Origin of the sequence: Paractinoplanes bogorensis, assembly GCF_018829635.1 — a bacterium.
GTDB lineage: Bacteria > Actinomycetota > Actinomycetes > Mycobacteriales > Micromonosporaceae > Actinoplanes > Actinoplanes bogorensis.
Window position 1 is genome coordinate 1 of sequence record NZ_JAHKKG010000003.1, and the last position, 57,671, is coordinate 57,671.

34 protein-coding genes and 3 pseudogenes (1 of these 37 running past the window's edge) are annotated in these 57,671 nt (G+C 71.7%); 17 read left to right on the top strand and 20 right to left on the bottom strand.

Features of this window, described 5'->3' with window-relative positions; translation table 11 throughout:
* The 3 genes and pseudogenes from KOI35_RS08690 to KOI35_RS08700 form a co-directional block, all read left to right on the top strand.
* Positions 1–571, top strand: a pseudogene (locus KOI35_RS08690) (transcriptional regulator); the annotation flags it as partial.
* Between the two features lie 891 nt (positions 572–1,462).
* Positions 1,463–1,897 carry a hypothetical protein gene (locus KOI35_RS08695; RefSeq protein ID WP_215785571.1) on the top strand — a complete coding sequence of 145 codons (435 nt, stop codon included), beginning with the start codon at positions 1,463–1,465 and terminating at the stop codon, positions 1,895–1,897.
* Positions 1,898–1,926: 29 nt separating this feature from the next.
* The gene (locus tag KOI35_RS08700) at positions 1,927–2,079 is read left to right on the top strand and encodes a hypothetical protein (RefSeq protein WP_215785572.1); all 153 of its coding nucleotides are present in this window, start codon (positions 1,927–1,929) and stop codon (positions 2,077–2,079) included.
* 815 nt (positions 2,080–2,894) lie between these two features.
* On the opposite strand, the gene KOI35_RS08705 is transcribed toward KOI35_RS08700, so the two are convergent.
* The 3 genes from KOI35_RS08705 to KOI35_RS08715 form a co-directional block, all read right to left on the bottom strand.
* Positions 2,895–3,830 (bottom strand): hypothetical protein, encoded by a 936-nt coding sequence (locus KOI35_RS08705; RefSeq protein WP_308120870.1) that lies wholly within the window; start codon positions 3,828–3,830, stop codon positions 2,895–2,897.
* Positions 3,831–4,254: 424 nt separating this feature from the next.
* Positions 4,255–4,593, bottom strand: coding sequence for a hypothetical protein (locus KOI35_RS08710; RefSeq protein ID WP_215785574.1), 339 nt, complete (start codon positions 4,591–4,593; stop codon positions 4,255–4,257).
* 450 nt (positions 4,594–5,043) lie between these two features.
* A complete protein-coding gene (locus KOI35_RS08715; protein WP_215785575.1) occupies positions 5,044–5,991 on the bottom strand; it encodes a methionyl-tRNA formyltransferase in 948 nt (315 codons plus the stop codon).
* A gap of 177 nt (positions 5,992–6,168) precedes the next feature.
* Here KOI35_RS08715 and KOI35_RS08720 point away from each other — a divergent pair, with 177 nt between their 5' ends.
* A complete protein-coding gene (locus tag KOI35_RS08720; RefSeq protein WP_215785576.1) occupies positions 6,169–7,509 on the top strand; it encodes a lysine N(6)-hydroxylase/L-ornithine N(5)-oxygenase family protein in 1,341 nt (446 codons plus the stop codon).
* Here KOI35_RS08720 and KOI35_RS08725 read toward each other — a convergent pair.
* From KOI35_RS08725 to KOI35_RS08735, 3 genes are read right to left on the bottom strand one after another with little or no spacing between them, the layout of a single operon-like run.
* On the bottom strand, positions 7,506–8,309 hold the full coding sequence (locus KOI35_RS08725; RefSeq protein WP_215785577.1) for an ABC transporter ATP-binding protein: 804 nt from the start codon (positions 8,307–8,309) through the stop codon (positions 7,506–7,508). The genes KOI35_RS08720 and KOI35_RS08725 overlap by 4 nt on opposite strands.
* A gap of 1 nt (position 8,310) precedes the next feature.
* Positions 8,311–9,351, bottom strand: a complete 1,041-nt coding sequence (locus KOI35_RS08730) for a FecCD family ABC transporter permease (protein WP_215785578.1) — start codon at positions 9,349–9,351, stop codon at positions 8,311–8,313.
* A complete protein-coding gene (locus KOI35_RS08735; RefSeq protein WP_215785579.1) occupies positions 9,351–10,397 on the bottom strand; it encodes a FecCD family ABC transporter permease in 1,047 nt (348 codons plus the stop codon). The genes KOI35_RS08730 and KOI35_RS08735 overlap by 1 nt, the downstream gene beginning before the upstream one ends.
* A 183-nt stretch (positions 10,398–10,580) precedes the next feature.
* On the opposite strand from KOI35_RS08735, the gene KOI35_RS08740 reads away from it, so the two are divergent.
* From KOI35_RS08740 to KOI35_RS08750, 3 genes are all read left to right on the top strand, one after another.
* Positions 10,581–11,558 (top strand): iron-siderophore ABC transporter substrate-binding protein, encoded by a 978-nt coding sequence (locus KOI35_RS08740; protein WP_215785580.1) that lies wholly within the window; start codon positions 10,581–10,583, stop codon positions 11,556–11,558.
* Positions 11,559–11,639: 81 nt separating this feature from the next.
* Positions 11,640–28,088 carry a non-ribosomal peptide synthetase gene (locus tag KOI35_RS08745; RefSeq protein WP_215785581.1) on the top strand — a complete coding sequence of 5,483 codons (16,449 nt, stop codon included), beginning with the start codon at positions 11,640–11,642 and terminating at the stop codon, positions 28,086–28,088.
* Positions 28,085–28,285, top strand: coding sequence for an MbtH family protein (locus KOI35_RS08750; RefSeq protein ID WP_215786506.1), 201 nt, complete (start codon positions 28,085–28,087; stop codon positions 28,283–28,285). Before KOI35_RS08745 ends, KOI35_RS08750 begins: the two co-directional genes overlap by 4 nt.
* Here the strand turns inward: KOI35_RS08750 and KOI35_RS08755 are convergent.
* On the bottom strand, positions 28,282–30,033 hold the full coding sequence (locus KOI35_RS08755; protein WP_215785582.1) for an ABC transporter ATP-binding protein: 1,752 nt from the start codon (positions 30,031–30,033) through the stop codon (positions 28,282–28,284). The genes KOI35_RS08750 and KOI35_RS08755 overlap by 4 nt on opposite strands.
* Positions 30,030–31,676, bottom strand: a complete 1,647-nt coding sequence (locus KOI35_RS08760; RefSeq protein ID WP_215785583.1) for an ABC transporter ATP-binding protein — start codon at positions 31,674–31,676, stop codon at positions 30,030–30,032. Before KOI35_RS08760 ends, KOI35_RS08755 begins: the two co-directional genes overlap by 4 nt.
* 50 nt (positions 31,677–31,726) lie before the next feature.
* Here KOI35_RS08760 and KOI35_RS08765 point away from each other — a divergent pair, with 50 nt between their 5' ends.
* Positions 31,727–32,395, top strand: a complete 669-nt coding sequence (locus KOI35_RS08765; protein ID WP_215785584.1) for an HAD family hydrolase — start codon at positions 31,727–31,729, stop codon at positions 32,393–32,395.
* On the opposite strand, the gene KOI35_RS08770 is transcribed toward KOI35_RS08765, so the two are convergent.
* Positions 32,385–33,194: an Fpg/Nei family DNA glycosylase gene (locus tag KOI35_RS08770; protein WP_246612851.1), complete on the bottom strand. Its 810-nt coding sequence runs from the start codon at positions 33,192–33,194 to the stop codon at positions 32,385–32,387. The genes KOI35_RS08765 and KOI35_RS08770 overlap by 11 nt on opposite strands.
* Positions 33,195–33,255: 61 nt before the next feature.
* Here KOI35_RS08770 and KOI35_RS48810 point away from each other — a divergent pair, with 61 nt between their 5' ends.
* Positions 33,256–34,704 (top strand): GGDEF domain-containing protein, encoded by a 1,449-nt coding sequence (locus tag KOI35_RS48810; protein ID WP_215785585.1) that lies wholly within the window; start codon positions 33,256–33,258, stop codon positions 34,702–34,704.
* A gap of 68 nt (positions 34,705–34,772) precedes the next feature.
* Here KOI35_RS48810 and KOI35_RS08780 read toward each other — a convergent pair whose 3' ends face one another.
* The 7 genes from KOI35_RS08780 to KOI35_RS08810 form a co-directional block, all read right to left on the bottom strand.
* On the bottom strand, positions 34,773–35,924 hold the full coding sequence (locus KOI35_RS08780) for a hypothetical protein (RefSeq protein WP_215785586.1): 1,152 nt from the start codon (positions 35,922–35,924) through the stop codon (positions 34,773–34,775).
* 136 nt (positions 35,925–36,060) lie between these two features.
* A complete protein-coding gene (locus KOI35_RS08785; protein ID WP_215785587.1) occupies positions 36,061–36,606 on the bottom strand; it encodes a hypothetical protein in 546 nt (181 codons plus the stop codon).
* A gap of 170 nt (positions 36,607–36,776) precedes the next feature.
* The gene (locus KOI35_RS08790; protein WP_215785588.1) at positions 36,777–37,382 is read right to left on the bottom strand and encodes a response regulator transcription factor; all 606 of its coding nucleotides are present in this window, start codon (positions 37,380–37,382) and stop codon (positions 36,777–36,779) included.
* Between the two features lie 126 nt (positions 37,383–37,508).
* Positions 37,509–39,044: a hypothetical protein gene (locus tag KOI35_RS08795; protein WP_215785589.1), complete on the bottom strand. Its 1,536-nt coding sequence runs from the start codon at positions 39,042–39,044 to the stop codon at positions 37,509–37,511.
* A 148-nt stretch (positions 39,045–39,192) separates the two neighbouring features.
* The gene (locus KOI35_RS08800; RefSeq protein WP_215785590.1) at positions 39,193–40,029 is read right to left on the bottom strand and encodes a CPBP family intramembrane glutamic endopeptidase; all 837 of its coding nucleotides are present in this window, start codon (positions 40,027–40,029) and stop codon (positions 39,193–39,195) included.
* A 26-nt stretch (positions 40,030–40,055) separates the two neighbouring features.
* Positions 40,056–40,451, bottom strand: coding sequence for a hypothetical protein (locus KOI35_RS08805; protein ID WP_215785591.1), 396 nt, complete (start codon positions 40,449–40,451; stop codon positions 40,056–40,058).
* 88 nt (positions 40,452–40,539) lie between these two features.
* Complete coding sequence (locus tag KOI35_RS08810) at positions 40,540–43,461, bottom strand: ATP-binding protein (RefSeq protein WP_215785592.1); 2,922 nt, start codon at positions 43,459–43,461, stop codon at positions 40,540–40,542.
* Positions 43,462–43,554: 93 nt separating this feature from the next.
* On the opposite strand from KOI35_RS08810, the pseudogene KOI35_RS08815 reads away from it, so the two are divergent.
* The 4 genes and pseudogenes from KOI35_RS08815 to KOI35_RS08830 all read left to right on the top strand — a co-directional run.
* Positions 43,555–44,214: pseudogene (locus KOI35_RS08815) on the top strand (ATP-binding cassette domain-containing protein); the annotation flags it as partial.
* 83 nt (positions 44,215–44,297) lie between these two features.
* Positions 44,298–45,041: an ABC-2 transporter permease family protein gene (locus KOI35_RS08820; protein WP_215785594.1), complete on the top strand. Its 744-nt coding sequence runs from the start codon at positions 44,298–44,300 to the stop codon at positions 45,039–45,041.
* Between the two features lies 1 nt (position 45,042).
* The gene (locus tag KOI35_RS08825) at positions 45,043–45,852 is read left to right on the top strand and encodes a CPBP family intramembrane glutamic endopeptidase (protein ID WP_215785595.1); all 810 of its coding nucleotides are present in this window, start codon (positions 45,043–45,045) and stop codon (positions 45,850–45,852) included.
* Complete coding sequence (locus KOI35_RS08830) at positions 45,849–48,728, top strand: ATP-binding protein (protein WP_215785596.1); 2,880 nt, start codon at positions 45,849–45,851, stop codon at positions 48,726–48,728. Before KOI35_RS08825 ends, KOI35_RS08830 begins: the two co-directional genes overlap by 4 nt.
* On the opposite strand, the gene KOI35_RS08835 is transcribed toward KOI35_RS08830, so the two are convergent.
* The gene (locus tag KOI35_RS08835; RefSeq protein WP_215785597.1) at positions 48,715–49,614 is read right to left on the bottom strand and encodes a LysR family transcriptional regulator; all 900 of its coding nucleotides are present in this window, start codon (positions 49,612–49,614) and stop codon (positions 48,715–48,717) included. The genes KOI35_RS08830 and KOI35_RS08835 overlap by 14 nt on opposite strands.
* A gap of 66 nt (positions 49,615–49,680) precedes the next feature.
* Here KOI35_RS08835 and KOI35_RS08840 point away from each other — a divergent pair, with 66 nt between their 5' ends.
* From KOI35_RS08840 to KOI35_RS08855, 4 genes are read left to right on the top strand one after another with little or no spacing between them, the layout of a single operon-like run.
* Positions 49,681–50,448: an inositol monophosphatase family protein gene (locus KOI35_RS08840; protein ID WP_215785598.1), complete on the top strand. Its 768-nt coding sequence runs from the start codon at positions 49,681–49,683 to the stop codon at positions 50,446–50,448.
* A gap of 1 nt (position 50,449) precedes the next feature.
* A complete protein-coding gene (locus tag KOI35_RS08845) occupies positions 50,450–51,052 on the top strand; it encodes an NAD(P)-dependent oxidoreductase (RefSeq protein ID WP_215785599.1) in 603 nt (200 codons plus the stop codon).
* 4 nt (positions 51,053–51,056) lie between these two features.
* Positions 51,057–51,560, top strand: coding sequence for an SMI1/KNR4 family protein (locus KOI35_RS08850; protein ID WP_215785600.1), 504 nt, complete (start codon positions 51,057–51,059; stop codon positions 51,558–51,560).
* A gap of 59 nt (positions 51,561–51,619) precedes the next feature.
* Positions 51,620–52,555, top strand: coding sequence for a phosphotransferase enzyme family protein (locus KOI35_RS08855; protein WP_281420040.1), 936 nt, complete (start codon positions 51,620–51,622; stop codon positions 52,553–52,555).
* A 497-nt stretch (positions 52,556–53,052) separates the two neighbouring features.
* Here KOI35_RS08855 and KOI35_RS08860 read toward each other — a convergent pair.
* From KOI35_RS08860 to KOI35_RS08870, 3 genes and pseudogenes are all read right to left on the bottom strand, one after another.
* Positions 53,053–54,831: pseudogene (locus KOI35_RS08860) on the bottom strand (HAD-IC family P-type ATPase); the annotation flags it as partial.
* A 117-nt stretch (positions 54,832–54,948) separates the two neighbouring features.
* Positions 54,949–57,084: an ABC transporter permease gene (locus KOI35_RS08865; RefSeq protein ID WP_215785602.1), complete on the bottom strand. Its 2,136-nt coding sequence runs from the start codon at positions 57,082–57,084 to the stop codon at positions 54,949–54,951.
* Positions 57,081–57,671, bottom strand: the 3' portion of a protein-coding gene (locus tag KOI35_RS08870; RefSeq protein WP_215785603.1) for an ABC transporter ATP-binding protein. It continues 87 nt past the right edge of the window; the window shows 591 of its 678 coding nt (coding positions 88–678); its start codon lies off the right edge, out of view; the stop codon is at positions 57,081–57,083. The genes KOI35_RS08865 and KOI35_RS08870 overlap by 4 nt, the downstream gene beginning before the upstream one ends.

The window sequence follows — 57,671 nt, forward strand, 5'->3', positions numbered from 1 at the left end:
GGCCGTGTTGACGACCGGCGACTACCGGCAAGCCCTCGAGCTCTCCCAGCACGCCCAGGAGATCGCCCCGGCCGGCGGCTCGGCCATCGTCCAGGCGACCGCCCAGGAAGGCCGGGCCTGGGCGCGGCTGGGCGACCAGGCCCACACGCGGCGGACCCTCGACAGGGTCGAGCGGCTCGCCGGTCAACGGTCGGCGCCGGACCATCCCGAGCACCACTATCAGTACGATCCAGCGAAGGCTCACGCCTACGCCGCGACGACACTCGCCTGGGCGGGTGACCCGGCCGCGGAGGCGGTTGCCCGGGACGTGATCGCGGAGCTCGAGGCGGAGGGCGCCCGTCCTCGTCGAGTCGCCTCCGCCGAGCTCGACCTCGGTCTGGCGTTGCTCGCGGACAGTCGACCGGATGAGGCCGCAGCGGCGGCGACCCGAGCGATCAGTTCCGGCCGGATCGTCCCGTCGAATTGGTGGAGGGCGGCCGAGGTCGTCGGCGGCGTCCAGCGGACCGGCATCGCGGAGGCGCGGGACCTTCGCGAGGTCGCAGAGGTACACCGGCCGGAGCTCACGGCGTAGGCCGCCGGCGTGTCCGCAACTGGCGGACAGGCGGACACCGTTAGCGGACATTGCGAACCTCACGCTGGCCGCACCAGACGGGCACGCTCCGGATATGCGTCTGATGCTCCCCTGGGGACCGAAAGCCCGGTACCGACGAGCGCTCGCCGCCGCCCATAAGTGGCAGGAGGAGGAGCGCCGGAACGCTCTCGCCCGCCTGCGACTCCAGGCGGCGGATGACGTGAGCGAGAGGGCCAGCGGCCGGGCGACCCGCACACGAAATCAGGAGCCGCGGACGGGGCCGGCGAGATGAGCGAGCATCGCCCGAAGCGGCCCTCCTGGGATTGCCTGGCGTGCACCAGGCCCTGGCCGTGCGACCCGGCGCGCGAGGAACTCGCGACCGAACTCGGCCGGACCTCACTGGCGATGTACCTCTTCGCCTACCTCAACGAAGCGGCCGGCGACATGCCTAGCGTGACTCCTGGTGAGCTCTATGAGCGTTTCTTGGCATGGACACGGACGCCGGGCTCCGGGAAGAGCGTCGGCCTGCCTGGATAACAAGGCAGGCGGGCGTGCGGCTTCTTGTGCGCCAGCGTCGCCAACGCCCGCTTCGAGGTGCACTCCCGTGGGCCGAACGTTGCACCATGCGAACCACCCGCTCACCGTTCCTGGGGCATCCCTGCCGGGACGCTTGTCCATTTCGCGAGCGTGACCGCGCAGAACCGAGGACGGAACGCGGCCGGGCTCCGATGCTGCTACGTCACCAGTTGAGCGACAAGGCCTCCAACGAGACCCGGCCAAATCTTGATCTGCCCAGCGGCACGCACGGCAGCACCTTCATCTAGCACTGAGCGAGCGATCCACTTGCATTTGCATTGCGAAAGTGCAAGCTTTCTGAGTAAGATCCTGTTCATGGCCCAAGACGTCATCTATGCCCGCGTGCCTCCAAGCCTCAAGAAGGCGACAGACGCGTACGCCGCTCACCACGGCGTGACCCTTACAGCGGCAGTGGCGGATCTCCTTGAGCGAGGTCTCGCAGCCGCCTCCGACAGCCGGTCCACTGATGAACTGGACGCCAGGCTGCGTGCGGCGGAAGCCCAGTTGGCGACACTGACCGCCTTCGCTGCGCGAGCGGATCATCGCGTCGGTGATTGCCCCAAGTGCAGCGAGGAGATCACCGGGCGAGACCTACTGGCGGTGGGAAGCTGCCCACATTGCAGTAGCCCCCTGTCCGAGCTCATCGTGCCCTCTAACCCCAATAACACACTCGACCAGCGTGAGGCGCTCATGCTCGTCGGCGCACTCGGAGCGGTTCTGGCCGTCGCATACCTCGCATCCAAGAAGTGATGCGTTCCAGAAGAGAGAAAGGAGGAGTGATGGAGGAAATGGGAAAGTTCATCGTGTTGGCAACAGTCGCGGGAGCCGCCATCGCGGCTGCGAAGAAGGCCGGCGCGCGGCTGGGCATCCCGGCCGCTGCTGTGCCGGTCATTGCTGGCGCGCTCTACCTCGCCGCACGCCGGCTGCGGTAGGGGTCGCGTAGCAGAAGGCCTGGTGTGGACCGAGATGGTAGCAACACCTCGGTCCACACCAGGCTTTTCACAACCTTACCTAGGTCAGCTGCGCCTGGCCCAGGACCGTCGGCCGCTACGGGAGGACTCGGTGACCTCTTGCGCACGAGAGCAGTAGGCGGCGTCGGCATGTTTGAACGCCGTGTCAGCAGAGCTGGCGACTTTGCTCCACCCGGTTCCCGCATCGTGATCTCCCGAACTCGAACGCGCGCACCAGGTCGATGTGTGCCGAACGTTGCACCATACGAACCGCTCCTGCTTTGTCGCCGGTGGCGTGCTACCAGGTTTTTGACATGCTCAAACGTGAAGCGCGGGTGACAAGGCTGCTCTCGGTCCGAGGATATGTGGAGAGCGGTCAGGTCTGCGACGCGCCGTTGGATGATGGAGGTTTTGCTCGCCTCCAGCGGAGACTCGGGGGTGTGGTGCCCATCTGTGACTGACAAGAGGAAGTTGTCATACCCCCTGGGATGCTCTACAGCATGTCGCTTCGCATAGATGGCAGTTGGACCGGCTGGTCGGGTGACACCGTAGTCCAGCTCACGAATGGCTGGCTCGGTTTGGCGCCAAGAGGAATACCACTACGAGTACCACTATGCCTACCGGCCTGAGGTGACGATCTCCAGCGGGAAGATGATGGTCAAGGGGATGCGAAAGGCGATCCGGGTCCGCCGACTCGCTTAGAGTAGCTATCAAGTTTCCCGAACCTAGGAAACGGATCACGGCACCGTAAGCTCGGTAGTCGTTGGCTGGCTAACAGTGTGCGCCGAGGTGCCCTGTTAGCCAGATACCGCTGAAGCGATCTTGTCGACCAGTTCGGCGGCCTCGACGCGGGCTTGATCGCTGACGCCAACGACGGCACCGGCAGCGATCGGAGCTAGATAGTGACGGATGGCAGCGACCGAGCGGCGGAGCCGCCCTTGGTTGGGTTGATCACGGACGACTTCGGCTGCTACCTCATCGGCCGCGTCTATGACGTCCTGTCGATCTGTATCGGACAATCCCAGCATCGGCAAGGAGCGGATGAGGTCCGCTAGCGCTTCCGCCAAAGGCTCGAAACCTGGCGTGGTCGGGCTGCTGTCCTGCTTTTGGGAGAAGTTGCTGCTGTTCCAAGCCATCTGTGCGTTCGGGGCGTCTCCCTGGATGTAGGGACCGTGGTAGGTGTGTTGAGGTCCTGAGCCACGTTGGTCACGGAGAAAGACGGAGACATCGCCGCTCGATTCAGTCACGCAGTCGATCCCTTTGTGAGTAATTTCAGCACGAACTGGGCCGCGCATTTCGGCCACGGCAACGCCCGCAATAAGGCTCTTGTGTGTCAGATATTCGGCAGCGAGCTGAATCTCCATGTCGGTAAACTTAGTGCCCTCATAAAATGCATCAATAGTGTCGGCGAACTCCCCGGTGACCGGTAGGTGGACGCCGTCGAGCTGCTGCCTGTAGAACCAGCGGAGCAGTTCGGTCCTACACGCTGCGGACCGCTGGGCCGGGTCGCTGCGGCGCCGCTTCCGATCAAGGACCCGTTCTAGGCCGGCGGGAGTCATTCGAAGCCGAGGGTCAGACAGGCTGGACGTGCTTAGTGCAAGGCCGGCGTCGGTGCACGCCCATGCGATGGTGTAAGCCCCCTGTATGTCCAAGCCAAGGATCGCCGCATATGGAGCAATCGGAACGCTCGCAGACGTGCCGCCGCCCGACTCGTCGTAGACGAACTCCAGCACTCGGTCTAGGTGGGACAGAGGTTCACTCATTTGATCTTTCCTCGCCTTCTCGGGTGGCGAGGGCCATGATACGACTCAAGGTTTGTGCAACTTGATTTAGCTCAGGCATCAAATCGCGACCGACAGATTGTGGATCTTGACTGCATTGCCGCGTCCGCTCCGCCTAGCTCCCTGTGCGCACCGCTGACAGTCGACCCGCACCGTGATCAAATACTTGAATTGCTAATGACTCTGGCGCGCGCGACGCTCGGCACATAGCTGCGCCGTCCTTTAGTTGGACTTCTTTGCGAAGGCAGTCATGACTTCTTGCGTAAATCGTGCTCCCTTCAGTCGGTCGCGTGTAGGAAGCCGGCCACCGGAAAGCTGCAGTATCTTGTCGGCCGATGATCGAAGAATTTTATGTAATTGTTTCCCTTTAGTGCGTCTACAAGATTTTGCTTTGGGCGTCGATCGTGCGCGCATTCAATTTGGCTGACAACCCACCCCACAACCGACACGACGAAAGGAGGCGGGCCAAATGCGCACCCGCTATTTGGCGACAGCGATCAAGCACCTTGTGGGGGTCCATGGGCAGCAGCCCGCATGGCAACCTAGATGCCGAACATGACGACCGCCGGACAACGCCGATACGCGGACGAGCCGCGATCACCCACATCACCGTCGCCGCATCGAGACGGTCACCATGACCGCCGCCGAGTACACCGACGCCGTCGAAGCCCTCGCCGTACTCATCGCCCGCTACGAACGACACCACCAGGAACATCCCGGCACCGCCGCATGACAGGGCCGGTGGCGACTCGACTCACGTCGCCACCGGCCACCTCACCCGAAGGATTTGCTCACATGACAGCGACCACCCCCAGAGCACGACGCCGCCGGCCCCGCACCGGACTCGCCGAGACGTCGACGCGCAACCGCCGGGTCGTCGTCCACGTGCGCGGATCCACCGACGACGAGCACCAGCCGTTCTCCATCGACGCCCAGATCACGGATCACCGACGACGACCAAATCATCCCGGTCTTCCGAGTGCCCGAACCCGATGAGGCGGTTCGCGCAATGCCTGGCTTGGTGGGCGGAATGAGACTCGATCCGGTGCCTGCGACTCGCCGCGAGCCCGAACGCCCACGCCGGGCGGGGTGACCACGAGGTGCACGATTGCCTCACGGTCCAGCGATGGTCACCCCGTTTCCGCCCGTCAAAGCGCAACCACACTCAGGGGCGATCGGTGAGGTAGCCGCCCATCGTCGTGAAATAGTCCTGGGCGGCGTGCTCGACACCGTCCGACGTGCGTACCCGGGTGACCAGCAGGGCGCGGTTCCGGCCGCGGCGGGCGTCGGCGCCGGCCACGATCGCGACGCCGTCGCCCTCGCGGTAGAAGATGCGGCCCGGCGTCCCGCCGTAGACGTTCCGGGACACCTCGGCGGCCAGGATCGCCAGGCGCTCGCCTCGGTGGTAGGTGTACGCCGGGGGATAAGGATCACACTGCGCCCGCACCAAGCGGTCGAGGTCCTCGGCGGGCCAGTCCCAGTTGATGCGGCAGTCCTCGTCGGCTCGCTTGTGGAAGAAGCTCGCCTTCGAACGGTCCTGCGGGGTCCAGTCGGTCCGGCCCGAGGCGATCAGCGCCAGCCCGTCCACCGTGATCGGGCCGAACAGGTCCAGCGTCTTGTGGAACAGGTCGGCCGTCGTGTCGCGCGGCCCCACCGGCACGGCACGCTGCAGGACGATGTCGCCGGCGTCCAGCGTGTCGTCCATCATGTGGGCGGTTACGCCCACCTCTTTCTCGTCGTTGAGCAAAGCCCAGATCAACGGCGAGAAGCCCGCGTACGCCGGCAGCAGTGAGTCGTGCACGTTCAGCGTGCCGTGACGAGGCAGTTCGAAGATGCGCGGCGGGATCCACGTGCGCCAGTTGGTCGCCACGATCACGTCGGGGGCGGCCTGCTGCAGCGCCTCGAAGAGTTCGTCGTCGTCGGGGCGGTTGCGGAGCAGGACCGGCACGTCGTGTTTCTCGGCCAGGTCGGCCACCGAGTCGTCCCAGATCTTCTCGTACGCGTGGTCGCTCTTGGGGTGGGTGACGACGAGGTTGACCTCGTGTTCGGAGTCGAGCAGCGCCTGCAGGGTGCGATGCCCCCAGGTCTGATATCCGAACATTGTGACCCGCATGGGCGATGTCCTCCTCCGACGGCGGTCCAGCATGGACCGGCGAGCGACCGGTGTTCACGATCGATGAGGATCGTACTATAGTTAGCCTTGCCTAACTTGCGACGCAGGGTGTCGACAGCGGCACACGCAGTCGTTTCCGTAACCCGGGCGTCGCCCGGCCCACGCGATGGGACAGGTATGTCAGAGGCGATTCTCGACCTTGTCGGTGTCGGGTTCGGTCCATCCAATCTGGCGTTGGCGATCGCGATCGCCGAGCACAACGCGGACCTCCAGCGCAAGCCCGTCTCGGCGGCCTTCGTGGAGCGTCAACCGCGGTTCGGCTGGCACCGGGGGATGCTGCTCGAGGACGCGACCATGCAGGTCTCGTTCCTCAAGGATCTGGTCACGCTGCGAAACCCGAAGAGCGACTTCAGCTTCCTGTGCTATCTGCAGAGCCGGGACCGGCTGATCGACTTCATCAACCAGAAGAACTTCTTCCCGACCCGGATGGAGTTCCACGACTACCTGCAATGGGCGGCCGAGCTGGTCGAGGGCGACGTCTCGTACGGGCGTGAGGTGGTCGCGATCCGTCCGGTGCTGAACGGTGGCGAGGTCGCCTGCTTCGACGTGGTGGCGGCCGATGTGACCGGCGACGCCGAGCCGCTCGTGCTGCGGGCCCGCAATCTCGTGCTGGGCACCGGTCTGGTGCCCCGTCTGCCCGAGGGTGTCGTGGCCGACGATCGCATCTGGCACACCCGTGATCTGCTGCCCAATGCCGAACTGCTCAAGGACAAGAACCCGTACGCGGAACGCTTTGTGGTTGTCGGCGCCGGGCAGAGCGCGGCCGAGGCCGTCGACTACCTGCACCGGGAGTTTCCCGAGGCCGAGGTCAACGCGGTGTTCACCCGTTACGGCTACAGCCCGGCCGACGACAGCGCGTTCGCCAACCGGATCTTCGACCCGGCCGCGGTGGACGACTACTTCGTGGCGCCGTCGCAGGTCAAGCAGATGATGCTGGACTACCACGGCAACACCAACTACTCGGTGGTCGACCAGGACCTGATCGAGGACCTGTCGCGCCGCGTCTATCGCGAGAAGGTCCGCGGCGTGCAGCGGCTGCGGCTGCTCAACGTGTCGCGGGTGACCGAGGCCGTCCGGGAGGGCGATCGCGTCCGTACGGTCGTCGAGTCGATGATCACCGGGGCGCGCACCGAACTGGAGGCCGACGCCGTCGTCTTCGCCACCGGCTACAACGTTCCCGATCCGTCGGGGCTGCTGGGCGACCTGGCCGCGGAATGCCGGCGCGACGAGACCGGGCAGGTCGCCGTCTCCCGTGACTACCGGCTCGACACCAGCGCGCGGATCACGGCCGGCATCTATCTGCAGGGCGGCACCGAGCACACCCACGGCATCTCGTCGTCGCTGCTGTCGAACACGTCGATCCGCTCGGCCGAGATCCTCGACTCGATCGTGCAGCACACCGACCCGATCCAGATCGCGACCCGCCGCCAGGTGCCGCGGGTGCGCGCCAACGTCTAAGCCACGTGGTGGCGGCCGGTCGGGATGATCAGCGGGGTGCCGCTGATCGGATCGACCGTCACCTGACAGCCCACGTCGAACACGTCGGCCACCACCTCGGGCGTGATGACGGCGGCCGGGTCGCCCTGCGCGACGATCCGGCCCGCCTTCATCGCCACCAGGTGATCGGCGTAGCGGCCGGCCTGGTTGAGGTCGTGCAGCACCATCACCACGGTCCGGCCGTCGCGCCGGTTGAGGTCGACCACCAGGTCGAGCACGTCGATCTGGTGGGACAGGTCGAGGAACGTCGTCGGCTCGTCCAGCAGCAGCACCGGCGTCTCCTGGGCCACCGCCATGGCGATCCAGGCCCGCTGCCGCTGACCGCCGGAGAGTTCGTCGACCGGCCGGTCCTTCAGATCCGTCATGTTCGTCGCGGCCAGTGCCGACGTCACCGCCGCCTCGTCGGCCTGCGACCACTGCTGCCACCACGTCTGGTGCGGTGAGCGGCCCCGGCTGACCAGGTCGACCACGGTCAGCCCGGCCGGGGTCACCGGCGACTGGGGCAGGATGCCGACCTGACGCGCGACCTGACGGGTCGGCATCGAGTGGATCGCCTTGCCGTCCAGCTGGACGCTGCCCGCGGCCGGCGGCATGAGCCGGGCCAGCGCGCGCAGCAGCGTCGACTTGCCACAGGCGTTGGCCCCCACGATGACCGTGATCCGGCCGGTCGGCAGGTCGAGGTCGAGGTCGTCGACCACGGTCCGGCCGGGGTAGGCCAGCCGCAGCTTCTCGGCCCGGAGTTCGGGTCGGTGCGTGGTCATCTCAGCCTCCGGAGCCGGCTCGGTTGGCCCGCGCGAGCAGCCACAGCAGGAATGCCGCTCCCAGCGCGCCGGTGACGACGCCGACCGGCAGGTCGGCGTCGGGAATCAGGTAGCGGGCGATAAGGTCGCTCACCAGCACCATGAACGCCCCGGTGAGGGCCGAGGTGACCGGCGGCGGGGTGGCGTGCCCGGCCAGCCGCTGGGCCACCTGGGGGGCGGCCAGGGCGACGAACAGCACCGGGCCGGCCGCCGCGGTGGCGAACGCGACCAGCCCGACCCCGGCCAGCAGCAGGCCGAACCGGGCCCGCTGCACCGGCGTACCGAGGCCGCGGGCCACGTCGTCGCCGAGCGCCAGGGTGCGGCTCCACCGGCTCAGCAGCAGGGTCAGGGGGAGCAGCAGGCCGACCGCCAGGGCCAGCGGTCCCACCGTCTCCCAGCCCCGGCCGTTGATGCTGCCGACCAGCCACCCGAACGCCTCCTGGGCCTCGTGCAGTTTGGCGTGGGTCAGCAGGTAGTCGGTGGCGCTGGTGCACATCCAGGAGACGCCGATGCCGACCAGCACGATGCGGTAGCCGCTGGCCCCACGCCGCCAGGCCAGCAGGTAGATGAGGACGGCGGTGGCGAGCGCGCCGAGTACGCCGAGGGTGGCGCTACCGCCGGCGCCGAGCACGATGCCGGCCACGACGGCGGTGGTCGCCCCGGCGTTGATGCCGATCATGTCGGGGCTGGCCAGGGGGTTGCGGGTGATCGTCTGGAAGATGGCGCCGGAGACCGCGAACGCCGCCCCGACCAGCAGGCCGGTCAGCGCCCGGGGGAGCCGTAGCTCGCGGACGATGAAGCCGGAGCCGGCCACGTCGGCGCCGAACAGGGTGCGGACGACGTCGGGCAGGCTCACCGGATAGTCGCCGAGCGCCAGGTTGACGCACAGCACGGCGAATGTGCCCACCGCCAACGCGAGGCAGACGACGACCGTACGGGGAGAAACGACGCCGGAGACGGAGGGAACGGCGAGCCGGAAAGCGCCGGGGCGAAGGGTTGTCATCAGAGTTCCACCGTCCGGCTGCGGCGGACCAGGGCGATGAAGAACGGCCCGCCGAGGAAGGCGACCACGATGCCGGCCTGCACCTCTTCGGGGCGGGTGACGACGCGGCCGAGGATGTCGGCGACCAGCAGCAGGCAGGGCGCGAGCAGGGCGGTGGCCGGGAGCAGCCACCGGTGGTCGGGCCCGGTGATCAGCCGGGCCACGTGTGGCACGACGAGCCCGATGAAGACGATCGGTCCGGCGATGGCGACCGCCGTCCCGGCCAGCAGGGTGATCGCCAGCACGGCCTGGAGCCGGATCAGGCCGATCCGGCGGCCCAGGGCGATCGCGGTGTCCTCGCCCAGGGCCAGGCTGTTCAGCGCGGGCCCGGCCATCAGGGCGAGGGCGGCCCCGACGACCAGAAACGGGGCCATCCGCCACAGCAGGGCCGGGTCGGCGCCGGTGAGCGAGCCGGCCGACCAGAACCGGAACCGGTTCAACGCCTCGGGGTGCCGCAGCACGATGGCGCTGGTGCACGAGCCGAGCAGGAAGGTGAGCGCGATGCCGGCCAGCGCGATCTTGACCGGGGTGGCGCCGCCCTGGCCCAGGCTGCCCAGCACCTGGACCGCCACCGCACCGGCCAGGGCTCCGGCCAGCGCGAACCAGACGTAGCCGGAGGCCGCGGTCACGCCCAGCCCGGCCACCGCGACGACGATCGCGAAGGACGCGCCGGCGCTGACCCCGAGCAGGCCCGGGTCGGCCAGGGGGTTGCGGGTCAGGCCCTGCATCAGGGCGCCGGCCAGGCCGAGGGCGAGCCCGACGAGGACGGCGCAGACCGTACGGGGGAGTCGTACGCCCCACACGATCGCGTCGACCTGGGGGTTCGCCACCTGGGCGGCCGTCCGGTCGAAGACGGCCCGCCAGACCTCGTCGAGCGGGATCGCCTTGCTGCCGGCGGCGAGCGAGACGACGCACAGAACGACGAGGAGCGCGGCCGCGGTGATCAAGAGCACCACCCGGGCCGGGATCGCTCGGACCGCGGTCGTTTGCGCCGCTGGCGCACTCATTCGGCCTCCACCGTGGACATGGCCGCTATGCTAAGGGTTGCCTAACCCTTACCGAGCGACGAGGGTGTCTTGTGACTTAGGTTAGGCAAACCTTACGATGGCGAGCGTCCATGTCTCCATGTCGGAGGGAATCCGTTGCTCACGTCGTCGAGATCCACTGTGCGTCCGGCTGTCGCCCGCCGGATGACTGCCGTGCTCGCCGCGGCTGTTCTGGCACTCAGCGGCTGCGGGGGCTCCGAGGATGCCGCTTCCGAGGCGCCCGCGAGTGCCGCCGCCGGCTCGGCCTTCCCGGTCAGCGTCGACCACAAGTACGGCACCACCGAGATCAAGGCCGCGCCCGAACGGGTCGTCACTCTCGGGCTCAGTGACCAGGACCCGGTACTCGCTCTGGGCGTGGTGCCGGTCGGTTCGATCGACTGGTTCCTCGAGCGTCCGTACGGGAAATGGCCCTGGGCGCAGCCCCTGTGGGCGGGTAAGGCCCCCGAGATCGTGGGCGAGCGGGACGACTTCAACCTGGAGAAGATCGCCGCCCTCAAGCCCGACCTGATCCTGGCGCTCTACTCCGGCATGAGCAAGGACCAGTACACCAAGCTCTCGCAGATCGCCCCGACCGTCGGTCAGCCCAAGGGCTTCGCCGACTACGCCGCGCCGTGGCAGGACATGACCCGCCTGGCCGGTAAGGCCCTGGGGCAGGACGCCAAGGCCGAGGAGCTGATCACCGGCATCGACGCCAAACTGGCCGAGATGGCCAAGGCCAACCCGTCGTTCGCGGGGAAGTCGGTGGCCGTGGTCGAGCCGTACGAGCCGGGCAAGTACGCGGTCTTCGCGCCCAGCGACCCGAAGGTCGTGCTGCTGACCAAGCTCGGGTTCGAAACGCCGAAGAGCATCGTGGACGCGGCCGGTGACGAGTACGCGGCCGAGATCGGCTCCGAGCAGCTGTCCCTCGTCGACGTGGACAAGCTGGTGTTCCTCACCGCCGACGCGAGCACCCAGAAGACCGTCGAGGCCGACAAGGTCTACCAGACGCTCAAGGTGGCGCAGGCGAAGCAGGCGGTCTTCCTCCCGTACGAGGAACCGCCGCTGGGCGCCGCACTCTCGTTCAGCACCGTCCTGAGCATCCCGTACGCGCTCGACCAGATGGTGCCGTTGCTCGCCAAGTAAGACCGCCTTTCCCAAAACACCGACGTCACCTTCGAGGGGCGGTACTTCGCTGTGCCCGAAATCGCGCGAGCCGACGCTGTCGTGACCCTGGCTACCTGGCCCGAACTGTTCTCGGTCCAGGTGGCTCAACGGCCCGAGGCGGTGGCGGTGGTCTACGAGGACACGGCACTGACGTACCGGGAGCTCGACGAGCGGGCCAACCGTCTCGCCCACGCCCTGATCGAGCGGGGCGCCGGACCGGAGCAGGTGGTCGGGCTCTGCCTGCCCCGGTCGGCCGACCTGATCGTGGCGGAGGTGGCCGTGCTCAAGGCGGGCGCGGCCTACCTGCCGATCGACCCGGAGTACCCGGCCGAGCGGATCGCCTATCTGCTGGCCGACGCCGCGCCGATCTGCGTCGTCAGCACGACCGAGCTCGCGCCGGTGCTGAACACCGAGGCCGTGCTGCTGGACGAGCTCCCCCTCGACCAGCAGCCGGCCACCGCGCCGGCTCCGGCCCTCACCCCGGCCCACGCGGCGTACGTCATCTACACCTCGGGGTCGACCGGGCGGCCCAAGGGCGTCGTGGTGACCCACTCGGGCGTGGCCAAGCTGCTGGCCACGGCGACCGAGCGGCTCGGCGTGGGCCCGCACAGCCGGGTGCTGCAGTTCGCCTCGCCGAGCTTCGACGTGGCGTTCTTCGACCTGTGCAACGGCCTGCTCACCGGCGGCCGGCTGGTTGTCGTGCCGGCCGAGCGCCGGGTGCCCGGCCCGCCGCTGGCCGACTACGCCCGCGAGCACGGCGTGACCTTCATGATCCTGCCGCCCGCCCTGCTGGCCGCGATGCCGGCCGACTGCGAGCTGCCCGCGGGCGCCACGCTGCTGGCCGGCACCGAGCGGGTGTCGGCCGAGCTGGTCGCGCGCTGGGCCCAGGGGCGGCCCATGTTCAACGCGTACGGCCCGACCGAGGCGACCGTCAACTCGACGCTGGGCCGCTGCGACCCGGCTACCCCGCCCGGCACCACGGTCCCGATCGGTGTGGCCGACCCGGACACCCGCTGCCACGTGCTCGACGCTTCGCTGCAGCCGACACCGGCAGGCGGGGTCGGCGAGTTGTATCTGGGCGGGTCCGGGCTGGCCCGCGGCTACCTGGGCCGGACGGCACTGACCGCGGAGCGTTTCGTCGCCGACCCGTACGGCCCGGCCGGTGGGCGCCTCTATCGCACCGGCGACCTGGTGCGGCTGCGCGAGGACGGGCAGCTCGAGTTCGTCGGGCGGGCCGACAACCAGGTCAAGGTGCGCGGCTACCGGATCGAGCCGGGCGAGATCGAGACCGTGATCGGCCAGCACCCGGCGGTGGCCCAGGTCGCCGTGGTCGCCCGCGAGGACCGGCCCGGCGACGTACGCCTGGCCGCCTATGTGGTGCCACGGCTGGACGGCTCGGCCGAGCAGGTCGGCCAGTGGAAGGAGCTGCACGAGCTGCTCTACACGGCCGGGCGCACCGAGGCCTACCAGGAGAACTTCACCGGCTGGAACAGCAGCTACGACGGGCTGCCGATCCCGGTCGAGCAGATGCGGGAATGGCGCAACGCCACGGTGGACGCGATCCTGGCGCTGCGGCCGCGGCGGGTGCTCGAGATCGGAGTCGGCAGCGGGTTGCTGCTGTCGCGGATCGCCCCGCACGTGGAGGCGTACACGGGAACAGATCTTTCCGAAGAGGCCATCCACACCCTGCGGCAGCATTTCCCGGACGTGGAACTGTCGGCCCGGCCCGCCGACGACATGAGCGGGCTGCCGGTCGGCGTGTTCGACACCATCGTGATCAACTCGGTGGCCCAGTACTTCCCGAGCGCCGGCTACCTGACCGACGTGCTGACCAAGGCGGTCGGGCTGCTGGCGCCGGGTGGCTCGGTGTTCGTGGGCGACGTCCGGCATCTGCGGATGCTGCCGGCGTTGCGGGCCGGCATCGAGGCGGTGCGGCACCCGGGCGCCGTCTCGCTGGACGCCGTGCGGCGCGCGGTGCTGTGGGAGGGCGAGCTGCTCGTCGATCCCGACCTGTTCGCCACGTTGCCCGGCGTGACGGGGACTGAGATCCGCGTCAAGCGCGGCCGCTTCCACAACGAACTGACCCGCTACCGGTACGACGTCGTGCTGCGCACCGTGGCGTCGCCGGACGTGCAGCCGGCCGACGAGATCGCGTGGCACGAGCTGGACCTCACCGGCTCCCGGTCCGTGCGGGTCACCGGGATTCCCAACGCGCGGTTGATCGACGATGTGGCGGCGCTCGAGGCCCTCGACCCGTCCGCTCCGGCCGGCTCGGCGCCGGTCGACCCCGAGGACCTGCACCGGTTGGCCGCCGAACACGGCTGGCAGGTCGACGTCACCTTCACCCCGGGCGCCCGCGACGGCCGGCTCGACGCTGTCTTCACGCCGCCCGGCGTGGTCGCGCCGCCGGCGTACCGGCCGATCGGGACAGGCACGTACGCCAACCGCCCGGCCCCCTTCCGCGACGCCAACGCGCTGATGACCGTCCTGCGCGCGCACGCTCGCAGCTGGCTGCCCGACTACATGGTGCCGTCGTCGTTCGTGCCGCTCGACCGGATCCCGATGACCACCGCGGGCAAGGTCGACCGGGCCGCCCTGCCCGCCCCCGACTTCGCCGCGCTGACCACCGGCGGCGCCGCCCGCGACGCTCGCGAGGAGGTGCTCTGCGCGCTCTACGCCGAAGTGCTCGGCCTGCCCGAGGTCGGCGTGGACGACGACTTCTTCGCGCTCGGCGGCGACAGCATCGTCTCGATCCAGCTCGTCATCCGGGCCCGCCAGGCCGGGCTCGTCGTCACTCCGCGGCAGGTGTTCCAGCACCGGACGGTCGCGGCCCTGGCCCCGGTGCTCACCGCCACCGCGGCCGACGTGGTGGACGACCCGGACGCGGGCGTGGGCGAGATGCCGCTGCTGCCGATCATGCAGTGGCTGGACGAGTGCGGCGGGGACTTCCGCGCGTTCAACCAGTGGATGCTCGTCCGGCTCCCGTCCGGTGTGGACCGGAATTCCCTCGTACGGACGCTGCAGGCCGTCGCCGACCGGCACGACGCGCTGCGTTCGCGGCTCGACCGGGGCAGGCTGGTCATCGCCGCCCGCGGCACCGTCGACGTCGAGCAGTGGCTGCACCGGATCGACGCTTCCTCGTTCCAGGAGGACCAGATCCGCGAGCTGGCCGACGAGGCGGCGCACCAGGCCGGCCGCCGGCTCGATCCGGTCGCCGGCGCGATGGTGCAGGCGGTCTGGCTCGACGCCGGGCCCGGCCGTCCGGGGCACCTGGTCGTGGCCGTGCACCACATCGTCGTCGACGGCGTCTCCTGGCGCATCCTGCTGCCCGACCTGGCCGAGGCCGCGTCCGGTGCCGCCCTGGCCCCGATCGGTACCCCGCTGAAGGGCTGGGCGGCTCTCACCGCAGCGGAAGCCCAGCGCCCGGGCCGGATCGCCGAGCTACCACATTGGACAGCCCAGCTGACCGGCCCCGATCCGGCCTACGGGATCCGCCCGCTCGACATGGTCGGCGACCTCGGATCGGTGCGGCGGCACACCGTCCGCCTGCCCGCCGACCGGACGACGGCGCTGCTGACCAGCGTTCCGGCCGCCTTCCAGGCCGGTGTCAACGACGTGCTGCTGACCGCGCTGGCCCTGGCCGTCACCGACTGGCGCCACCGCCGCGGCGACGAGACACCGCCCGTGCTGCTGGCCCTCGAAGGCCACGGCCGCGAGGAACAGATCGATCCCGACGTCCGTCTGTCCCGCACGATCGGGTGGTTCACCAGCGTTTTTCCCGTACGCCTCGACCTCGGCACCCTGGACGTCCACGAGGCGCTCGCCGCGGGCCCAGCGGCCGGCGCCGCCCTCAAGCGCATCAAGGAACAGCTCAACGCCGTGCCGGACCACGGCCTCGGCTACGGTCTGCTGCGCTACCTCAACCCGGAGACGGCGGCCGTCCTGTCCGCGATGCCCGTCCCGCAGATGAGCTTCAACTACCTGGGCCGCTTCGCCGTCGGCACCGGCGGGGACGCCCCGTGGACCCCGGTTCCCGGCGCCGGCGTGCTGGCCGGTGGTTACGACGCCGAGATGCCGGTGGCGCCGTACACCCTCGAGGTCAACGCCTTCACCGAGGACTATCCGGACGGCCCGCGCCTCGGCGTGACCTGGGCCTATCCGGCCGACCTGATCGACGACGCGGACGTGGCATCGCTGGCCGCGGGCTGGTTCGCGGCCCTGGGCGCGCTGGTCGAGCACACCGCCCAGCCGGGTTCGGGCGGCTGTACGCCGTCCGACTTCCCGCTCGTACCCCTGACCCAGGAGGACGTCGACTCGCTGGCCGGCGCTTCCGATGTGCTGCCGTTGACCGACCTCCAGCAGGGGTTCTACTTCCACGCCCAGGACGGCGACGACCGGTACGTGGTGCAGCAGCTCGTTGTCTTGGAAGGGCCGCTGGACCCGCCGGCGTTGCGGCGGTCGCTGCAGGGCGTGCTGGACCGGCACGCGCCGTTGCGGGCCGGTTTCCGGGAACTGGCCGACGGCCGGGTCGTCCAGGTCATCGTTGACGGTGTGGAGGTGCCGTGGCGGTTCGCCGCCGACGCCGCCACTTTGCCGGATCTGCTGGCCGAGGAGCGGGCCGCCGGGTTCGACCTCGCCTCGCCACCGCTGCTGCGCTGCCTGGTGGTGCGGCACGCCGACGATCGGCACACGCTGGTCCTCACCCACCACCACATCGTCACCGACGGCTGGTCGGTGGCCGTGTTCCTGCGTGACCTGATGGCCGGCTACGCCACGCACGGCGAACCACCCCGGCTCGCCTCGGTCACCCCGTATCGCCGCTACCTGGAATGGCTTTCGGGTCGCGACCGTGTGGCCGCCTCCGACGCCTGGCGGGCCGCGCTGGCCGGTTACGACGAGCCGACGTTGCTCGGCTTGTCCTCCTCCGTGGCTGAGCCGGTCCGGCAGGTCGCGATCGAGCTGCCCGATGATGTCGCGACCGGTCTCCCGCAGCGGGTGCGGGCGCACGGGCTCACGCTGGGGGCGACCCTGCACGGCGCCTGGGGTCTGCTGCTCGGGCGGCTGACCGGTCGCCGTGACGTGACCTTCGGCAGCACCGTCTCCGGGCGGCAGGCCGAGGTCGCCGGGATCGAGTCGATGATCGGGCTGTTCATCAACACGGTTCCGGTGCGGGTGCGCTGGAACGCGGGCGAGCCGCTGGTCTCCCTGCTGACCCGTGTCGCCGACGAGCAGGCGGCGTTGCTCGACCACCAGCACCTCGGACTGGCCGCGATCCAGCGCCTGGCCGGAGTGGGGGAGCTGTTCGACTCGCTGGTCGTGCTCGAGAACTATCCCGACCACGACGGGCTCCAGGATCCGGCCGGGGAACTGCGCGTCTCCGACGTGTCGTTCCGGGAGGCCACCCACTATGCGGTCAGCCTGCTGGTGGCGCCCGGCCCGCGGCTCGGGCTCACCCTTGAGTACGACCCGGCCCGCATGTCGCCGGCCACTGTGGAGCGGATCCGCACCGGGCTGCCCCGCGTGCTCGCCGCGGTCTTGCACGCGCCGTCCGACCCGGTCGGCCGCATCGCGTTGCACTCCGGTACCGGACCGCGCTTCGACCAGAGTTCCTTCGCGCTGGACGGGCCTCGCTTCGACCAGCCGGAGACGACGCTGCCGGCCGCGATCGCCGCGCAGGCCTCTCGTACCCCGTCGGCGGTGGCTGTGCTGGCCGGTGATCGCAGCCTCACCTATCGCGAGCTCGACGACCGCGCCGACGAACTCGCGGCCCGACTGATCGCCCGCGGCGCCGGCCCCGAGCAGGTCGTCGCCGTGGCTGTACCGTCCCGCGTGGAACTGGTCGTCGCGCTGCTCGGCGTGCTCAAGTCGGGCGCCGCCTATCTGCCGCTCGACCCGGCCCAGCCCTTCGACCGGCGGACCGCCCTGCTCGCCGGCTCCGGCGCCCGGATCGTCGTCACCACGGCCGACCAGATCGCCCCCTACGACCTGCCCACCGTGCTGGTCGCGGACCGCCCAGTGCCGTCGTCGGTCGCCCCCGCTGCGGTCTCGCCGGACAACGCCGCCTACCTGATCTACACCTCCGGTTCGACCGGCAAGCCCAAGGGTGTCGTGGTCAGCCACCGCGCGATCGTCAACCAGCTGGAGTGGTCGCGGCGCCAGTTCCCGCTCGGCGAGAACGACCGCATGCTGCAGCTCGCCCCGATCGGCTTCGACACGTCAGTGTGGGAACTGTTCTGGCCGCTGTATTCCGGCGCCGCCGTGGTCCTCCCGCCCGCGGGCGCCGCCCAGGACCCGGCCGAGCTGGCCGCCCTCATCGCCCGGCACCGGGTCACCGCCCTGACCCTGGTGCCGTCGCTGGCCGCCGCTTTCCTGCTCTCCGACCAGGTCCGCGAGGACACCACCTGGGCGTCGTCGCTGCGCTGGGTGTCCAGCGGCGGCGAGGCCCTGACCGGCGACCTGGCCCGGCGCTGGCACGAGCTGACCGGCGCCAGGCTCGACAACTTCTACGGCCCGACCGAGACCGCCGTGCAGGTGACGTGGTGGCCCAACGACGGCACCCACGGCCCGGCGGTCCCGATCGGCGGCCCGGTCGGCAACACCCACCTGTACGTCCTGGACGACTACCTGCAGCCGGTGCCGCCGGACGTGCCCGGCGAGCTGTACGTGGCCGGAGCCCAGCTGGCCCGCGGCTACCTGGGCCGCACCGCCGAGACCGCCCACCGTTTCGTGGCCGACCCGTTCGGAGCCCCCGGCACCCGCATGTACCGAACCGGCGACCTGGTCCTCCGCCACGCCGACGGCACCCTGACCTACGCCGGCCGAGCCGACGACGAGATCAAGGTGCGCGGCGCCCGCATCGACCCGGCCGAGATCGAGGCCTGGCTGTCGGCCCGCCCCGGCGTGGCCCAGGCCGTAGTGGCAACCAGCCCGACCAGCACCGGAAGCGTCCGCCTGATCGGCGCCGTAGTGCCCACACCCGGCACCGCCCGCCCTTCCGGGCCGGCCCTGCTCGCCGCCGCGGCCGCCGAGCTGCCCGCCCCGCTGGTGCCCTCGACCGTGGTCGTCCTCGACGCGCTACCCCTCACCCCCAACGGCAAGATCGACCGCGCCGCCATCGCCGCGGCCGCTTCCCCCGCGGCACCGACCTCGCCGGCCAGTTCCAGCTCGAGCCCTGCCTCGGCACAGGCGTCGGCCGGCAACGAGCGGGACGTGGCCGGGAGCCGGCCTGCCTCGGCACGTGCCTGGGTACAGGCCTCAGCCGGCGACGAGCGGGGCTCGGCCGGGGGTCAGTCGGTTTCGGCGGGCGGTGTCTCGGCCGGGAATCTGCCTGTCGCGCCCGTGGATCAGCCCGGCGATGACCGGGTGCGCGCCCTGACCGAGGTGTTCGCCGCCGTTCTTCACGTGTCCGACGTGGGCGCCGATGCCGACTTCTTCGCCCTCGGCGGCGACAGCATCGTCTCGATCGCCGTGTCGAGCCAGGCCCGCCGCCGCGGCCTGCCGATCGCGCCGCGCGACGTGCTCACGCTGCGCACGCCGCGCGCGCTGGCCGCAAACCTCCCGGCCGACGCGGGCACGACCGCGCCGGCGGGCGCGACCGCGCCGGCGGGCTCGACCGAGCCGGCGGGCTCGACCGTGCCGGCGGGCGCGACCGACGTTGCGGCCGAGCCGGCGGTTGAGTCGGATGGCGTGGGCGACGTGCCGCTGCTGCCGATCGTGAACTGGCTGCGCGACACCGGTGCGCCGATCGACCGGTTCACCTTGCCGGTGCTGCTGACCGTGCCCGCACACGCCGACGTGGCCGGGGTGCTGCAAGCGGTGCTCGACCGACACAACGGACTGCGGCTTCGACTGCGCCGGATCGCCGGTGTGCTGTGGTCGCTCGAGACCACCCCGCCCGGCTCGATCAACGCCACCGACCTGATTCACCGCGTCGACGTGGCGGGAATGGCCGTCGAGGCGGACAGGCCGGACTTGTGGGCGGGACCGGTCGCCGAGGCTATTGCCGCTGAGACGAGCGCCGCTGTTGATCGGCTTGACCCGGATTCGGGGCGGATGTTGCAGGCCGTGTGGTTCGATGCGGGGGACCGGCAGGGCCGCCTGCTGCTCATGGCCCACCACCTGCTGGTGGACGGGGTCTCGTGGCGCATCCTGCTCGACGACCTGGCCGTGGCCGCCGCCGGGAACCCGTTGCCCGATGCGGGAACCTCGTTGCGGCGCTATGCCCAGGCACAGCAGACCCAGGCCCAGGCCCCGCACCGGTTGAACGAGCTCGAGCACTGGATCCAGGTGCTCGCCCCGGGCGCCGAACTGCGACCCGGCGGCGCACTTCCGGCCGGTGGGACGGCGAAGCGCATCACCACCCGGCTGACCGTCGAGGAGAGCCGGGCGCTGCTCACCCGGGTGCCGGCCGAGTTGCGGGCCGAGATCACCGATGTGCTGCTCGCCGCCCTGCACCGAGGTGTCGACGACTGGCGTGGTGGACCCGGTGACCTGCTGGTGGAGATCGAGCGTCACGGCCGGGAGGACATCGAACCGGGCCTCGACCTCGCCCGCACCGTCGGCTGGCTCACGGCCGTCCAACCGGTCCGCCTGAGCGGAGCCGGCGCCGAGGACCTGGCGGCGCTGGTGGCGGCGACCGGTGAGCGGCTGCGAGCGGCGCCCGACGGTGGGCTCGGCTATGGCATGCTGCGCCACCTCAACGCGCAGACCGCCCCCATCCTGGCCCGCATGGCCGCACCGCAGGTGCTGTTCAACTACTACGGGCGTTTCCCGCAGGGCACCGGCGAGCCGTGGACCCCGGCCGCCGAGGAGATCCCGACCGAGGTCAACGGTGGGCTCGCCCTGGCCCACCGGCTGCAGGTCGACGTGGTCGCGGCCGAGACCGGGCACGGCCCGGAGCTGGTCGCCACCTGGACGTGGGACGACGGCGCGCTCACCGAGGACGACGTCGCCGCCGTGGCCGACGGCTGGGCGGGGGCGTTGCGGGAACTCAGCGCCAAGAAGACGCTCCTTGCGCTGGCCCAGAGCGACCTGGACCGCGTACGGGAAATCAGTGAAAAGCCCGTCGGTGACGTGTGGCCGCTCTCGCCGCTGCAGGAAGGGCTCTACTTCCACGCCAGCTATGACGCGGGCGCGCTCGACGTCTACACCGGACAGGACGCGTTCGACCTCGGTTACCGGGTCGACGTCGAGCGGCTGAGAAGAGCCGGCGCGGCGCTGCTGGCCCGCAACGACGGTATGCGCGCCGGTTTCGCCAGTGACGGGCTGAGCCGGCCGGTGCAGTTCGTCCCGGACGGCCTCGAGTTGCCGGTGGATGTCGTCGACCTGAGCGGGGAGAGCGACCCCACCGCGGCCGTAGCCGAGGCCATGAGAAGAGACCGGGAGAGACAGTTCGATCTGGCCGATCCGCCGCTGTGCCGGCTCACGCTGATCCGGCTGCCGGGCGGGCACGACCGGCTCGTGGTCAGCCACCACCTGATCCTGTGGGACGGCTGGTCCGAGGAACTGTTCGTCGAGCAGCTGTTCACCCTGTACGAGCGGGACGGCGACGCCACCGGTCTGCCGCCGGCGGGTTCCTACCGGGACCACCTGGCCTGGCTGGGCGAGCAGGACACGGCGGCGGCGGTCGAGCACTGGCGCGACGCCCTCAGCGGGCTCACCGAGCCGACGATGGTCGGGCCGGCCGATCGCAGCCTGGTCCCGGCACTGCCCGAGCGGCAGGCGATCGAGCTGCCGGCGGCGATCTCCAAGCGACTGCGCGACGCCGCTCGCGAGCACGGGCTGACGCTCAACACGTTGTTCAGTGCGGCCTGGGGGCTGGTGCTGGGCGGGTTCGCGGGACGCGGTGACGTCGTGTTCGGCATGACCGTCGCGGGCCGGCACGGGGATGTGCCGCTGGTCGACAGCATCGTGGGGCTGTTCCTCAACACCGTTCCCGTACGCGTCACAGCCGACCCCCGCGAGTCGACAAAGAATCTCCTGCGCCGACTGCAGGAGCAGCGCCTCACCTTGATGAACTACGACCACGTCGGGCTGGCCGACATTCAGCGCGCGGCCGGCCATCCGCAGCTGTTCGACACGCTCTACGTGATGCAGAACTTCGTCGACGAGGGCGACTCGGCCGACCTGCAGCAGCGGCACGGCATCGAGGCCGTCGACAGCGTGGACGCCACGCACTATCCGCTCACCCTCGTCATCACGCCGGGCACCCGGTTCAAGCTGGCGCTCGACCACCGGCCCGAGGTCGTCGACGGCCCGGCGGCCGAAAAACTGCTCGAACGCCTGGCCGGGGTGCTGAGCCGGATCGTCGACGCACCGGAGCGTCCGGTCGGCGCTCTCGACCTGCTCACCGCGGACGACCGCCGGACGCTGGACGACGACTGGGACCGCACCCGTAACCCCGTGGGTACCGACACCGTGGCCGACCTGCTGCATGACCAGGCCGCCCGGACGCCGGACGCGGTCGCGCTGGTGGCCGGCGAGCAGCGGCTGACCTACGCCCAGCTGGACCGGCGGGTCGACGATATCGCCCGGCTGCTGGTGGCCCGGGGCGCGGGACCGGAGACGGTCGTCGCGCTCGCTCTGCCGCGGACTTTGGACATGGTGGCCGCCCTGTTCGCGGTGCTGCGTACGGGAGCCGCCTATCTGCCCCTGGAACTTGATCTGCCGGCCGAGCGCCTCGGTCTGATGCTGGCCGACACCGAACCGCTGTGTGTGCTCACCTACACGTCGGTGCGCTCGCTGCTGCCGGCCACGTCGGTGCCGGTGGTCGAGCTGGACACGCCGCTCGAGATCCTGGACGTGCCGCTGCCGGACCACCGCGGCGACCGGGACCGGCTCGAACACCCGGCGTACATCATCTACACCTCGGGCTCGACCGGGCGGCCCAAGGGTGTCGTCACGCCCTATCGCGGCCTGACCAACATGCTGCTCAACCACCGCGAGGCCATCTTCGCGCCGGTGGTCGAGGCGGCCGGGCGGCGGCTGCGGATCGCGCACACCGTCTCGTTCGCGTTCGACATGTCGTGGGAGGAGCTTCTCTGGCTCGTCGAGGGCCACGAGGTGCACGTCTGCGACGAGCAGCTGCGGCGGGACGCGGCCGGACTGGTCGCCTACTGCGACGAGCACGCGATCGACGTGGTCAACGTGACGCCGACGTACGCCCATCACCTGATCGAGCAGGGCCTGCTGAACCGGCGTCCGCCGCTGGTGCTGCTGGGCGGCGAGGCGGTGCCGGACGCGGTCTGGAACCGGCTGCGCGACACCGACGGCGTCGTCGGCTACAACCTGTACGGGCCGACCGAGTACACGATCAACACGCTCGGCGGAGGCACGGACGACAGCGCCACCCCGACGGTCGGGCGGGCTATCTGGAACACGCGGGCGTACATCCTCGACGCGTTCCTGCGGCCGGCCGCCCCGGGTGCGCCCGGCGAGCTCTACATCGGCGGGATCGGGCTGGCCCGGGGTTACCACCGGCAGCTCGGGCTGACCGCGGAACGGTTCGTGGCCGACCCGTACGGCGGGCCGGGGGAGCGGATGTACCGCACCGGCGACCTCGTGCGGCGGCGGCCGGACGGCAACCTGGACTTCCTCGGGCGTACGGACGACCAGGTGAAGATCCGTGGCTACCGGGTCGAGCTGGGCGAGGTGGAGTCGGCGATCGCCGCGCACCCGCTGGTGACGCACGCGGCCGTGGTCGTGGACAGCGGCAAGCGTCTGGCCGGCTATCTGGTCCGGGGCCCGCAGTGGGACCCGGCCGACGACGACACCACGCTGCGCCAGGTACGGGCCTCGCTCAAGGAACGGCTGCCCGACTACATGGTGCCCGCCGCCCTGGTCGCGATGGATCGGCTGCCGCTGACCGTCAACGGCAAGCTCGACATCCGGGCGCTGCCCGCCGCCACCGTGCAGACGTCGGCCGCGACCCGGCCGCCGTCCACGCCGGCCGAGACCGCGCTCTGCGAGATCTACGCCGAGCTGCTCGACGTGCCCGAGGTCGGGGCCGACGACAGCTTCTTCGACCTGGGCGGGCACTCGCTGCTGGCCATCCGACTGGTCAGCCGGGCCCGCACCGCGCTCGGGGCAGAGCTGTCGATCCGCGACCTGTTCGAGGCGCCGACAGTAGCCGAGCTGGCCGCGCGCGTCGGCGGCCGGGGCGTCGCCACACGGCCGGAGCTGCGGCCCGTGGCCCGCCCGGAGAAGCCGGAACTCTCGTTCGCCCAACGCCGGCTCTGGTTCCTCGAGCAGATGCAGGGTCCGTCGGCGGCCTACAACTTCCCGCTGACGCTGCGCCTGCGCGGCCCGCTCGACATCGCGAAGCTGCACGACGCTCTGCACGCGGTGGCCGGTAGGCACGAGGTGCTGCGGACGCTCATCGGGTCGGAGAACGGCGAGCCCTACCAGCGGATCCTTCCGTACGACGAAGGGCGCCCGACGCTCGAGGTGGTCGACGACGCCGACGTGGCCGAAGTGGCCGCCCGCCCGTTCGACCTGACCACCGACCTGCCGCTGCGCGCCACCCTGATCCGCCGGGGATCCGACGACCACGTACTCGTCCTGCTCCTGCACCACATCGTGACCGACGAATGGTCGGACGGTCCGTTCCTGGCCGACCTCTCGGCGGCCTACGCCGGAAGAGAGCAAACCGAGAACCAGGTTCAGTACGCCGACTACGCCCACTGGCAGCGCGAGCTCCTGAAAAAGGTCGAGCCGGAGCAGCTGACCTTCTGGCGCACCACGCTGGACGGCGCGCCCGAGGAGATCCCGCTGCCCCTGGACCGGCCCCGGGCGGCCGAGCCGAGCGCGCACGGCGACGAGGTGACGGTCGACCTGCCCGCCGAGACCGTACGAGGTTTGCGCCGCCTGGCGACCGCCGCCGGGGCCAGCCCGTTCATGGTGGCCCACGCGCTGACCGCGGCCCTGCTGCACCGGATCGGGGCGGGCGACGACCTCCCGCTCGGCGCACCGATCGCCGGTCGCACCGAGGAGGCCCTGCACGACCTGGTCGGCTTCTTCGTGAACACGCTCGTGCTGCGGACCGACCTCACCGGCGACCCGAGCTTCGCCGGCCTCCTGGAGCGGGTCCGGGACGCCGACCTGGCCGCGTTCTCGCACCAGGACGTGCCGTTCGAGGCGGTCGTCGAGGCGGTCAACCCGCCGCGCTCGGCCTCCCGGCACCCGCTGTTCCAGGTGATGGTCGTGCACCGCAACCACGTCGCCGACGCGTTCACGCTCGACGGCATCGAGGTGTCGGACGAGCCGCTGAGCACCGGCACGGCCCGGTTCGACCTGGTGGTCGAGCTGGCCGAGCACGGCGGCGACGACGTCACGGCCAAGCTCACCTATCGCACCGAGCTGTTCGACCGCGCGACGGTCGAACTGCTGGCCCGGCGTCTGGTCGCGCTGGCGACGGCCGCCGTGTCCACCCCGGACGCCCCGGTCAGCGAGCTCGGCGTGCTGGTCGACGACGAGCGCGAACGCGTGCTGACCGGCTTCAACGACACCGCCCGTACGGTGGAGGAACTGAGCCTGTCCGCCGCCTTCGCCGCACGGGCTGCAGAGACGCCGGACGCGCTCGCGGTGGTCGACGGCGACCGCACGCTCACCTACGCCGAGCTGGCCGACCGGGCCCACCGCCTGGCCGGCGCGCTGCACGAGCGTGGGGTGCGGGCCGAGAGCGTGGTCGGCGTGGCCACGCCGCGGTCGCTCGAGACCATCGTGGCCGCGATGGGCGTGCTCGAGCTGGGGGCCGCGTTCCTGCCGCTCGACCTGCAGCACCCGGCCGACCGGCTGGCCTTCATGCTGACCGACTCGGGCACCCGGCACGTGCTGACCACCGATGCCGTGGCGTGCACCCTGCCCGAGGTCGACGGGGTCGAGCCGATCGCGGTCGACGCCCCACATCCGGCCGCCGGGGAGTTGCCGCCGCCACCGGACGGGATCGGCCACGCCGCCTACGTCATCTACACCTCGGGTTCGACCGGCCGGCCCAAGGGCGTGACGGTCACCCACGAGGGCATCGGCAGCCTGGTCGCCACCGCGCAGGACCCGATGGGCGTCACCGCCGCGAGCGGCATCCTGCAGTTCGCGTCGATCGGGTTCGACGTCTTCGCGTTCGAGCTGTCGATGGCCCTGGCCACCGGCGCTCGCCTGGTGATCGCGCCGGATGACGCGCGCACGCCCGGTCCGGCTCTGACCCAACTGCTTTCCGCGTACGGGGTCACGCACGCGATCCTGCCCCCGTCGCTGGTGGCCGCGCTGCCTCCGGGAGCCGAACTGCCCGCCGGCCTCACCGTGCTGGTCGGCACCGAACAGGTCCCGCCGGAGGTCATCTCACGCTGGGCCACGACGCTGCGCCTGTTCGTCGCGTACGGCCTGACCGAGGCGACGGTCAACTCCACGCTGTGGCGGGCCGAACCGGGCTGGACCGGCGCGGTGCCGATCGGCGTGCCCGACCCCAACACGCTCGCGTACATCCTGGATCGGCGCCTGCGGCCCGTCCCACCCGGCGCGGTCGGCGAGCTCTACATCGCCGGTCGCGGCCTGGCCCGCGGCTATCTCGGCCGTCCCGGGCTGACGTCGGAGCGGTTCGTGGCGGACCCGTACGGTCCGGCCGGGGCACGCATGTACCGCACCGGTGACCGGGCGCGGTGGCGGGCCGACGGACTGATCGACTTCCTGGGCCGGGTCGACGACCAGGTGAAGATCCGCGGGCACCGGATCGAACCGGCCGAGGTCGAGGCGGCGCTGTCGGCCCACCCGGACGTCTCGGCGGCGGTCGTCGTCGTGGACGGCACGGGCGACTCGACGCGACTGGTCGGCTATGTGGTCGCCGCGGCCGGTCGGGTCGATCCGGTGGCCGTCCGCGACGCCCTGGCCGCCCGGCTGCCCAGCTATCTGGTGCCGGCCCTGATCGTGGCCGTCGACGGCGAACTGCCGCGGACCCCGAACGGCAAGGTGGACCGCCGCGCGCTGCCCGCACCGGACTGGTCGGCCCTGGTCGGCGACGCGGCCCCGATGACCGGGACGCAGGAGCGGCTGGCCGCGCTGTTCGCCGACATCCTCGGGCTGCCCCGGGTCGGCGTGGACGACAACTTCTTCGCGCTCGGCGGGCACTCGATGTCGTGCATGCGGCTGATCGGCGGGGTGCGCTCGGCGTTCGGGGCCGACCTGCGGGTGCGTGACGTGTTCGACTCGCCGACCGTGGCCGGGCTGTCCCGGCTGGTCGAGCGGCCCGCCTCGACCCGGCCGGTGCTGACCGCGCGGGCGTCGGACGAGCCGGCCGACGAACGGGCGGCACCCGTGCAGCGTCATCTGTGGCAGGCCCATCAGGCGGCCGCGCCGTACGGGGGCTGGGATCTGGCCTTCGCCTTCCGCGGTACCGGCCTGGACGTGGACGCGTTCGCGGCGGCGCTCGACGACGTCGTCGAACGGCACGCTCCGTTGCGTACCGGTTTCCGCTGGGCCGACGGTTCGCTTCGGCGCATTTCCGTTGCGCGGCCGACGTTGGAACTCGCGTCCGGTGAGCTGGAGGAGCTGGCTCGCGAAACGGTCGACCTCACCGGCCGCGCGCCGTTCCGGGCCCGGTTGCTCACCGTCGAGGGCGAACCCGCCGTGCTGCTCACCATGCACCATCTCGGTGTGGACGAGTGGTCGGTCGTGCCCCTCATCAGAGACCTGGTTTCCGCGTACGAATCCAGGCGTCACCACCGGAACCCGGAGTGGACGCCGCTGCCGGTCGACTACGCCGACTACACCAGCTGGCAGTACCGGCTCGATCCGCCGGCCGGGCCGTGGCGCTCGGCGCTCGAGGGCATGCCGGCGCGGGTCGAGCTGCCGGGTGCCCGCCCGCCGGGGACGGTCACCGGGCGCGGCGGACTCGTGCCGATCGTGCTCGACGTGGACACCCATCGTGCGGTTGACGACCTGGCCCGGCGTACGGGAACCAGCATGTTCATGGTCTTCCACGCGGCCGTGGCGGCCCTGCTGACCGGCTCGGGCGCAGGCACCGACCTGCCGATCGGGGCGCTGGTGGCGGGCCGGGCCGAACCGGCGCTGGCCGACCTCGTGGGCTGCTTCCTCAACACGGTGGTGCTCCGGACCGCGACCGACGGGGATCCGACGTTCGCCGAGCTGCTGGCCCGCGTACGGGAAACCGACCTGGCCGCTCTCGACCGGCCGGAGGTGCCGTTCGACCTGCTCGGTCTCGCACCGCCGCAGGTGATGATCGTGCACCACGAGGAGGCCCGGCTGGCCGAGGCCGGCGGCGACGGCGTGCGGTTCGAGTCGCTGACCACCGGTGCCGTGCGGGCCGAGCTGGCGCTGAGCTTCTACGAGCCGGCCGGCGACCGGCCGGTGCACTGCGATCTGGAGTACGCGGCCGACCGGTTCGACCACGCGACGATGGCCGGATTCGGCGCGCTGTTCCAGCGGTTCCTGACCCTCGCCCTGGCCGACCCCGGCCGGAGCCTGACCGACCTGTTCCACGAAGCCGAGAGGACCGACTGATGACCAACCCGTTCGAGGACCCCGAGGGCCGGTACCTGGTGCTGGTCAACGACGAGGACCAGCACTCGCTGTGGCCGTCGTTCGTCGACGTGCCCGCCGGGTGGACGGTCGCCTTCGGCGAGGAGTCGCGGGCCGCGTGCCTGGAATACGTCGAGACGAACTGGACCGACCTGCGCCCGAAATCGATTCGCGCTTAACAACCGGGGCGGTGGTCGGCCCAGGCCTTCCACAGCTTCGCGTAGTGGCCGTCCGGGCGGGCCGCGAGCTCGGCGTGGGTGCCGGTCTCGAGGATCCGCCCGGCGTCGAGCAGCACCACCCGGTCGGCCGTGACCGCCTGGGCCAGCCGGTGCGCGACGACGATGCCGGTGCGGCCGGCGAGAGCCTCCTCGACGGCGGCCTCGAGCAGCCGGGCGCCCGCGCTGCCGGCCTCGGCGGTCGCCTCGTCGAGGACCGCGATCGGCGGGTCGATCAGCACCAGCCGGGCCAGGGCCAGTTGCTGGGCCTGGGTGACGGTGAGCCGGTGGCCGCCGTGCCCGACCACCGTGCCGAGGCCGTCCGGCAGCGCGGCCACCCAGTCGGCGGCCCCGACCCGGGTCAGCGCCACGCTCAGTTGGTCGTCGGTCGCGTCCGGCCGGGCCAGGCGCAGGTCGTCGGCCAGGGGACCGGCGAAGACGTGCACCTCCTGGCTGAGGATGACCACCGTCCGCCGCACGTCGAGTTCGTCGATGGGTGTGCCGCCCAGCCGGATCGTGCCGCCGTCCGGCGTGCGGACGCCCGCGATCAGGCCGGCCAGGGTGGTCTTGCCGGCGCCGCTCGCCCCGACCAGGGCCACCCGTTCGCCGGCGGCCACCTCGAGGCTGACGCCCCGCAGCACGGGCTGATCCGGCTGATAGGCGTGCTCGACCTTCTCGACCTCGATCGTGGCTCTTTCTGATATCTGTGCGTTCTGCTCCGGCGGAGCCGGCATCGAAGTGACGCCGACAAGGCGAACCAGGCTCGCGCCCGCGGCCTGCGCGTCGTCGACCAGGCCGAGCGCCGTGTTGATCGGCACGAACAGCCCGTGGAAGTACAGGGCCGCCACGGTGGCCGTGCCGATCGTGGCCGACCCGTCGCGGACCAGCAGGAAGCCGGTGACCAGCACGGCGGCCAGCCCGACGAACTCGGCCAGGTTGAGCCGGGCGTAGAACTGGGTCAGCACCCGGACGCCGCGCATCGTCCAGTCGACGGCATCCAGCGAACGGCCGCGGACGAGGCCGTGGTGGCGCTCCTGCAGCCGCAGCGCCCGCACCGTGCCCGAGCCGCCGACCGTCTCCTGCAACTGCTGCTGCATCGAGCCGACCGAGACCCGCTGGCGGGCGTAGAGGGGAAGCGCGCGACCGGAGTACCAGCGCACGGTGTGCAGCTGGATCGGCACCGCGATCAGCGCGGCGAGCAGGAACCGCCAGTCCAGGACGACCAGCCCGACCAGGGTCAGCGCGATGGTGAGCACCGAGCGGGCCAGCTCGGGCAGCGCGCTGCGCACGGCGGTGGCGATCGCCGTGACGTCGTTGGTGACCCGGGAGGTCAGGTCGCCCGTACCCGCCTCCTCGACCTGGTCGAGCGGCAGCGCCAGCACCCGGTCGACGAAGCGTTCGCGTAGCTCGGCCAGCATGCCCTCGCCGAGCCGGGCGACCAGGGTCAGGCCAAAGCCCGAGGCGACCGCCTGCCCGATCGCGACCAGCACGAGCGCGACGACCGGGGCCGTGATCGCGTCGGCCGGGCGGCCCTCGGTGACCAGGTCGACGATGTGGCCGAGCAGCCGCACGGTGACCAGACCGATCGCGGTTCCGGCGGTCAGCACGGCGATCGCCAGCACGGCCAGGCCGCGGCGAGGGCGCAGCAACGCGCGGACAGCGGACCAGGTCTGCGCGGCGGTGGCGACCGGCAGCAGGGTTCGTTCGCTCACGACAACACCACGGACTGGTACTCCTCGTCGTCGCGGACCAGTTCGGCATGCGTCCCGGCCGCGCGGACGGTGCCGCTGGCCAGGAACACCACCCGGTCGGCCACCGAGAGCAGGCTCGGGCTGGTCGTCACCAGCACGGTGGTGCGGCCGTGGCGCAGGTCGCGGATCCCGGTCGCGATGCGCTGCTCGGTGACGGCGTCGACCGCGGTGGTCGGGTCGTGCAGCACCAGAACGGGCGGGCCGGCGGCGAGCGACCGGGCCAGGGCCACCCGTTGGCGCTGACCGCCGGACAGGGCGCGGCCGCGCTCGCCGATCGGGCCGGTGCGGGCGACCTCGTCCACGGTGGACGCGACCAGCGCCTGTCGCACCACGTCGCCGGCGGCGCGGTCGAGGGTGACGTTGTCGAGCAGGGTGCCCTCGAACAGGTCGGCGTCATGCTCGGCGACCAGGACGGCGGCGCGGACGGCTTGCGGGTCGAGGGTGGACAGTGGCCGGCCGTCCAGCTCGACCGTGCCGGTGACGGGATCCCGGGTGCGACCGAAGAGCTCGGTGAGTGTGGTGGCGACGGACTGGTCGGGGGTGACGATGGCGAGCAGTTCGCCGGGCGCGATGTCGAGGTCGAGACCCGTCAGGCCGTCGGCGGCGATTCCGGTGAGGCGCACGTGACCGCGTACGGGAAGGGAAAGGTCTTGATCTCCCGCGGGCAGACCGGGCGGCTCCGACAGCACCGCGGTGATGCGGCCGGCCGACGCGCGGGCCTGGGCCAGCTCGCCGTTGGCCCAGGCGACCAGGGCCAGCGGGCCGAGCAGGAACTGGGCCAGACCGACGGCCGCGACCAGTTCGCCCACGGTGATCTGCTGAGTGGCCGCGAGCCGTCCGCCGACCAGGGCCACGACGGCCAGGAAGACCCCGGTCAGGCCCAGCAGGGTGCTGTCGTGCCAGCTCTTCGCGGTGGCGGCGCGCTGGGTGGCGGTCAGCGAATCGCGGCTGACCCGGCGGTAGCGGCGCGCGGCCGGACGCTCGGCGCCGATGCCCTTGAGCACCCGCAGACCGGCCACCAGATCGGCCGCGACCCCGGCCGCCTGCGCGGCATGCTCCTGCTCGCTCTCGCTGCGGCGTTGCAACGGACGGCCGAGCCGGTGCGCGGCCAGCAGCAGCATCGGCGCGCCGATCAGCACGAGCAGGCCCAGCGGGACCGACATCCGCAGCAGCGCGACGGCACCGATCACGACGCCGCCGAGCGCGGCCAGACCCAGTGGTACGGCCAACGCGACCATGCCGACCCGCTGGGCGTCGCCCGTCGCCACATTGACCAGGGCGCCGGGCAGCCGTCCGGGGCCGGCCGAGCCGCGCGGATGCAGGATGCGGGTGGTCAGCTCGAGGCGCAGGGCGTGGGCAGCCCGTTCGACCGCGAGTTCGCCGGTGCGGGTGCCGTATTGGAAACTGGTCGACAGGACCAGGAAGGCCGCGCCCAGCACGGCGATCCAGATGATCAGGTCGACGAGGGTGCCGCCGCCGACCGCCTCGTCGATGATGACGCCGATCAGGATCGGTACCAGGGCCTCGCCTCCCTGGTGGGCCGCACTGAGAATGGTGCTGGTGGCGACGAGCCGTTTCTGACCGGTGATGACGCGACGCAGCACGAACCGCTCTCCCCGTGTCTTCCCCCGTGAAAGTTAGGCTAGCCTAAGGCATGGCATTCGCTGCTGTCCTGTTCGATTGCGACGGGGTCCTGGTCGACTCGGAGAGCATCACCAACGGTGTGCTCCGCTCGATGCTGCACGAGCTGGGCTGGATGGTGAGCGAGGAAGACTGCTTCCAGCTGTTCGTCGGCCGGGCGCTGCAGGACGAGACCGCCATCATCACCGCCCACACCGGTTTCGAGGTCACCGGCGAGTGGCTGGCCGAGTTCCGCCGCCGCCGCAACGAGGGTCTGGCCGCCTCGCTCGAGCCGATCCCGGGCGCGGTGGACGCGGTGCACGAGATCAGCCTGCTCCTCGACGGGAAGATCGCCTGTGCCAGCGGCGCCGACCTCGGCAAGGTGCGGCTGCAGCTGACCAAGGTCGGGCTGGCCGAGGTCTTCGCGGGCAAGATGTTCAGCGGCATGGACCAGCCCCGCAGCAAGCCCGCACCCGACGTCTATCTGGCCGCCGCGGCCGCGCTGGGCATCGACCCGGCCCGGGCCGCCGTGGTCGAGGACACGGTGCCCGGCGTGACCGCCGGGGTGGCCGCGGGTGCGACCGTGTTCGGCTTCTGCCCGCCGGACAGCCCGGCCCACCACCCGCCGCAGGCGCTGCTCGACGCGGGGGCCGGCGAGATCTTCACGACGATGGCCGACCTGCCCAAGCTGATCAGCCGTTGAGCGGCTGTTCGAGGCTGCACCACCAGCTCGTACGGCCGCCGACCTGGCTCACCGCCATCGGCGCGCCGTCCCGGGGGCAGTGGCCGCCGGCTTTCCGATAGGGGATCACCTTCAGCGTGTGCACCCCGCCACCCTTGACGGCCGCGCGCACGGCCGAGCGGGTCGCGCGGAGCAGGCGGTCCACGTCCTCCGGCGTCAGCGCGTCGACCCGGCGGCCCGGGTTGAGCCGGGCCGCCCACAGGATCTGGTCGGCCAGCAGGTTGCCGATGCCGGCGATCGACTCCTGGTCGAGCAGGCGGGCCTTGACCGGGGCGGTGCCCCTCGCCAGTGCGGCGCGGAACTGGGCCGGGGTCACCGTCGCCGCGTCCGGGCCGAGCGCCTCGACCGGCGGGTCCAGACGCACGCGACCCAGCCGGCGCGGGTCGACCAGCAGCAGCCGGCCGCCGTCGGCGAAGCTCAGCGCGAAACGGGACCAGCGGTAGTCGCCCGGCTTACGACGGCCCTCCCAGTAGTCGCCGCCGTCGACCTCGCCGCCGTCCGGGTCGGCGATCACGATCTTGCCCGACATGCCGAGGTGAATGCCCAGCTCGGGGCCGTCGTCGCCGGTGTCGCACCACATGCTCTTGCCCCGGCGGTGGGCGACCGTCAGCTCCCGGCCGACCAGTGCGTCGCGGATCTGGCCGGGCGGGTGGGGACGGCAGACGTACGAGTCCGAGTCGTCCACGTCGACGATCTTGCGGCCGAGTCCGGACCGCTCGATCACCGCGCGGGCCGACTCGACCTCGGGCAGCTCAGGCATGCTCCTGATTTTCACCCAAGAGGTCCCGCCCCGGCACCCGGGGCCGGTTGTACTGGATACCGTGAGACAACTCTCCGCGCGGGCGTGGTGGATCTACCTGACGGTGTTCCTCCTGGCGCTGATCCCGTACGCCCTCCTGCCCGTCGGACTGCTCTTCGGCGTGTACTTCGAGGTGCTGGCCTGGTCCGGGGTGCTCGCGATGGCGTACCGCCTCGTTCTTTCCCGGCGGCGGCAGGAACTGGGGCCGCTGTGGCTGCTGGTGTTCTGGGCGGCCTGCGGGGCCACCGGGGTGCTGGTGCTCACGTTGATGGACCGGCCGCCGTCGCCCGGCATCCCCGACCTGATCTTCCTGGCCGGCAGCCTGGCCCAGATCACCGGCATGGTGTGGCTGGTCCGCCGCCGGGTGCCCGCCCGCAACCGAGAACGCCTGCTCGACTCGGCCGTGATCAGCTGCGGCTACGCCCTCGTGGTGGCCATCTTCCTGATCAAGCCGGCGGTGGCCCAGGCCGGCTCGATTCCCGCCGCGGTCACCCTGGCCGCCTACCCGATGTCCGACCTGTTCATCTTCGCCCTGCTGATCAGCCTGCTGCTCAGCGGTGGCCTCGGCAGCCGGGCGATGCGCCTGCTCGCGTTCGCCCAGCTGGCCCTGCTCGTCTACGACCTGGCCTACGCGTTCATCCCGGAGTTCCTGTTCCAGCAGTCGGTGGCGGCCGGGGTGGCCAACGCGGTCTCGGTGCTGGTCTACGGCCTGCTCGGCGCGGCGGCCCTGCACCCCAGCTTCACCGACATCACTTCCGTTTCGTCCCTCGAGCGTCGCGACCTGCCCTGGCTGCGCACCCCGCTGTTGTGGGCGGCGTCGATGACCGGGCCGGGCCTTCTCGCGTACGAGGCCTGGAAGTACGACTCCCGCGTACCGGACGCGATCGTCATCGCGGTCGGCTGCACGGTGATCTTCGGGCTCGTCGTCGGGCGCCTCCAGGTGCTGGTCAGCCGGGTCAACACCCAGTCGGTGGAACTGGCCGAACAGGCCGACCGGCTGGTGGTGCTGGCCTCCTCGGACGGGCTGACCGGGCTGGTCAACCGGCGTACCTGGGACGACCTGCTGGTCGCGGGCCTCGAACCGGGCGCGACCGTGGCCCTGATCGACATCGACCACTTCAAGCGGTACAACGACACGCACGGGCACCAGGCCGGCGACCGCCTGCTCAAGACCGCCGCGGCCGCGTGGAGCGGGCAGATGCGCAGCCACGACGTGCTCGCCCGGTACGGCGGTGAGGAGTTCGTCGTGCTGCTGCCCGAATGCGACGCCGCCGCGGCGACCGAGATCCTGGGGCGGTTGCGGGGCGTCACTCCCGACGGGCAGACGTTCTCGGCCGGCATCGCCAGCTGGGACGGCCGGGAGACGGCCGACGAACTGGTCGCGCGGGCCGATGGCGCCCTCTACGCGGCCAAGCACGCCGGCCGGGATCGGGCCGTCGTCGCTTCGCCCGGTCACGCCCTCTCCGTCTGACCTGGGCCTTGTCGCCTTTCGTCTGACCCTCGTCGCTTTCGTCTGACCCTCGTCGCCTTCGTCTGACCTCAGCCTTGTCGCGGCAGGTGCCATGCGGCCGGGCGGGTCTCGCCTTCGGCGTTGCTGACGTTGGCCACCAGCAGACCGGCGTCGGTCAGCTCGACCACGTCCCGCACGGCCCACCCCGGCGGCGTGGCCAGCGGCGTCCGTTCTCCAGCCCGCCAGAGTGCGAGCCGCACCGTGCCGTCGGCCTCCGTGGCTTTGACGATGATGCGGCCCCGGGTGCTGGCGGCGGCACCGATCGCGGACACCTCGCCCGCGGCGAGCGGGACGACGTGAGCCGTGCCGGCCGGATCCCAGTAGGCGGCCTGCTGGTCGACGCGCCCGGCGATCCCGCCGTCGGCCGCGAGGGTGTTCAGCGACGACTGGGTCGAGTCACAGGTGAGACCGGCGATCGGCTGGCCCGAGGCGGTGGCCCGGTTGAGCACGACGTCGGTGCCGGGCACACCGCCGACGTGTTTGGTCATCAGCCACGTGGGCGTGCCGCTGTCGTTGGAGAAGCCGCTCGACACGACCGTGCCGTCCGGCAACACCCGGGAGACGCAGGCGTTGCTAAGGAAGAACGAGCTGAACACGGGCAGTCGCAGCGTCGCACCGTCCCGCCACAACACCGGACGAGCAGTGGTGCCTTTGCCGATGCCATTGGTCACCCAGACCACAGCCGTACGGGAAGATCCGACCGACGCCACCGTACGGCGGTAGCCCGCATCAAGCTCAGGCGTCCCGCGCAACGCGGTGCGGGTGCCGTCGCGGTCGACCAGATCGGACTCGCCCAGCGGTTCCGAGCCGGCCGTGTAGACCCCGGCCGTGCCGCGCGCGCCGATCGCGTCGACCCGGGTGCCCGGGATGACGGTGGCTGTCAGCCCGCTCACCGACCAGCGGACAGCCTGCGAGTTGACCGTGCCGGCCGCCTCGCCCAGGTCGGTGACGCCCGCGACGGTGCCGGGTGTGGTTCCCAACTGCTGGCGTACCCAGCCCGCCCGGGGGAGCTTGGCCCAGCGCTGCGGGATGCCTTGTGCCGTGCCGACGACGACGCCGAGCGGGGACACGTCCACGGCGGTCCCGGCCGGGCCGGGCAGCAGTTCGGCGCTGATCACGGGTGCGGCGGGCGCGGTGAGGCCGGCGGCGAGCAGAGCGGTGGTCGCCAAAATATTAATCACTGACGATGTCTACCATTCTCTTCTCGTAATCGATGGCCGCGTCCCTCTCACTTTCGTGCGTCTCCCGGGCTGTGTCTCCCGGGGCTGGGCGATGCAGCCGCACCTGGCGGGGTGCGGCTGCATCGCGTACGGGGTTTTACAGCTGGCCCAGCAGCGCCAGCAGGAAGTTGAGGATCGCGGCGAGCTGACCGGCGGTCGGGGTCCCGTCGAGCAGGCCGGCGATCGCGCAGAGCAGGTTACCGAGCAGGTTGCCCGGCGCGGAGTTGGCGTTGATCGTCAGGTGCACCTGGTTGAGGTCGACGACCAGGCCGAGCAGGTCGAGGTGCAGCGGCCCGAGCGTGAGGTCCAGAATCCGGCACGTGGCCTGGATCGCGGCCGGCGCGCTGACCGACTTGTTGACCGTGCCGACGTTCGCGCCGGTCGAGTCGGTGAGCGTGCCGACCAGGGTGCCGGTGGCCAGCAGGTGTCCGTCCGGGGCCGAGAACTTGGCCGGGGTGAACGTGCCCGCGAAGGTGCCGGTGCCCCCGGCTGCATCCGTGAACGTGCCGGTGATCGGGGCGCCCGGCACCGCGGCGGCCTGGGCGGGTGGGGCAGCGACTGCTGCCGTCGCGCTCATGGCGGTGAGCCCGAGGACGGCGAGCAGCGCTACCAGGATCGTCGAGAGCCTTTGCCGGTGTGTCATCGTTCCTCCTGCCGATGGAATGTCGTACACCGACAAGCCTCGATGTCTTTGGTGCCCGTCCGTAGTGAGCACTGTCAGCACAATTCCCTGACACGAGTCATGCCTCGAGCCTCTTCACGTCGGACCCCACCGCGCGGGCCTCGGCGATCCTGGACGGCTTCTCCGGCTCGTCAGAACCACCCCGCGGCCTCGGCGACCCGGACGGCCTCGAGCCGGTTGCGCGCGCCGGTCTTGCGGAGGATCACCGAGATGTAATTGCGCACGGTGCCCGACGTGAGGTGCAATTTGGCGGCGATCTCGACCGACGGCACGCCCGACGCCGCGACGCTCAGCACGTCCAGTTCCCGCTCCGACAGCGGACTGCGCGGCGCGGCCACCATGGCCACGGCCAGCCCGGCGTCGATGACCCGTTCACCCCGGGCGAGGCGCCGGATCGCGCGTACCAGCTCGCACGGCGCGGCCCGGGTGCCGATGACGCCCCGGACGTGACCGTCCAGCGCACGGTTGAGCCGCCCCGGCGCGTCCGGGCCGGCCACCACCAGCATCGCGCAGCCCGGCTGTTCCACGCCGAGCCGGTTGAACAGCCGCAGACCGTCCCCGGCCAGCAGTTCGACGTTCACGACGGCCACGTCCGGCGGCACCGAGCGGGCCATGTCCACGGCTTCGCTGAGCCCGCCGAGTTCGGCGGTCACCACGAAGTCCTCTTCGAGCGACAACGTCGCGGCGAGGGCGCCGCGCAACAGATTCATGGGTTCGACAAGCAGAATGCGGATCACGATCGGCCTCCCAGCCGGGTTCTCGCGGTGGGAAGGCCGGCGCCCGAGGGGCCACACGGCACGCGACGTCGGGGCCGGCCATGGCACGTCACCGGGACGGCGACGGCCCGGGTCCGGACCGCGTGATCAGCTGGGAGGACCGAGATACCGGACGCATCGTCCGGTGCTGCTCGCATTCGCGGGCAGAGCAGACGTGGCGGCCACCATCTCCGGCCACCAGGACGACGAAACGACACCGACCGGGCCGGCGTTGCCGCCGCCCCCGTCACGTACATGCCCCGCACCGGAGAGATACCCGTCGGAGCGCCCCGGAGCCAGCGGGCCCGCCGGCCGCGGCCTTGGCGTCGCTGGTGCCGAGATCAGGCCGCGCCCCTCGTGCCGCTGGGCCTCAATGCCGGCCGGCCCGGTCGGCGCTGGCTCGGTCGGCCCGATCGGCCCGAAGGAGAGAAACGACCCGATCAGGTGTTCACCTGGTGCCGCGACCGCCGGACTCACCCGGGCCACGAGGAAACGCGACGCTGAGGTGTCCGATGTCGCCACCAGAACCGGCCGCGAGCCCAGGTGCGCGCCGGCGATCGGCGATGTCGCCGCCGTGGGCAGTACCGGCCGAAGGGCCATACGAGCGCCAAGTTCCTCCACCGGCCTCGACAGAGGATTACCCGGCCGGACCAGGGGAGTGGCCGTTGGGTTCGTCAGAGCCGGGAGACGTGTCAGCGCCACGCCGAAACCGGCCCGAGCAGTGGAAGGCGTGAGCGCCGAGCCGAAGCTGGCGGGCGCCGTGAGGCGCGCCAGCGGACTGCGCAGGTTGTGCGTGAGCGGACTGCGCAGGTTGTGCGTGAGCGGACTGCGCAGGTTGTGCGTGAGCGGACTGCGCAGGTTGTGCGTGAGCGGACTGCGCAGGTTGTGCGTGAGCGGACTGCGCAGGTTGTGCTTCAGCGGGATGCCGATAGCAAGGGCTGCTGTCTCGACCTTTGCGGGGATCCGGAGGTCGGCACCCTGCACGGCCGCACCCCTCGAGGCGGCGCTCCGGTTCGGTTTCGGAGCGGCGCGGGTCAGGCGGTTTGTCGCCGGGGTAAGTGCCTTCCTGGTCGCCGCGGGCGTTGCGGCGGCCCGCCCGGCATGTCGAGACAGTGGCTGGGCGCTCACCGTGGGAACCCTGCGGGCGGCCGGATTTCGCACGCCTTTGGTGGCGCTGACGGCCGGCTTGTCGACGGTGGCGCGCTCGGCCGGTTTCTCGACGGTGGCGCTGACGGCCGGCTTGTCGACGGTGGCGCGCTCGGCCGGTTTCTCGACGGTGGCGCTGACGGCCGGCTTCTCGACCGTGGCGCCCCCGGCCGGTTTGTCGACGGTAGAGCCCGCGGTCTTTTCCCCGCCGATGGCGCGCCCAGTCTGCTTCTTCAGGGTGGAGCGTGCGGCCGCCCTCTCGACGGTGGCATGCGCGGTTGTCTTTGCGTTGGTGACCGGCTTCTCGATCGTGGTGATCGGGGTGGGTTGACCGGCCGAGGTTCCGTCGGCTCGGGCCGCCTGATCGAAAGCGGTCAACACCAGGTAGGCGGCGGTCGCCAAGCCGACCATCAGCAGCAGGCGGAGGGCGTGCCGGAGTGCTGACGCGTTTCCGCGCACGATCCACCTCCTGCCGGGGAACGAGGTCCAGCCGTCCATGTTTGCGCTACCCCTCGTGGGGCCGTTGACACCGGCGAACCGCGACAAATCTATTGATCACGGCCGATGTGCAGGTCACCCGCCATGCCACATCGGGCATGGCGGGTGACCCGGAACGATGCGCGGGGAGCGGCCCGGGCCCCGCGGGTCACGTGGTGCGGCGCAGGCCCAGACGTCCGCGGGTCAGGAGGAGGATGGCCAGGCCGACCAGCATCGCCGCGACCAGGTGGATCATCGTGGCCAGCATGCTGCCGGGGTAGAGGTGGCGCAGCACGCCGCCGTCGCCGAAACCGCTCCCGGTGGCGACCGTGTTGGCCGTGGCGTGCACCAGACCGGCCAGCAGCAGGCTGCCGGTGCGGTTCCACAGGTATCCGGTCAGGAAGCGGTAGCCGATGGCCATGACGGACAGGAAGACCATCAGCAGTACGCCCATCATGAGCGGGCCGCCGAGCACCAGACTGATGTGCTGGAGCGTGAACAGTTGCGCGGTGATGACGGCACCCCAGGCGGCGCCGTGGCGTTTCTGGATCCGGGCCTGGATGAATCCGGACCAGGTGCCCTCCTCGGCCCAGTTGTTGGGGAACATGTTGAGCGCGAACTGCACCACGATCACGCCGGCCAGGGTGGACAGCGGCACGTCGGCCGGCACGCCCAGGAACAGGTAGGCCAGTGCGGTGGCCACCACCGGCACGACCAGGACGGCCAGGAGGTACCAGCGTGGACCGTGCCGCCAGTCGACGAAGCTCCGCACCATGCGTTTCAGGGCGTCGGGGCCGTCGACCAGCCGGGTGATCACCAGGTTGGGCAGCAGCAGACCGACGAGGGAGGCGCCGATGATCCAGACCTGGTCGGGCAGGCCGGTGTGGACGAAGTGCGGGGCCAGCGCGAAGGCCTGGCCCACGGTGAAGAACCACGCGAAGAAGGCGAGCAGGGGGTGGCGGTGCAGCCAGGAGAGGCGGGCGGGTGCCTGGACGGTGAGCGACATGACGAACTCCTTGTGTTCAAGAACGGTCACAGATGCAGGACGAACAGGTTGTCGCCGACCGGGACGAACTCCTCGGCCAGCAGGGCGTCGTCGACGTCGGGACGGCCGCCGCGCAGCGAGATGACGCCGGTCTCGGTGCGTCGCAGGGCGGCGACGAGCTCGCGGATCAGGCGGGTGAGCGGGTCCCGGCCCACGGTGCTGACCGCGGCCAGCGCGACGATGTGGGTGAAGCCGTCGGCGCCGGCCCGGGTGAGGGCGACCGCGGCGGCGGGCATGCCCGGAGGCGCGGCGGCGTCGACCAGCTCCCACCAGAGGTCGCCGGGCCCGGTGGCCGGGGGCAGTCCGGCCATGGCAGCGGCGAGATCCCGACGGTCGTCCGGGACCCGGCGAAGCACGAGAAGGGCGGGGGCCGGACCGGACATGATGACAACTCCTCGACTTGTGCCTGGTGGACACGACGAAGAGTGGCGTCCCGGGCTTGCGGGACGTTTGCAGCCGGCTTGAACGGGCTCAGAAACGCGCGGCGAACGCGAGCAGGCGTGGACTGCGGACCACGTCACCCAGTTCCGCGCTGCGGGTCCGCGATGCCCGTACGAGGGAAGCGGCCGCCGCCGGATCGCCCACGGTGACTCGCGCCTCGGCCCGGAGCAGCAGGAAGAGCGGCGTGAAGAGCTGGAGGCCGGTCGCCACGTAGTCGTGGTAGGCGGCGTCGGCTCGGTCCGCTCCGGACGGGTCGCCGAGCAGGGCGTCGGCCCAGCCCCCGACGATGGCCGCCTGCAGGCCGATCGCGGCCGAGTCGATCGTCTCGGCCGCCGCGGCGCAGGCGGCGACGTGGACGGCGGCCGCCGCGGCATCCCCGCGCATCGCGGCCAGCCAGCACCGCGACAGCTCGATGTTGGCCACGTTCGGCGGCGCGTCGCCGGCCCGGGCCCGGCCGACGGCGATCCGGGCGTCGGCGCCGGCCTCGTCCCCGCCCAGGTGCGCGATCACCGCCTCGTGGCCGGTGGCGGCGACCGTGATGGTGGCCGCGAGCGCGCCGGGTAGCCGGACGTCCTCGCCACTGGCCAGGATGTCCTCGAAGCGGCCGAACTGCTCCGTGGCCACGTCGACCTGCCCGCGGACCAGCGACGCCCAGGCGAGCATGAAGTGGGCCACGTAGGCGCCGACCGGCGGCGGGTTCGTGGCCAGGGCCGCCTCGGCCGTGGCCACCGCCCAGTCGTACCGGCCGGTGACGCTGGTCATCAGTACCTCACCCATCCAGCCGGCGGCGCCGGCCGCGTCCGTGGGCGGCGGCAGGACGTCGGCCGAAACCGTGACCACGCCCCGGCCCCAGACCTGAATGGTGGCCAGCCGCCCCCGCACCTGACTCTCCAGGCCGGCCCGCTCGACCGGGTCCCGCACCTGCGCGATCAGGTCCAGGGCGGTGCGCAGGTTCCGCTCGGCCTGCTCGTTGGAGTAGCGGGAGAGGGCGTCCTCGGAGGCGGCGATCAGATGCGGCACCGCGGCCGCGGGCCCGACGACCGGGGCGGCCCGGGTGAGGTGACGGGCCACCTCGACGGTGCGGGCCGGGCCGGGACTCCCGTACGCCTCCAGGGCCCGGGCGATCCGGGCGTGCATCCGGGTGCGCCGGGCCGACGAGACCGACTGCTCCAGCGTCTGCCGCACGAGGTCGTGGCTGAGCCGGAACCCGTCCTCGGTCTCGACCAGCAGTCCGGCCAGCAATGCCGCCTCACACCCGTCGAGCACCGCGTCGGCGTCCAGGCCGGTCACGTCGGCCAGCACCTCGACGACGGCCGGGGCGGCCACGATCGCCGCCACGGTGAGCAGCGCGACGGTCTGCTCGGGCAGCCGGGCCAGCCGGTGGCGGAGCACCTCCTCGACGTGGGCGGGCAGGGCGGCGTAGACGGCCTCGGCCCGCAGCCTGCGCTCGCTGATCAGGAACTGGACCAGTTCGCGGACGAACAGCGGATTCCCGGCCGTCCGGGTGCCGATCGCGGCCGCCACCGCGGGATCGGCCGCACCCCCGGAAAGGTCGGAGACCAGCTCCGCCACCGCCTCGGCCGCCAACCCGGTCAACGGCACGCGGGTGAGCAGGTCGCGGCGGGTGCGGCCGAGCGTGGCGAGCACCGGCTCGGCGCCCGGCTCATCGGTGCGGACCGCCACCGCGAACAGCACGCCGGCCGGAGCCAGCGCGTCCACGGCCAAGGCCAGCAGCGTGATCGTGTCGGCGTCCACGCCCTGCGCGTCGTCGATCAGCACGGCCACCGGCCGGTCGCGCCGGGCCATGGCCAGCAGGTCGAGCACGCCGCGGTAGAGCCGGGTGCGGCCGAGGTCGCCGGGGCCGGTCAGCTCCCACGGATCGTCCGGGCGCTCGCCGTCCGGGCGCAGCGCGGCCACGTCACGCACGATGGTGACCCACGGCCACAGCGCGGGCATCACGCCGGCGCCGACCCCGCTGCCGGACAGCACGGCGCCACCAGCAGCCCGGACGCGATCGGCCAGCGTGCCCAGGATCGCCGACTTGCCCAGCCCGGCCGGCCCCTCGAGCAGCACCAGCCGGCCGTGCCCGCGCGCGGCGGCGGCCACCGCCTCGTCGACGATCGCGAGCACGTCGTCCCGCCCGACCAGCCCGGTTCCGGGCGGCACGGGCGGCGCCGGTGCCGAAGGCTGGGCCGGGGCCCGCGTCACCTCGGCGGACAGGGACGGGTCCTGCCGGCGGATGCGCTGCTCGAGCTCGCGGGTCTCGGGGGTGGGATCCAGGCCGAGTTCGTCGCCGAGGACACGCCGCAGCTCGGCCGCCGCGGCCACCGCCTCGGACTGCCGGCCGCTGCGATAGAGCGCCAGCATCAGGGCCGACCAACCCCTTTCCCGGTACGGGCTGGATGTCACGAACCGCCGCGCCAGTTCGGCCACCACATCGGATTCCCCGGCGGCCAGACGCGACTCCAGCAGCATCTCGGTCGCAGTCAGCCGCAGCTCGTCGAGCCGGGCCGCCTCGTCCCGGGCGAACGGCAGGGCGCTCAGGTCGGCCAGCGCCGGTCCGCTCCACAGCTCGAGGGCCGTCCGCAACGTGGCCGCCGCCGACGCCGGCGTCTGGGCCCGGGCGGCGTCGACCAGCGCGCCGAACCGGGCCACGTCCACGTCGTCCGGTGCCAGCGTGAGCACCCAGCCCGGCGGCCGGGTCACGATCCGTGGCGCGTCCGGGGCGCCGGCCAGGATCCGGCGCAGACGGGACATGTAGGACTGCAACGAGAGTGTGGCCCGGGCCGGTGGCTCGTCCCGCCAGAGCTCGTCGATCAGCCGGTCGAGCGGGACGACCCGGCCCGCCTCCAGCGCCAGCAGGGCGAACACGGCACGCTGCTTCAAGCCGCCGAGCGCCAGCTCACGGCCGCCCGACTCGGCGGCGACCGGCCCCAGCAGGGTCACCTTCACGGGCTCAGGATGCCACCGGACGGGCCCGATTTGCAGATGGCTTGAACAGCGCTCGCAAACGGCGTGCAAGCGTACGGCCGCAAGCTCCGGGCCATGGAAACCATCGAGGTACGTCACCTCAGCAAGGCGTACGGCCACCACAAGGCCGTCGACGACCTGTCCTTCACCGTCCACCCCGGCCGGGTCACCGGCTTCCTCGGCCCCAACGGCGCCGGCAAGTCCACCACGATGCGCATGATCCTGGGACTGACCCGCCCGGATAGCGGCGACGCCCTGGTCGGCGGCCGCCGCTACGACCAGCTCGCCCAGCCCCTGCACGAGGTCGGTGCTCTGCTCGACGCCGGCGCCGTGCACCCGCGGCGCAGCGCCTACCACCACCTGCTGGCTCTGGCCCAGACCAACGGGATCGGCAAACGCCGGGTTCACGAGGTGCTCGCCATGGTCGGCCTCGAGGGCGTGGCCGACCGCCGGGCCGGCGGCTTCTCGCTCGGCATGTCGCAGCGACTCGGCATCGCGACCGCGATGCTCGGCGATCCGGCCGTCGTGATGCTGGACGAGCCGGTCAACGGCCTCGACCCCGAGGGTATCCGCTGGGTCCGAGGTCTGCTGCGGCACCTGGCCGGCGAGGGCCGCACGGTGTTTCTGTCCTCGCATCTGATGTCCGAGATGCAGATGACGGCCGACCACCTGATCGTGGTCGGCCGCGGACAGCTGCTGGCCGATGTCGCGATCGCCGAGATGACCGCGTCCGGCTCGCTCGAGGACGCCTACTTCGCCCTGACCGCCGAGTCGGTCGACTATCCCACCACTGCCACCCCCGATCGGAGCGCCGTCGCATGAGCACCCTGACTTCCGAATGGACCAAGCTGCGCAGCTTGCGGTCCACCACCTGGTTCCTCGGCGCGGCGGTGGCCGGGATGATCGGCTCCGGGCTGATCGAGGCGATCGCGGCCTCGGCCGGCGAGATCACCCCGGCTGAGGTCGACCCGTTCGGCGGGGCGCTGGCCGGGCTGAGCTTTGCCGAGTTCGTGGTCGGGGGGTTCGCCGTCCTGGCGGTCACCAACGAGTACGCGTCCCGCACGATCCGGGGCAGCCTGACCGCCGTTCCGAAGCGGTGGCCGGTGCTGGCCGGCAAGGCCGTCGCCGTCGGGGGGAGCGTCTTCACGGCCGCGCTCCTGCTCATCTTCGGCAGCTTCCTGATCAGCCGGGCCGTGCTCGACAGCCACGGGATGAGCCTGCCCGCCGCCGACGGCGTGCCGCGGGCGATGGCCGGTGCGGCGGTCTATCTCGGCTTCCTCGCCCTGCTCGGCACCGGGTTCGCGTGGCTGGTCCGGAGCACGGCGGGCGGGCTGGCCGCGCTGTTCGGTGTGCTCTACGGGCTGCCGATCGTGTCACTGCTGCTGCCGCACGGAATGGGGGCGCCGATCCTGAGGTTCCTGCCGCAGCAGGCCGGCGCCGCGCTCATGCAGGTCGGACCGTCCGACTTGCTGGCGCCGTGGGCCGGGGCGGCCGTGCTGACCGGCTACGCCGCCGTCGTCCTGGGCCTGGCCGCGGTCGTCCTGCGCCGGCGGGACGCCTGACATGAAGGCCTTCGTCCAGCGGCATCCGCTGCTGACCCTGCTGCTGATCTTCAACACGTTCGGACAGGCGGTGGCGTTCGTCCCCGTCGTCGCGAGCCGCGTCTACGGGGTCCAGCTCGACGTGGACTGGATCCTGGCCGCCGCGACGATCCTGTTCCTGCTCGTCCCGGCGCTGGTGATCACCTGGATCACCGGTGGCCGGGAGGGCCTCCGGGACCTGCTGACCAAGGTGTTCCGGTTCCGGGTGTCGTGGCGCTGGTACCTGCTGCCCCTGGTGCTCATTCCGCTGGTGATCGCCGGTCAGGCGCTGGCCCTGGACCCGTCCACCTTGGTCCCCGCGTACGGGACGGCCTTCCTGCCCGCCCTGGCGTTCCAGTTCCTCAGCACCAACTGGTGGGAGGAGGCGGTGTGGATGGGGTTCTTCCAGGCCCCGCTGCAGGACCGGTACGGCCCGATGAAAGCGGTGCTGATCACGACGCCGTTCTTCGCGCTGGAACACCTCTCGGTGGTCACGGGCGTCGTGCCGTTCGTCCTCCTGACGCTGATCATCATCCCGGCCCGGGCGCTGTTCGCCTGGATCTACAACCGCACCGGTAGCGTGGCCCTGGCCGGGCTGGCCCACGCGGCCACCAACGCGGCCGCGTTCGGGATGGTGCCCGCCCTGACCGGCTCGACCGGCGACAGCGGGATGACGTTGCTGGTGCTCGGACTGGTGGTGATCGTCGCGACCCGGGGGCGCCTGGGCCGGCCGCGGGTCGCCCGGACCGACGATCGCGCGCTGACCTCGGTCGATGGCAGACTCGGGTCGTGAAAGTGACGTTGCTGGGGCCGGTCGGCGCGCGTTCGGGAGACACCGAGCTCGCGCTGGGCGGCCTCAAGCAACGGGCGGTGTTCGCCATGCTCGCGCTCAGCCCGGGCCGCGTCGTCCCGGTGGATCGGCTCATCGACGAGGTATGGGGCGAGGAACCGCCGGCCCGGGCCACCTTGGCCCTGCAGTCGTACGTGTCCCGGCTGCGCCGCCTGCTGGGCGAGGTGCCGGACGGCCCGCGGATCGTCACCCGGCCGCCGGGCTGGGTGCTCACCCTGGAACCGGGTCAGGTCGACGTCGCCCGGTTCGAGGACCTGGTCGCCGCGGCCCACGGTCAGGCTGCGGCGGAGGCGGTCGCGACGCTTCGGGCGGCGCTCGACCTGTGGACCGGCGACGCCTTGGCCGATCTGTCCACGCTGGCCTTCGCCCGGGCCGAGGCGGTGCGCCTGGGCGAGGTGCGGCTGAGCGCCGCCGAGCTGCTGCTGGAAGCCCGTCTGGCCGCCGGTGAGCACGAGACCGTGGTGCCACCGGCCCGGCAGTTCGTGACGGCCAACCCGTACCGGGAACGGGGTTGGCACGCCCTGATGATCGCGCTCTACCGGGCCGGCCGGCACGCCGAGGCGGTGGCGGCCGCGGCCGAGCTGCGCCGTACGTTCGCCGATGACCTCGGTCTCGATCCCAGTCCGGAGACGGCCGACCTGGAACGGCGGATGTTGCGGCACGACGCCGACCTGGCGCCGGCCGGTCCACCGGTCCTGGCGACGGTTTCCGCGGCCGAGGTCACGGTTGTACCGCGGGTGGTCGGCCGGCACGCGGCGATGGCCGTGCTCGACGACGCGGTCGCGGCCGCCGGACGAGGCCGCGGACAACTCCTGGTGCTGGACGCGCCGGCCGGCTCGGGCAAGTCGACGATGCTGCGGGTGCTGGCCGACCGGGTGCGCGCCGCCGGCGGCGTGGCGGTCCGGGCCTCCAGCGCCGGTGGGGGCTCGATGCCCGCGCTGTGGCCATGGGTGTCGATCGTCCGTGACGTGACCGGTCCGCAGCACGACGATCTGTGGGCGCGGGCCGGCGAAGGGGAGCTGTCCCGCACCCGACTGTTCCGGGACGTGATCGACCGGCTGGCCTCGGTCCCGGGTCTGGCCGTCCTGCTCGACGACGTGCACTGGGCCGACGCCGAGACGCTGACCCTGCTCTCGCTCGCCGTCGACGCCCTGGCCGCCCACGGCACGCTGTTCGCGGTGGCGGTCCGCTCGGACGAACCGGGAGCGGCCACCGTGCGCGAACTCCTCGGGCGTACCAGCCGCGAGCTGGTCACCCGGGTCGAACTGCCCGGGCTCACCGCGGACGCTATTGCCGAGCTCGTCGGGGGAGTCTCCGGCACCGCCGCCGAACCGGGCCTCGTGCGTCTGATCCGGCAGCGTACGTCGGGCAATCCGCTGTTCGTCAACGAGCTGGTGCGTCTGCTGACCAGCGAGCGGCGGCTCGACGTGAACGGGGTGCGCGACGCGCTGCCGGAACAGGTGCAGGAGGTGCTGCGGCGGCGGATCGAACGGCTGCCCGAGCAGACCGTGGTGCTGCTCTCAGTGGTCGCCCTGACCGGTGGGTCGGCCGACATCGAGCTGCTGGCCGACGTCACCGGGCTCGACGCGGGCGCCGTCCTCGACGGGTGCGAGGCGGCGCTGCTGGCCGGGCTGCTCGAGGAGGCCGGTGGTGGGTTCGGGCTCAGCCACGACCTCGTGCGGCAGACGCTCGAACGCGATCTGTCCGGGCCACGGCGGATCCGCTGGCACGCCCGGCTGGCGTCGTCGCTGCGCGAGCGCGAGCCGCTCACACCGGAGCTGGTGGTCGCGGTGGCCCGGCATCTACGGCTGGCGGCTCCACTGGTCGGTCCCGAGGCGGCGGTGCCCTACCTGGTGGCGGTGTCCGAGGACGCGCTCTCCCGCTACGCGAACGACCAGGCCGGACGGACGCTGGAGGACGCTCTGGAGCTGATCGCGTCGGTGCGGGACCCGGTCGTCCGGTCCGCCCTCGACGGTCAGGTGCGGGGCCGGCTGATGTCGATCCGCGGGTGGACCGCGGGGGCCGTCCCGCGCGAGACGCGTACCCGGGAATCAGCTTTTCCCCGGCCGTTGCCCGCGGACGGTGACTCGGCCGCGAGCTGGCTGTCCACTGTGGTCATGGGCAGTATGTCCGGCAGCTACGAGTGGGCGGTCGCGGCGGCTGAGGAGGTCCTGGCCGCCGGAGTTCCTCCGGTCGGCCGGATCGCCGCCCAGTTCACGCTGGTCTATGCCGAGCTGGTGCTGGGCCGGACGCGGAACGCGGCGGATGCATACGCCGTGCTCGACCGGATGCTCACCACCGAGCCCGAAGCCCGGATCTCCGGCCTGCTGGCGTCGACCGTGCCCGTGCTGGCGGCCGGCTACGGCGCGGTGATCGCGCACATCCAGGGCGACGAGACGGCCGCCGATGCGCGTCTGGCCGATGCCCGGCGGCGGGCCGGTGACGTCGAGTCGCACCTGGTCGAGGTCGAGTTGGCCCACTGCTGGGTGGCCGGGTTGCGCGGCGATCCGATCGACGCCGCGACCCACGCCGCGGCCTGCCTCGAGCTCGCGACCCGGGTCGACTTCCCGTTGAACCGGCTGCACGCCCGGATCATCGGTGGCTGGGCGGCCGCACTGACCGGCGATCCATCCGGTGCGACCGAGGCCGACGACGCGTACGCCGACTACGCGGGCCGGGGTCTGCGGTTCTTCAACCCGTTCTTTCTCATGCTGCGCGCCGAGGCGCACCGGGCGGCCGGCGATCCGGCGACGGCAATCGAGCTGGAGCGGGCGGGGCAGGCCGGCGTCACCCTGGCGCCGCGGTTCACGGTCGCGTGAGGATGGCGGCGGCGGCCGCGCGGACCTCGGCCCGCAACCAGGCGTGGGCGGCGTCGGTGTCGTAGCGCTGATGCCAGACGCTGATCACCGGCGGCCGCGGCAGCGGGATCGGCAACTCCTCCACACTCAACCCGAACGCCTCGATCAGCGGACGGCAGGCGGCTTCCGGCACGGTCAGGACGGCCCGCGTGCGGCTGACGATGTGCAGCGCCGTCGCGCTGGTGGCCACCGCGGCGATCACCTGCCGGGTCAGACCGTGGGTGGCCAGGTGGTCGTCGATCGGGTCGGTCAGGCGCCCGCGCCGCGAGAGCAGGACATGGGGGCTTTCCGCGTACGCGGTCAGGTCGAGCCCGGCCGCACCGGGTTCGCGCCGCCGCACGACGACCAGGTGGTCGTGCCCGACGATCTCGGACCGGAACTCGGGCAGCTGGGGTGCGGTGGCGCCGATCTCCAGGTCGACCCGGCCGTGCCGCAGGTCGTCCGAGTCGCCCGCTGCTTCTGCGAGCAGCCGGAGCCGTACGGCGGGAGCCTGCTCGGCAATCGACGTCAGCAACCGGGGCCCGAGCGCGGTGGCCAGCGCGTCGTGCCCGCGCAGGGTGAACGTGCGGTCCAGCGTGGCCAGGTCGAGATCGCGGCTCGGGGCGAGTAAGGCCTCGGCCTGGCTCAGGATGTCGCCGATGCGGTCGCGGACGGCCAGCGCGTACGGCGTCGGGGTCATCGTCCGCCCGGTCCGCACCAGGATGTCGTCGCCGGTCAGGCGGCGGATCCGGCCCAGCGTGCGGCTCACCGCCGGAACCGAGAGTCGCAGCCGTTCCGCCGCCCCGGTCACGCTGCCCTCTTCCAGCAGCGCGTGCAGGGCCGTGAGCAGGTTCAGATCCAGTTGCATGGCGGTAAACTCTAGCTTGCCAACGTTGCACTGGACTCAACGCTCTGAGCGCCCGATGCTCGATGCATGAACGAACTTCTGAACGTGGCCGTGACCGCGGTTCGTCAGGCGGGTGACCGGCTGCGGCAGCGCTATTCGACCGAGAGCCGCCCGGCCGGCTTCGACGACATGATGGCGGCGCTGCGGGCCAACGACGCGACGGTGGCCGACGTGCTGCGGGCCGCCCTGCCCGGAGACGGCTTCGAGGACGAGCACGCGTCCGGCCCGATCGCCGACGGTGACCGCTGGCTGCTCGACCCGGTCGGCGGCAACGTCAACGCCGTGCACGGGATGACCGACTGGAACATCGGGGTCAGCCTGGTCCGCGACGGGAAGCCGGTGCTGGCCGTGCTCTACGCCCCGCCGGCCGACGAGATGTTCACCGCGATCGCGGGGGAGGGCGCGTACCTGAACGGCGTACGGCTGAAAGTCAGTGCCAAGACGGACCTGTCGGCCGCCCTGGTCGGAACCGGTCAGGCCACCCCCGGACGCGACGCGGCCAAGGCTTCGCTGGTCGGTGCCTCCGTGGCCGCGATGATGCAGCAGGCCCTGTACGTCCGCGTGTCGGTGCCCGTCGGCCACCAGCTGGCCCAGGTCGCGGCGGGCCGGATGGACGCGCACTGGCAGTTCGAGAACGTCCGCTCGCACGCCGGCCCGGTGCTGCTCGTGCGCGAGGCGGGCGGCATCGTCACCGATCTCGACGGAAAACCGTGGGACCTTTCCTCCCGTACGGGCTACGTAGCCGCAGCGCCCGGCGTGCACGCCGACGTGCTGGCCGTGGTGGCGGGGCGCTGACATGCGGATAGCCGTGCTGGGCGCCACCGGTGGCGTCGGACGACTGCTGGTGCGACGGGCCCTCGACCGCGGCCTGCAGGTGACCGCGGTCGCACGTGATCCCCGCGCAGTGGCGGCGCACGACGGACTCATCGTCGCGCCCGGCGACGTCCACGACCCGGGGTCGATCGCACGCGCCGTCGAGGGCAGCGAGGTGCTGCTGTCCGGTCTCGGCGGCCCGCCCGGCATCCTGGTCGCCGGTGCCCGGGCCGCGGTGAAGTCGGGCGTGCCCCGGGTGATCTGGCTGGGCGCGTTCGGGACCGGGCGCACCGCTGCGGAGGTGAGCGGTCTGACCCGGGCCGTGCTCGGCCTGGCCCTGCGCCGGGAACTGCCCGACAAGGTCGCGGCCGACGACACCGTACTCGCGGCCGGATTCACCGTCTTCCACGCCGGGCGGCTCACCAACGGTCCAGCGGCGGCCGGGCGTACGGTCGCTCCGTCCGAGGTGCCGCGGCGGCTGTTCCCAGCCGCGGTGAGCCGGGCGACGGTCGCCGCGGCGATGGTCGACGAGGCCGTCGACCCCCGCTTCCCCGGCCGCATCGCCGTGCCGGGCGGGGCAGAATGATCGGGTGGCTTCGTTCGAGCAGGTGGCAGCGACGTTCTGGCACGACGACAACAAGCGCGGCGCACTGGCCCCGCTGACCCCGGCCGCATTGGCCGACGCGGAACGGAAGCTGGGCCTGAAGCTGCCCGCCGATCTGCTGACCTTGCTCGAACACCAGAACGGCGGCGTCGTCGCGGAAGCCTGGGACGCGTGCCCCGCCCCGGCGAATTCGTGGAGCTCCGACCACGTCCCGTTCGACCACCTGATGGGCGTAGGACCGGCTGGTGGCGACAGGCTCACCCTGCTCGACACGGAGTACCTGGTCGGCGAGTGGGACCTGCCGTCCCCGGTCGTGCTGCTGAGCGGCGACGGCCACTACTGGATAGCGCTGGACTACCGGGAGTGCGGGCCGACCGGCGAGCCCGCCGTCGTCTGGCTCGACAGCGACGACGAGTCGGAGTTCCGCATCGCGCCCGACTTCCGCGCGTTTCTGGAGCATCTGACCCCGTCGGAAGGGTTCGCCGACTGATCAACGGTGCCCCGCGAAATGCGGCTGCTGTGCCCGGGACGCTGAGTTACCGTGCTCCGATGCAGGCGGGCGAGGCCCAGCGGGCCACACAGGCAGCGGTATCCAGCGCGACGTCACTCGGCCTGACCGTCCACGACGCGGCCGTCCTGCACAACTCGAACAAGCTCACCCTGCGGCTGCGGCCCTGCGACGTGCTGGCCCGGGTGGCGCCGGCCACGCACCGGGGCGCCCAGTTCGAGGTGGACATCGCCCGGCACCTGTCGGCGGCCGGAAGTCCGGTTGCCGCGCTCATAACGCCCCGGGTCTTCGTCCGGGACGACTACACGGTCACGCTCTGGACCTATTACGAACCGGTGAGCGGTCTTCCCGCCGCGGACTACGCCCGGGCGCTCGAACGCCTGCACGCCGGGATGCGCCAGGTGGACCTGCCCGCCCCGCACTTCACCGACCGGGTCGCCGAGGCCCGGAAGCTCGTGGCCGACCCCGCCCGGACGCCGCGGTTGACCGACGCGGACCGATCCTTTCTCGCCGGCACACTGGACCGCTTGCGCCGAGCGGTCAGCGACAGCGGCCGGCCCGAACAACTCCTGCACGGCGAGCCGCACCCCGGCAACCTGCTCCCGACCGCGGCCGGTCCGCTCTTCATCGACTTCGAGACGTGTTGCCGGGGACCGATCGAGTTCGACGTGGCACACGCACCCGACGAGGTCGGAACCCAATACCCGGGCGTCGATCCTCAGGTCCTCCGGGACTGCCGGGCCCTCATGCTGGCGATGATCACCACATGGCGCTGGGACCGCGACGACGAGTACCCCGACGGCCACCGGCTGGGCACCGAGTGGCTGAACGAACTCCGCCGGATCGACGGTCAGATGCCCAGCGCACGGTCGAGCAGCTTGAAGCGGAACGCCGCCGACAGCGCGCCGAACCACAATGCCAGCGCGGGCAGCACGACGTCGAAGACCGGCTCGGCCGGGCCGGTCAGGCCGAAGTAGTCGGACAGCGCCGGCACGAACAGCACCGCCGTGAAGACGAGGATGAGGGCGGCGACCAGGATCGTGGGACGGCGGTCGCCGGTCGGGGTGGTCCAGGCGGCGAAGAAGCGCGCCGGCGGCGCCAGGAACAGGATCAGGATGAACGAGGCCAGGCAGTAGAAGGTGGACAGTCCGGTCTGGGCGCCGACGGCGGCGGCCGCGGCGGTGAAGCCGGAATCGGTCGAGGACAAGCCCGTGTATTTCTCGAAGGCGGCGTAGCTGTCGGCCGGGATCCGCCCGGAGGTGAAGCCCGTGGTGATCAGCTGGTAGAGGTAGGCGTAGATCGCCGTGCCGAATCCGGCCGTCACCACGGCGGCGGGGATGACGAAGCGGGCCAGGTTGCCGAGCAGGTGTTTGTCCGGCGGCACCGGCCGGGCCCAGAAGGTCAGGAAGAACGTCGGCACGCCCACCGTCAGCAGGGTCAGGCCGACCTGGGTGGGGGAGTAGGGGAAACCCATGCCGAGCATGCTCACGGCCAGGATCACGATGCCCTGGGTGGCGACCCGGGCCAGAAAGACGTGCATCGACACGCCGATCCCGCTGATGATCCGGCGGCCCTGCTGCTGGGCGGGCAGCAGGGCGGCGAACGAGTCGTCGGTGAGCACGATGTCGGCCACGTCGCGGGTGACCGCGCTGCCGCTGCGCATCGCCACGCCGACCTGGGCCGCCTTGAGCGCGCGGGCGTCGTTCACGCCGTCGCCGATCATCGCGACGTAGTGGCCCCGGCGCCGTAAGGCGGCGACGATGCGTTCCTTCTGTTCGGGACTGACCCGGCCGAACACCGTGGTGCGGGCGATGAGCGCGTCGTCCAGCTCGTCGATCTCGGCGCCGGACACCGGTTCGGCCGTGCCCAGGCCGGCGCGGGCGGCAAGAGCGGCTACCGTACGGGGGTCATCGCCGGACAGCACTTTGAGGGTGACCCCGTCGGCGTGGAAACGGGTCACGCTCGCGGCCACGTCGGGGCGCAACTCGTCGGCCAGCGCGACCAGGGCCACCGGTTCGCCCGACCGCGACAGGGCCAGCACCCGGAGACCCCGAGCGGCCCGCACCGCCACCTCCGGGCCCAGAGAATCAGCGGCGCCCAGCTCCCATGTGCCGTCCGGAGTCGTCAGGCTCGACCGGCGCGTCGCGGAGGTGAACGGCACCTCGCCGGTCACATCCGTCCAGGCCTCGCCCGGCAGAGCCGCCGCCAGCGCCGTGGTGGTCAGGTTGGGCGTGGTGACGCTTCGTGCGTACGAACCCAGCACCGTCCCCGCCTCGTCCGCGGTGAGCGAGCCGAGCGGGACGATCTCGTCCAGGGTCAGGCGGCCGGTGGTCAGCGTGCCGGTCTTGTCGGTGCAGATCACGTCGACGTTGCTGATCGACTCGACCGCGTTGACCTGTTGCACGAGCGCGCCCTGCCCGGCCAGCGCGGCCGCCCCGGTGGTGTAGGCGACGGCGATCAGCAGGAACAGCCCGTACGGGACCAGCCCCGACAACACGGCGGTGATCTGTACGACGCGGAGCAGACTGAACCCCTCGAGCAGCGCCTGGGCCACGATCGCGCCGCTCATCAGGACGGTCAGCGCGATCACCAGCCGGACGACGAACTCGACCCGGCGCTGCAGCGGCGTCTTGTCGGTGCTGACCTGGCGGGCCTCGGCGGTCAACCGGCCCGCGTAGCTGTGCGCACCCACGTCACGGGCCAACTGGAAACCGTCACCGGCCACGCAGAAGCTGCCCGAGCGCAGATCGTCACCGGGCCCCTTGGCGATCGGGTCCGACTCACCGGTGAGAAGCGACTCGTCGACGTCGACCCGCCCGCCGGAGTGCAGCGAGCTGTCGCCGGGGAGCAGCGGCCCGTCGACCACGATCTGATCACCGGCCCGGATGCGCAGCAGGTCCCCTCGGACGACCTCCCCGGGCGCGAGCGAGACCTCGGCGCCGTCACGCAGCACCCGGACGCCGGCCCGGTCGAGCAGTTGCAGCCGGTCGAGCTTGCGCTTGGCCCGGATCTCCTGGGCCGCGCTGAGCACCGCGTTGATCAGGCCGAGCCCCACGCTGATCAGCGCGTCGCTGTACCGGCCGAGGGCGAGCAGCGCGGCACCGATGACGAACAGGATCAGGTTGAAGAAGGAGAAGACGTTCGCCCGCAGGATCGCGGCCACGCTGCGGGTCTTGCCGGCCGCGACGTTGGCCTCGCCGCGTCTCCGTCGCTCGGCCGCTTCGGCGCTGGTCAGACCTGAGATCGCCGCCACCCTCGAATGCTCGCACGTTTCGACCCGGCACCGGCCGCTCCTGCCGGAACGCAGGCCCGGCGCCGGCCGCGTCTGCCGGAACGCGGACGAGGCACGGCGGCGCCGCGCGGGGGACCGTCATTCGCTGCGGGCGGTCTCCGGTCCGGTGATGCGCTCGAGCAGGGGCATGGTCGAGGCGATGATGGCGAGGCAGGCGGCCAGCCCGGCGGCGACGATCAGGTAGTAGCCCGGCGACGGGGCGATCAGCGTGTAACCCATCTGCGCCCGAAGGAACAGGCCGGCCGCCAGGAAGCCCATGACGATCGCGGTGACCGCCACGGCCAGCAGCGGCGCCGCCGTCTCGAGGGCGACCACCCGGCGCAGCATCCGCACCGGCGCGCCGCTGAGCCGCAGCAGGCTGAACGGCCGTTTCCGCTCGGTCAGCCCGCCGACCACGCTGACCACCAGGCTGCACCCGGCGATGGCCAGGCTGGCCACGATGACGACGTCGGCCAGTTGCTGCCAGCCGCGCAGCGTGTCGGCGAAGCTGGACTCGAAGTCGCCGGGCACCGTCGGCGGGATCACGTAGGCCGGGAAGGCCTGTTCGAGCGTGGTGCGGGCGTGTTCGATGGCGGTGGCCGAGCCGTCGGTGAGCACGACGACCGACTGCGTCGGCAGTTTCGCCAGGCTGTCGAGGGTCACCGACGAGGCCGCCCAGATCCGGTTCGGGTCAGCATTTTCCCGGTACGGGATCAGGTCGCTCGGCACCACCGCGACCGAGGCACCCGGGGCACACCGCCCGTACGCGGAAGGCAGCTCACCGCAGGCCACCAGCCCTTCGTAGGCGTGGTCGTCCGGGTTCTGGCGCAGCACGGTCACCGACTTGACGCCGGGCAGCGCACTCAGACCCGCGGCCGGCAGCGGCTTTCCCTCGGTGAAGAGGAAAACCGCGGCGCTGTCGGTCGAGCCGATCGGGGCCGGTCCGCGGTTGGCGATGATCGTCGTGATCACGCCGGTGGCCGCGCTGGTGATGAACAGGGCCAGCATGATCCCGCTGATCGCCCGGAACCCGGCCTTCGGGTTGTCGGCCAGGCGCCGGGCCGCGATCAGGGTGGCCGGCCGGTTCGAGCGCCGGGCCAGCATCCGGGCGGTTCCCGCGGTGAGCAGCGGGCCGGCCACCAGCAGGCCGATCATCACCAGGAGCAGCCCGGGCAGGAATACCGCCATCTGCCCGTCCGAGGTCTCGGGCCGCCGGCCGACCAGGAAGAACGCCAGTTCGCCGAGACCGAGCAGCAACGGGAGCAGCCGGTACCAGCGCGGTGGGCGCGGGGTGGTCCGGCGGGAGATGCCCAGCGGCGAGACCCGTACGCGATGAAGGGAAACTCCCGCCGCCAGCGCGGCGCCGACCGGCACGCCCACGGCGACGATCAGTGCGTCGGCCACGGTGAGCGTGATGTCGGCGGGGAAGAACCGGTCGCCGGTGAAGGGAATGTCCGCGAGCGAGCCCCGTACGGCGAGGAACAACCCGAAGCCCACCAGGGTCCCGGCCAGCGCGGCGGCGGCCGACTCGATCGCCGCGATCGCCGAGATCTGCCTCGGTGTCGCGCCGACCAGGCGCATCGCGGCGAACCGCTGCTCGCGCCGGGCGGCGTTGAGCCGGGTGGCGGTGCCGATCAGGATCAGCACCGGGAACAGCAGCCCGGCCACGATGACGCTCATGATGAGGTCGACGGTGGTCTCGGGCAGGCCGGGAGCGCTGTCGTCGAGGCTGGTCAGGGGTACGGCGCGGGGCAGCTCGGCCACCTCGGCGGCCGGGCGGCCGACGAACAGCATCAGCGTGTCGGGCGACGGCAGGGCGGCGTCGCCGATCGTGCCCACGGCCCGGCCCGGATAGCGGGCACTCAAGGGGTTTGCGTCGAGAACCCGTTGCAACGCCGGCGAGACGTAATATTCGCCGGTCGCGGGCACCGCGGGCAGGCCGGTCGGCACGGGTGAATCCGGTCCGGTGGCGGCGACGTCGATCCGGGTGATCTGCTCGCCGTGGAAGAAGTCGTCGCGGCTGCTCCACCACAGCGGCTGCGCTCCATCGCCGGCCTCCGTGGCCTGCGGATAAAGTGCCGCGACCCGGTTGAGCTGGGCGTTGACCGCGTTGATGCCGGCGAAGGTGGACAGCAGCAGGGCCGCACCGACGGCCACCGCGGCGGCGATGACGGCCAGTCGGGTGAGCGCTTCCCGGCCCCCGGCCACGGCCAGGCGCAACCCGAAGCCGATCACGATGCGAGCCGGGCCGGGGCGGTGACGCGGCCGTCGCGGACCACGACCTCGCGGTCGGCGTAGGCGGCGACCCGGGGCTCGTGGGTGACCAGCACGACCGTGGTGCCGGCCTCGCGGGCCGTGCCGACCATCAGATCCATCACCTGCTCGCCGGTGAGCGAGTCGAGCGAGCCGGTCGGTTCGTCGGCGAACAGCACCTGGGGCGAGGTGACCAGCGCCCGGGCCAGCGCGACCCGTTGCGCCTGGCCGCCGGAGAGCTCGCCCGAGCGGCGCTCACCCAGTCCTTCGAGGCCGAGCCGGTCGAACCAGCCCGCCGCGCTGCGCAGCGCCGCCGCCCGCCGGACCCCACCGAGCATCAACGGGAGAGCCACATTTTCGGCCGCGGTCAGCTCGGGCACCAACTGTCCGAACTGGAACACGAACCCGAACTGCTCGCGCCGCAGGGCACTGCGCCGCGCCTCGGAGAGCGAATCGAGCCGCCGGCCGTCGTGGACGACCTCGCCCGCGCCGGGCACCAGGATGCCGGCCAGGCAGTGCAGCAGCGTCGACTTGCCGGAGCCGCTCGGCCCCATCACGGCGACGATCTC

Coding starts and splice junctions, on each gene's coding strand:
- KOI35_RS08695 (WP_215785571.1), top strand. CDS start 1,463: ATGGCCCAAGACGTCATCTATGCCCGCGTGCCTCCAAGCCTCAAGAAG.
- KOI35_RS08700 (WP_215785572.1), top strand. CDS start 1,927: ATGGAGGAAATGGGAAAGTTCATCGTGTTGGCAACAGTCGCGGGAGCC.
- KOI35_RS08710 (WP_215785574.1), bottom strand. CDS start 4,593: ATGTTCCTGGTGGTGTCGTTCGTAGCGGGCGATGAGTACGGCGAGGGC.
- KOI35_RS08715 (WP_215785575.1), bottom strand. CDS start 5,991: ATGCGGGTCACAATGTTCGGATATCAGACCTGGGGGCATCGCACCCTG.
- KOI35_RS08720 (WP_215785576.1), top strand. CDS start 6,169: ATGTCAGAGGCGATTCTCGACCTTGTCGGTGTCGGGTTCGGTCCATCC.
- KOI35_RS08725 (WP_215785577.1), bottom strand. CDS start 8,309: ATGACCACGCACCGACCCGAACTCCGGGCCGAGAAGCTGCGGCTGGCC.
- KOI35_RS08730 (WP_215785578.1), bottom strand. CDS start 9,351: ATGACAACCCTTCGCCCCGGCGCTTTCCGGCTCGCCGTTCCCTCCGTC.
- KOI35_RS08735 (WP_215785579.1), bottom strand. CDS start 10,397: ATGAGTGCGCCAGCGGCGCAAACGACCGCGGTCCGAGCGATCCCGGCC.
- KOI35_RS08740 (WP_215785580.1), top strand. CDS start 10,581: ATGACTGCCGTGCTCGCCGCGGCTGTTCTGGCACTCAGCGGCTGCGGG.
- KOI35_RS08765 (WP_215785584.1), top strand. CDS start 31,727: ATGGCATTCGCTGCTGTCCTGTTCGATTGCGACGGGGTCCTGGTCGAC.
- KOI35_RS08770 (WP_246612851.1), bottom strand. CDS start 33,194: ATGCCTGAGCTGCCCGAGGTCGAGTCGGCCCGCGCGGTGATCGAGCGG.
- KOI35_RS08785 (WP_215785587.1), bottom strand. CDS start 36,606: ATGACACACCGGCAAAGGCTCTCGACGATCCTGGTAGCGCTGCTCGCC.
- KOI35_RS08795 (WP_215785589.1), bottom strand. CDS start 39,044: ATGGACGGCTGGACCTCGTTCCCCGGCAGGAGGTGGATCGTGCGCGGA.
- KOI35_RS08800 (WP_215785590.1), bottom strand. CDS start 40,029: ATGTCGCTCACCGTCCAGGCACCCGCCCGCCTCTCCTGGCTGCACCGC.
- KOI35_RS08805 (WP_215785591.1), bottom strand. CDS start 40,451: ATGTCCGGTCCGGCCCCCGCCCTTCTCGTGCTTCGCCGGGTCCCGGAC.
- KOI35_RS08820 (WP_215785594.1), top strand. CDS start 44,298: ATGAGCACCCTGACTTCCGAATGGACCAAGCTGCGCAGCTTGCGGTCC.
- KOI35_RS08825 (WP_215785595.1), top strand. CDS start 45,043: ATGAAGGCCTTCGTCCAGCGGCATCCGCTGCTGACCCTGCTGCTGATC.
- KOI35_RS08835 (WP_215785597.1), bottom strand. CDS start 49,614: ATGCAACTGGATCTGAACCTGCTCACGGCCCTGCACGCGCTGCTGGAA.
- KOI35_RS08840 (WP_215785598.1), top strand. CDS start 49,681: ATGAACGAACTTCTGAACGTGGCCGTGACCGCGGTTCGTCAGGCGGGT.
- KOI35_RS08845 (WP_215785599.1), top strand. CDS start 50,450: ATGCGGATAGCCGTGCTGGGCGCCACCGGTGGCGTCGGACGACTGCTG.
- KOI35_RS08855 (WP_281420040.1), top strand. CDS start 51,620: ATGCAGGCGGGCGAGGCCCAGCGGGCCACACAGGCAGCGGTATCCAGC.